Here is a 45,341-nt window from a genome sequence, read left to right as displayed (position 1 = left end):
CGGGGGGGTGTTTGTGTGGTGTTTGGTTAACCACCACAAATCCCCCCACACGACCCACCCGCACCGACCATGCCACGTTTGACTTACCCCTCAATAACCCTCATTGCTACTCACGACACCACTTGAAAACCGTGCCTCAAGCAGACCTCAGGCCGCCACCAAGCGTCCTTTGTGGACGTAAAGGACACCGCCTGGCGCGGCCCGCGGCTCAGTCGCGCTCTTGCCAGGTGCACAAACAGACCCGGTTGCCTTCAGGATCGGCGAGCACCCAATACCTCGGCGCGTCCGCGCTGCTGACCAGCGTGCCGCCGGCGGCGAGTGCCGCGTCGATGCGGGGCTGGACTTGCGTGGGCTCCACCCAGATGTCCGGGTGCCAGCGCTGACGGGGTTCCTCGCTGCCGGAGGCTTGGAACCAGATGGTCGGCAGGCCGTCGGCCGGATCGCGAAGTTCGTCGCCGAATTCGGGCCCGGACAGATGGTCCATCGCCATTACCGTGGCCCAAAACGGGAGCACCGACTCGTGGGCCGGCGTGTCGAGGGCGAGCTCGAGCCGTGAGACGTCCGCGGACTCCAACCGTACGTTCGCGTCGGCGGCGATCGAGGTGATGGTCCGGGCCAGCCGGATGTCGCGGTCGGTGACCCCGCGTTCGTCGTGACTGGTCATCCGCACGTCGACATGGCCGTAGCGCAGGTCGAGGTCGGGGTGATGGTTCATCTCCTCGGCCGCCTTGCCGATGGCGTCGACGATCGCGAGGCCGGTCGCGAAATTCCGGGAGACGATGCGGGTCTGCAGGCCACGGAGCAGGTAGGCCCACCCGTGAAGCCCTTCGTCGGCGATCTGCTGTCCGGTCAGTCTGGTCATCGGATCATGTTCCCAGGTCGGCGATCTGTCGCCGGTCGGGCCGACCTCGCGAACTGAGCCGTGCCACCGAGGCGATCAAGCCGGGACTGTGGGCCCGGCCCGCCGGGACTTCGGTCTCTCCTCCTGAACTCCTCACTGGTCGAAGCTGGAAGAGACCAGACGGGAGAGCGAAATGAAGATGCTCGTAGCGGCGGCCAGCCGCCACGGCGGGACCTGGGAGATCGCGGAGGAGATCGGCCGAGCCCTCGCCTCGGAGCTGCGCGGTCACGCGACCGTGCGGGTGTCGAGGGCCGAGGACGTCACGTCGGTGGACGAGTTCGACGTCGTTCTGGTGGGCAGCGGCGTGTATCTGGGGCAATGGCTCGAGCAGGCGAAAGACGTCGTCGGCGAGCACGCCGAAGCCCTCAGGACCAAGAACGTGTGGTTGTTCTCCAGCGGCCCGGTGGGGACACCGCCGAAGCCCGCGGAGGACCCCGTGGACGTCGCCCGGCTGATGGTGTCGTCCGGTGCGCGCGAGCACGTGGTGTTCCCGGGCCGGATCGACCGGAGCCTGCTGCGGTTCCCCGAACGAGCGGTCGTGACGGCGCTCCGGGTCAAGGACGGTGACTACCGGGACTGGCCGGCGGTGCGGGCTTGGGCCGGTGAGATCGCCGCCGCGGTGCGGCCTGCCCGGACGAAAGAGGTGAGCGGTCATGCCCAGCATGGCTGAAGGCGCGGTCGTAGCAGGGATCGACGGTTCGGGATCGGCCCGGCGGGCCGCGGTGTGGGCCGCGGCCGAGGCCGTCAAGCGGGGGAAGCGGCTCCGGCTGGTCCATGTGTACGCGGTCCCTCAGGTGAGGATGCCCGCGGTGGTGCCGTCCGCGGAGGCGCTCCGGTCGGCGTTCGAGGAACGAGGGGCGCGATGGCTCGCCGAAGCCTCCGACGAGGTGGCCGAGCGCTATCCGGAGCTGATCGTCGAGTCCTCCGCGCGGGAATGGGCCCCGGTGGCCGCGTTGATCCAGGAATCGCGGACGGCGAGCCTGATCGTGCTGGGTTCCCGCGGCCTCGGTGGCTTCACCGGTCTGCTGGTCGGTTCGACGGCGGTGGCGTTGGCGCAGCACGGGCATTGCCCGATCGTCGTCGCGAGAGGGAAGCTGCCGGAAGACGTTCCACCGGAGACCGGTCCCGTCGTCACGGGCACGGACGGTTCCGAGTCGAGCGACGCGGCCTTGGCCTTCGCTTTCGACGAAGCGGCGCTCCGCGGCACGGATCTGATCGTGCTCAGGGTGTGGAACGAGGTCACCGACCACGAATCGGCCAGGGCGCACGCCTTGACGGTGGACCCGGACGCGATCGAGTCGGCGGAGCGACAGGCGTTGGACGAACAACTCGCGCCTTGGCTGGCCAAGTTCCCCGATCTACACGTGGAGACGGTGGTCGCCCGCGGCCGTCCGGTCCGCGCGCTGCTCGGCTTCGGCGAACGCGCGCAGCTGGTCGTCGTCGGGTCGCGAGGTCGTGGCGGGTTCCAGGGGATGTTGCTCGGCTCCACGAGCCAGGCACTCCTCGCGCACTCGGAATGTCCTGTGGCGGTCGTTCGTCCGGCTTTGCCCGGACGGGAACACGAGTGAGGAGCTCAGCATGCGAGCACGGGACTTGATGTCCGCCCCGGTCGTCACGGTGACACCGGGGACCACCGCGAAACACGCCGCCGAACTGCTGGCGGAAAAGGGATTCACCGCGTTGCCGGTGATCGACGACGACGACCGGCTGATCGGCATCGTGACCGAGGCCGATCTGATCAGGAACCGGTTCCCGCACGACGTCCGCTCGGGTCCGGACCACGAGGCGCGGCCGCGGCCGGGGCTGACCGTCGCTCAGGTGATGACCACACCGGCCACGGGGATGGGCACCGGCGCGGACGCCGCCGACGTCGGCAGGGCTCTGCTCGACGGACGTATCCGCGCGATGCCCATCGTGGACGGTTCGAAGGTGGTCGGAATCCTCACGCGAGGCGACTTCGTGCGGGCCTTCGCCCGTTCCGACGAGGCGATCGCCGCGGACGTCCGCCATCACTTGGCGATCTACGGCGGACCGGGCCGGTGGACGGTCGAAGTACGAGACGGCGTCGCGCGAGTGGGCGATGCCTACGACAGCGGCACCGATCGCCACGTGGCCCAACTGCTGGCCGAGGCGGTTCCCGGTGTCGTGGAAGCGAAAGTGACCTATCAGGAGGACGAACGATGAACGCGGCGGACCGGAAGATCGTCGTCGGAGTGGACGGGACCGAGCCGGGAAGGGCGGCCGTACGGTGGGCGGCCGCCGTCGCCGAAGAACGACGGCTGAAGATGCTCGTCGTGCACGCGCTGCGCGTCGACAAGCTGGCTTACGGCGGGGGATTGGCGGGCCCCGCGCCCTGGTACGACATCCTCGCCGAGGAAGGTCAGCGCGTCCTGGAGGAGGCGGTCGGTCAGGCGCACTCGGTGGCACCCGGGGTGGACGTGGACACCCGGATGCCGCCGGACTCCCCGGTGCCCGGCTTGATCGACGCCTCGCAAGCGGCGGCGATGGTGGTAGTCGGCGGTACCGGCAAGGGCTTCTTCGGCGAGATGACGATCGGTTCGACGGCGTCGGAGGTCGTCGCCCACGCCCATTGTCCCGTGGTGGTCATGCGGGGCCGGAAGAACACCACCGCGTATCCGGCCGAGGGCCCGATCGTGGCCGGGATCGACGGCAGCCCGCTGAGCGAGCGCGCGCTGGAAATCGCCTTCGAAGAGGCCGCGTGGCGGAAGGCGGGCCTGGTCGCGGTCCACGCGTGGCGGGACGTCACCTATGACGACGCCTACGGTATGGCACGGCTTGTCGTGCAGTGGGAGTCGATCGAGGACGAGGAACGACGGCTGCTGGCGCAACGGCTCGCGGGCTGGCAGGAGAAGTACCCGGACGTCGAGGTCGAGCGGGTTGTCGTGCAGGATCGGCCGCGGCATGCCCTGCTGGAGTGGAGTGCCAAGGCGCAGCTGGTGGTCGTGGGCAGCCGGGGCCGGGGTGGATTCACCGGTCAGCTGCTCGGCTCGACCAGTCAGGCGCTCGCGCATCACGCGGAGTGCCCGGTGATGGTGGTCCGGCCGGAGAAGTCGCGGTGACCGTGCTCAGTGCTCCCGCCGCGCCCGCGGTGCTGACTCCTGCCGAGTTGTCCCAAGTGGACGCTCAGTGGCGGGCGGCGAACTATCTCGCCGCCTGCCAGATCTACCTGATGGACAATCCATTGCTGGAATCGCCGCTGAAACCCGAGCACGTCAAACCGCGTCTGCTCGGGCACTGGGGTACGTCTCCAGGACTGAACTTCGTCTACGCCCACCTGAACCGGGCCATCGTGCGCCGAAACCTGAACGCGATGTTCGTGACCGGGCCCGGTCACGGTGGCCCGGCGCTCTACGCGAACACCTGGCTCGAAGGCAGCTACTCGGAGGCGTGGCCGGAGGTCCCCTACGACAAGAACGGCCTGCGCACGCTGTTCCGGCAGTTCTCCTTCCCCGGTGGGGTGCCCAGCCATGTGGCGCCGCAGGTGCCGGGGTCGATCCACGAGGGCGGCGAGCTCGGCTACTCCCTCGCGCACGCCTACGGCGCCGCGTTCGACAACCCGCACCTCGTCGTCGGCTGTGTCGTCGGCGACGGTGAAGCGGAAACCGGGCCGCTGGCGACCAGCTGGCACTCGGGGAAGTTCGTCAATCCCGCCCGTGACGGCGCGGTGCTGCCTGTCCTGCACCTGAACGGGTACAAGATCGCCAACCCCACCGTGCTCTCGCGGATCAGTGGCACCGAGCTCGACGAGCTGCTGCGCGGGTACGGGTACGCCCCGCGTTACGTCGAGGGTGACGATCCGGCCGTCATGCACCAGGTCATGGCCGCGGCGGTGGACGGCGCGCTGGACGAGATCGACGGAATCCAGGTGCGGGCCCGCGCCGCGGGCGGGCCGGCGGGTTCGGTGAGCTGGCCGATGATCGTGCTGCGCAGCCCCAAGGGCTGGACCGGACCGTCCCTTGTGGACGGTAAACCGGTCGAAGGGACCTGGCGCTCGCATCAGGTCCCGATCCCGAACGCGCGCGGGAACCCCGGGCATCTGCGGCAATTGGAGGACTGGCTGCGTTCCTACCGGCCGGAGCTGCTCTTCGACGAGGACGGCAGGCCGACGTCCGAAGTCACCGCGCTGATCCCGCACGGTGAGCACCGGATGGGTTCGTCACCGCACGCCAACGGCGGTCTCGTGTTGCGGCCCTTGGAGCTGCCACCGGTGCCGTCGCATACGATCCCGCTGGTCCGGCCGGGCGGCGCGGTCGCCGAACCGACGCGGGTGCTCGGGCGCTGGCTGCGGGACGTGTTCGCGCTGAACCGGAAGGCGGCGAACTTCCGGCTGTTCGGGCCGGACGAGACCGCCTCCAACCGGCTCGACGCGGTCTTCGACGTGACGGCCAAGACCTGGCTGTGCGAGATCGAGCCCGTCGACGAGCATCTCGCCGCCGACGGCCGGGTGATGGAGGTGCTCTCGGAGCATCTCTGCCAGGGCTGGCTCGAGGGCTATCTGTTGTCGGGCCGGCACGGGCTTTTCTCCTGCTACGAGGCGTTCGTGCACATCGTCGACTCGATGCTCAACCAGCACGTCAAGTGGCTCAAGGTACATCGGGAGATCCCGTGGCGGCGGCCGGTCGCGTCCCTGACGTACCTGTTGACCTCGCACGTCTGGCGGCAGGACCACAACGGGTTCTCCCACCAGGATCCGGGTTTCATCGACCATGTCGCCAACAAGAGCCCGGAAGTCGTCCGGGTCTATCTGCCGCCGGACGCGAACACCTTGCTGTGGGTCGCGGACCACTGCTTGCGCAGCCGGGACTACGTCAACGTGATCGTCGCGGGCAAGAACGACAGCCCCGTCTGGCTCGGCGAAGAGGAAGCCGCGGTGCACTGCGCGCGCGGCGCCGGGATCTGGGAATGGGCGGGTACCCATCCGGATTCCGAACCCGACGTGGTGCTCGCCTGTGCCGGCGACGCGCCGACGGTCGAGGTGCTGGCGGCGGCGAAGCTGCTGCGGGAGTACCTGCCCGAACTCACGGTCCGGGTGGTGAACGTGGTCGACCTCATGCGCCTGCAACCCGCCGCGGAACACCCGCACGGGATGACCGACCGCGAGTTCGACGCGCTGTTCACCACCGACCGCCCGGTGATCTTCGCCTATCACGGCTACCCCTGGTTGATCCACCGGCTGGCCTACCGGCGAACGAACCACGACGACCTGCACGTACGCGGCTACATCGAGCACGGGACCACCACGACACCGTTCGACATGCTGGTGCGCAACGACATGGACCGCTTCCAGCTCGTGACCGACGTGATCGACCGGGTGCCCGGACTGCTCGCCCGGTCCGGCGCTGTCCGGCAGCGGATGACGGACGCGCGCGAACGGCACCACCGGTGGATCGTCGAACACGGTGAGGATCTCCCCGAAATCCGTGACTGGGCCTGGGAGTCCTGACGGCCCCCGCGCATCTCCGCCGACCATCCTCGCGCGCCCGAAGGAGTCTTCATGCGTGTCCTGACGCTGAATCCCGGCTCTTCGAGCCTGAAGTCGTCCTTGGTCGTCGACGGCACGCCGGTCGGGTGGGCCGCCATGAGCCTGGACGACGCCCGTGACGCCGCCCGACAGGCACTCGATCGATGGTCCACAGTGGACATCGTGGCGATCCGGTTCGTGCACGGGGGGTCGAGATCCGGCCCGGTCCGGCTCACCCCGGACGTCGTGGACGCGCTCGAAAAGCTCAGCCCGTTCGCGCCGCTTCACCAGCCGCAGGCCGTCCGCCTCGCGCGGGAGGTGTTCCGGACGCGGCCCGGCCTGCCGGTGAGCGCGTCGTTCGACACGGCCTTCCACGCCCACCTCCCGGAAGAAGCGTCGAGGTACGCGCTACCACGGGAATGGACCACTCAAGGGCGCTTGCGGCGCTACGGATTCCACGGCCTTTCGTGCCGTCACGCGGCGCGCCGGGTGGCGGAACTCCTCGCAGCACAGGAGCCGCGGCTCCTGTGCTGCCATCTCGGTGCCGGTGTCTCGGTGACCGCGATCCGCGGTGACCGGAGCCTGGACACGAGCATGGGCTTCACGCCGCTGGAAGGGCCGGCGATGGCGACCAGGTCCGGCTCGGTGGATCCGGGGCTGGTGCTGCACGTCCTGCGAACGGCGCCGATGTCGGTCGAAGCGATGGAAGACGCGCTGTACCACCGTTCCGGTCTCGCCGGGATGAGCGGGACGAACGGGGACCTTCGCGCCGTCCTGGCCCGTGAAGCGGCCGGGGATCCCGACGCGATTTCGGCCGTCGCCGTTTACCTGCACCGGATCCGCCGCGAGATCGGCGCGATGGCGGCGAGCCTCGACCGGATCGACGCCGTCGTGTTCACCGGCGGGGTCACCGAGCATCAGCCGGAGCTGATCGCGCGACTGGCCGGGAGGCTGGGCGTGTTCGGGATCTCCGTCGATCCGGCTCGTTGTCTCGGGACCGGTGACCGGGTGATCGGCCCGGACGACGCGCCGGTGACCGTCTTCGCCATGGGAACGGGCGAGGACGTCGAACTGGCACGGGACGCCGAGGCGGTTCTCTCGCCGGAACACGTGTAGCGGCCGCCCGGAAGATCAGGAAGGGGTGGGGCTGAACCGATGAACGGCCTGCGTCGACACCAGCACGACGGGACACGTCGCGTGCCTGACGCAGGCCGTCGAAACACTGCCGAAGAAGAGCCTGCCGACCGCGCTCTTCGCGCCCGTGCCCAGTACGAGCAGGTCGGCATCGCACGCCGCCGCGAGCAGTTCCGACGTCGGATTCCCATGCCGCAGCGAGGTTTTCACCTCCACGCCCGTACGAAGCCCGCTCTGGATCCGTGCGACCGCGTCGTCGAGCGAGTAGTTCTTCCTCACCGGGACCCTGCCGTGCGGCTGAAGGGCGAACGACGTGCCGGGAAGGAGTTCTTCCCTTGGCAGAACCATCAGGACCTCGACCTTGTCGCCGACGGCGGCGGCTTCGGCGATGGCCCACCGGATCGCCTCCTCGCTTTCGGCCGAGCCGTCGGCGCCCACGAGAAGGTGGCGGGTGTTGTCGGGTTTCGTGTTCATGGCTCATTCCTTTGCGCGGATGGCCCGGCACGGAGTGGTTCGCCGGCGACCGGGCTGGTCATGACGTCGCGTACTCGCTTGAAGCCCAGTCTCGATCCGCCGGGCGGGCCGGGAATACGGCTGGAGGTCCCGGCCGGGCGGGACCGTCGGCTCTCTCGCCGTCGCCTCACCAGCGGTGCCGAAGGTCCCGGCACACCGGGCCCACGGCCACTGCCGTCCTCGGGCGCCACGCGAGACGCTGAGATCGTCGAAAGGCAGGTGCAGCACGATGGTCCTCACTCGTTCGACGGTCGTCGCGGACGCGTTGCGCGCCGCGGTGCGCGCGCCGTCACCGCACAATTCGCAGCCGTGGATCTTCGAGCTGGCGCCGGACACGATCGACGTCGTGCTCGACGAAAGCCGGATCCTCGACGCCTGCGATCCGGACGCGCGTGAGGCGCGGCTGGCCTGTGGCGCGGCGTTGCTGAACCTGCGTCTCGCCATCGCCGCCGCCGGCCGAGCCGGTGAGGTCGAGCTGGCGCCCGAACGGGCGAGGCCGTCCTTGCTGGCTCGGGTCGCGCTCGGGCCCCGGCACCGTCCCACCACGACCGAACGACGTCTCGCCGCCGCGATTCCCCGGCGATACAGCAACCGCCACCCCTTCACCGGCGAGCCGGTGCCACTCCGCGTACGGACCGCCGTGCGCGAGGCGGCCGGTGAGGAGGGGGCACGGCTGGTCCTGCTCGACGAAGCCGGTCTGCTGGAGGCGACCGCGGGACTCATCCGCCGAGCCGACCACGTCCAACGCCTGGACGCGGCCTTCCAGCGAGAACTCCGGGCATGGACCCGGCAAACCGCCGAGGACGACGGTGTTCCCACCTACGCGGGCGGGCCCCGTTCCGCGGGTGGCCTGCTCCCGGAGCGGTACGTCAACGAGGGCGGCGCTCTCCGCGTCTTCGAGCGGGACCCGCTGGTCGCGGTGCTGACCATGCCGAACGACGCGCCGATCTCCCAGGTCCGCGCGGGGTGCGCGATGCAACGGGTGCTGCTCACCGCCACGGACGCCGGACTGAGCGCTTCGTTCTATTCCCAGCCGATCGAGATCGCCGCCGTTCGCGCCGAACTGCGTGACCTGCTCGGTGGCGCCGGCCATCCCCAGACCATCTTCAGGCTCGGTCACGGCTATCCGGGTGTGAAGACACCACGCCGCCCGATCGAAGCGGTCGCCCGCGACCGGGCCGAGGGGGAGTGGCCATGACGGCTTCGCTCACCGGGATCCCCGCGCACGTCTGGTCGACGGAGGAGAAACGGATCCTCGTGGCGGCCGCACGTCAGGTGCCGAAGCGATGGATCGACGACGTCTGGACACTTTCGGTCCATGAGGACTCGATCGATCTGTACGAACGTCTCGCGAGCAGCCATTGGGTGCGGGACCGGGGTGGGCGTGCGCGGCTGATCGTCTGCGGGGCGGTGGTGGCGAATCTCGATTGCGCGATCAGGATACTGGGCTGGGCGCCCCTCACCGACCTGACTTGCGACGCGCTCGCGCTGGATCGGGTCGCCAGGCTCCGGACGAAGCGTCGGGTCCGCCCCGTGGCGGCCGACTTCGCCCGTTTCGCCGCCGTACCCGGGCGACGGACCAAGCCGGCTCCGTCCTCGGTGGTGACGTGGGGGCGAGAGGTCGCCGAGGCGAGCGAGGCCGACGGCGTCCGGGTCCGGGGGCTCAGGCCGTCCGATGTGCGTGATCTGCCCAAGGTGGGCGGGCAGATCATCAGGAAGGCGACCCCGGAGGTCTCCTGGATCGCGTTCCTCGTCGCCACCGTGACGGAAACCCGGGAACAGCTCGTCCGGGCCGGTGCGGTCACACAGCGGTTGTTGCTCACCTCCACCGAGTACGGCCTGGAGAGCGCCGCGTTCACGGAGCCTTTCGACGCCCCCGCGGTCCGTGGCGCGCTCGGCGTCGTCGAGGGTGTCCCCGGCTTCCCCCAGGCGGTCGTCGTGGTCGAAGAACCTCGGAAAACCCCGGCACAGAAGCGAAGAACGTCATGACGGACAGCGCGACGGAGAACCGGATCGTCGTCGGCATGGACGGCTCGGCGCGTTCTGCCGCGGCGGTCGGCTCGGTGTGCGAGACGGCACTGCCTTCCGGTCGTCGACCACGAAGGCCAAGTCCCGGCACCAGGGAACGGTGCCGGGACTTGGCGGCCGATGGTCACCGGAGCCAAGAGTTACGATCCACTAAGGACAGTCGTGCCCAGCGTTCTCCCAGCCCCCAGGTGTTTCCGGCGGCCGTCGCGGCGAGCGCGATGAGCACGAGGGCGTAGATCAGGTGGTAGTCGATGATCGGGTTGGTCGACATCGTCGGCTCGCCCGCACCGCTCGTCCGGGCGAGCGGCCATTCGGCGACCCACATCAGCAGCATCATCACGGTCCCGGTGATGGCGGAGAGCCGCATCCCCGCCCCCGCGGTGACGGCGAGACCGATGCCGAGCAGGCCCGCCATGAACAGCCAGTCCGCCCACCAGGTGCCGCCCCAGGAGCGCAGGGTTTCGGCGAACGGGCCGACGTCGACCCGGCTCAAGAACCCCTTCGTCGGCGAGCCGCCGTTGATCCAGGCGTTGCCGGAAGCGGTGGCGTAACCGAGACCGAAGGTCTTGTCGACGAACGCCCACAGGAACAGCAGGCCCGTGGCGATCCGGAGCACGGCGAGGCTCTCGGCGCCGGACGACCGTCCATCATGGACTTCCGGATGCCGCACGGAAACGCCGCGCCGGTGTCCGCTTTCGGTGGTGGCCATGGAATTCTCCTCTGATCGGCAGTTCACGGATCGATTCGAGTGTGTTACGGCGCGACTCGCGGCTCTGGGGTCGAAAGGCCCGGGTACACGAGGCCATCGTCATCCCAGACGAAGTCGAGCCGGTTCCGGACGCCGACCACGCCGGGGACCTCGTTCGACAGGGCACCCGCGCGTTCGACCGCGCCGCGGCTGTCCAGCCTGCCGAGTAGCGTCACCACACCGTCGTCGACCGTGACGGACGCATGTCCGGGTGCCACCCGCAGGGTGCCGGCGAGGATGTCGCGTTCGATTTCGCCACGGATCTCCTCGTCGGGACGCCGGAACGTGGACAGCAGATCCCGGCGTGACACGACCCCGACCAGCTTCGCGTCCTCGACCACGAACAGGCGTCGTATGTCCTTCCGGGCCAGCCGGACCGCCGCGGCACCGAGGGAGGCGCCCGCGTCGATCGTCACCACGGATGCGGTCATCAGGTCCTTGGCGAGGAACGCCTTCGCTTTGCGAGACTCGTCCTTGGCGTGGTGACCGGCGAACAAGGCGGGCCGTGGCTCACGTAGCCGGGCCAGGAGATCAGCCTCGGAGACCACACCGATCGGCCTTCCGGATCCGTCGACGACGGGCACCGCGCTGATCCGCCGCTTCGCCATCAGCGCGGCGATCCGCTTGTAGCCGGCGTCCGGCGCGACCGCGATCGGGTCGGTGGTCATGACCTCGGAAACGGTGGTGCACATGGGGTCGCTCCTTCATTCTCGGGAATCCGCGGTGCGGGCGATCAGCACCGGGCAGGCGGCGTGATGGATCAGGCTCTGCCCGGTCGAGCCGAGGAGGAGACCGCAAAACCCGCCGCGGCCCTAGGTAGCCAAAGTTAGGCGGGCGGACGTGCGCGGTCCGGTGCCGTTGGTCCCGGATTCGCGGGACCTCGGGTGCGCCTCTGGTCACTGGTGCGCGCCGCCACGGGGCTGTGCACTCGATCGATGTTCGCCCGCCTGCCGCCTTCGTCGTACTCAGCGGTGAGCCGGAGGCACCGATGAGAGGAGGAAGGCACATGCCGAACCTGGATGAGCGCATGTGGTCCGACAGCGAGGTCGAGGTCTTGGCACGGGCCGTCATCCGCGCGCCTTCGGTGCACAACATCCAGCCGTGGTCGCTCGCCTTGCCCGGTATGCGCGCGGAGCTGACCGAACGGGCCGATCCGTCCGCGTCCGAGCATGATCCGGCCGGTCGCGACCGGCTCATCTCCTGCGGAGCGGCCCTGGAGAACCTCGTGCTGGCCGTCCGGGCGCTGGGGTGGGCCACCGAAGTGGAGCTGCCTCCGGGACGTGGGCCACTGGTCGCCGTCGTGCGGACCTCCGGCCGCGAGCCACCGTCCGGCCGCGAACTGCACGCGTATGCCGCCATCTCGCGGAGGCGGAGTCACCACCGCCCGTTCGCCGCGATCCCGGTCTCGTCGTCGATGCTCGCGCCGGTCATCGGGCGGCTGCCCCGCGGAGTCGGCTGCCGGGTGCTGCACGCCGGTGAAAAAGACGTCCTCGCGGTACTGCTCGACCAGTCTGCCGAAACGACCCAGAGCCGCGACGGCATCCGGCGGGAGCTTGCGGAATGGGCGTGCGGTGTCGATGACGGCCTGGTCCGGCCCGGTTACGACAAGGTGGGCCTGCCGTGGGCGCGACTGGTCCCGGACGTCCGGACCCTCGCGCGCAGGTCGGACGCGGAAAGCATCTTGATGTTCTGTACGAAGGAAGATGATCGCGCCGGCAGGCTCAAGACGGGAGTGGCCATGCAGCAGTCGTGGCTCGCGGCCGTCGACGGAGGGCTGGCCGCGTCGGTGCTCACCCGGCTGCTGCACGAGGAACCCGTTCGCGAGCGGATGGCCGCGGAACTGAAGCTACCGGGACGCCCGCAGCTCATCATGCGGCTCGGCTATCCGGACGATCATCGCCCTTTCTGACGGCCGTGTGGCTTGGCAGGATCGGCGGCCGGTGAAACGCTGGAGCGGTTCGGGCGATTGAGAGTCGTCACACCTGTGCGGATCCGGGAGGAGCAGCCGAATGTCGTCGGAGCAAGGTTCGGCCGACGAGGCGCCACCGAGCGCGGCGGTCTTGACCGGGCTACGGCTCGACGAGCTGCTGCACGAGGTCCAAGAGCGGCTGTCGGAGATCGTCAAGACCCGGGACCGGCTCCAAGGCCTGCTCGACGCGGTTCTGGCCGTGGCCACCGGGCTGGAGCTCGACTCGACCCTGCAACGGATCGTCGAGGCGGCGGTCGAGCTGGTCGACGCCCGGTACGGCGCGCTTGGCGTGCTCGGCGACGAAGAAGGGCTTTCGGAGTTCGTCCACGTGGGCATCGACGCGGAAACCCGGTCTCATATGGGCCACTTGCCCGAGGGCCGCGGCCTGCTCGGATTGCTCATCGCGGAGCCCCATCCCGTCCGGGTCCCGGATCTGAGCCTGCACCCGGCCTCGGTCGGGTTCCCGGCGAACCATCCGCCGATGCACAGCTTCCTGGGTGTCCCGGTGCGCGTCCGGGACGAGGTCTTCGGCAACCTGTACATGACGGAGAAGCGGGGCGCCGCCGAATTCACCGCCGATGACGAGGTCGTCCTGCAGGCACTCGCCGCGGCCGCCGGGGTCGCCATCGACAACGCCCGGCTGTTCGAACGATCGCGGACGCGGGAACGCTGGCTCGAAGCGGTCGCCGAGGTCAACGGGGAACTCCTCGGAGGAGCTTCGGTCATCGACACGCTGAACCTGATCGCCACCAGGGTTCGCGAACTCGCCGCGGCCGACCAGGTGCTGATCCTGCTCGCCACGGAAGCCGGAGAACCGCTGACGGTGAGCGTCTTCGCGGGGGAGCGGACGACCGCCCCGGAGGGTACGTCGATGGCGGGCGGGCATCCGGCCATCGATCAGGTGCTCGATTCCGGCCAGCCCAGCCTCGTCCCTGACCTGGGCACGGTCTCCCATGGGCAGGCCGAGCCCGCTTTCGACGGCCTCGGACCGGCCGCCGTGATCCCGTTGAACAGCACTTCCGGCGTCGGAGGGGTGCTCGTCGCGGGGAGGGACAAGGGTTCCTCGCAGTACAAGGCCGATCAGCTCCCGATGCTGTCGTCGTTCGCCGATCAGGCCGCGGTCGCGCTGGAGTTCGGCGAGAAACAGCGTAATCAGCGGCTTTTGGACGTGCTCGCCGATCGGGACAGGATCGCCCAGGATCTGCACGACCACGTCATCCAGCGGATGTTCGCCACCGGGATGAGCCTGCAGAGCATCGTGCCCCGGGTACCCGACACGTTCGCGCGGGACAGGGTGACGCAGGCGGTGGAACAACTGGATCGCACGGTCCGCGAGATCAGGACGTCCATCTTCGATCTGCACACTTCGGGCGCGGATGCCTCGAAGAGCCTGCGCCGCCGGCTGCTGGACGCTGTCACGGAGCTGACGACCGAGAGCACGCTCACCCCTTCGGTCCGGATCGCCGGGGCTGTCGACACGCTCGTACCGCAGACGCTGCACGAACATGCCGAGGCGGTGGTCCGTGAGGCGCTGAGCAACGCGGTCCGGCATTCCGGCGCCGACGAGATCATGATCAGCGTCGAGGCCGACCGTGAGCTGATCATCGAGATGACCGACAACGGCATCGGAATTCCACGGGCCGGCAGACGAAGCGGACTGGCGAACCTCGCCGACCGAGCGGCGAAGTGTGGCGGCGAAGCCGAGTTCGGAGACCGTGACGGTGGCGGCGCACGCGTGCTCTGGCGCGCTCCGCTGTCCTAGCGGTCACCGAATACCGGCGGCACCGCGGTGCGTTTGAGTTCGGTCGCGAGGACCGCGGCCTGCGTCCGGCGCTGGATGCCGAGCTTGGCCAGGATCCGGGAGACGTAGTTCTTCACGGTCTTTTCGGCCAGGAACATCCGCTCGCCGATCTCGCGGTTGGTCAGGCCTTCGCCGATCAGGTCGAACACGGTTCGTTCCTGCTCGGAGAGGGTGGCGGTCGGATCGTTCCGGTCGCGCTCGCGCCGGATGCGGTTCATCAGCGCGGCGGTGGTCCGGCTGTCGAGCAGCGAGCCGCCACCCGCGATCGTGCGGATGGCCGAGACGAGGTCGTTCCCGAGTACCTGCTTGAGGACGAATCCCGACGCGCCGGCCATGATGGCGGTGAAGAGCGCCTCGTCGTCGGCGTACGAGGTGAGCATCAGGCACCGCAGCTCCGGCTCGGTGGACAGCAGATCCCGGCAGAGTTCGATACCGGTCCCGTCCGGGAGCCGCACGTCGAGCACGGCGATGTCCGCGTCGCTTTGCGGTACGCGAGCGAGTGCTTCGGAGACGGACGCCGCTTCGCCGGCGATTTCGATGTCGGCTTCGTTCCCGAGCAGATCCGCCAAGCCACGCCGGACGATCTCGTGGTCGTCCACGAGGAAAACCTTGATCGCCATCTCGTTCCTCCCGCGGGGTCCAGGCCTCTCGACCGACGGTACCTGTGTACTTCGGCCGACACAGCCACCTGGACGTCCCAACGAACCGGGACCTTGGGCCCTAGTGGGACCCGCGGCGGGTATTTGGTCCTGGCGATCGGTGCCATCGGTACCTGCTTCGTCCTCGCGCGACGGGCGCACCGTGGAACTCGATCGCTTGACGACTGAGGACGGGACACATGGCGAACGGGTGGACGAGGGCCGAGACCGAGGTACTGGCGAGGACGTTGCTGCGGGCGCCGTCCGTGCACAACATCCAGCCGTGGCGACTGGAGTTCGACGGGGACCGGCTCCTCCTGCGTGAACGCCGCGACCTGGCACTGCCCGAACACGACGCCCGGGGCCGTGACCGGCTCATCTCCTGCGGTGCGGCCCTGGCCAACGTGGAACTGGCGGTCCGGGTTCTCGGCTATGACCTGAGCACGCGGATGTTCCCGGAGGACGGCGAGCCGGACATCGTCGCCGCGATCGAGACCACCGGGCGTTCGGCGCCGTCCGATGTCGACCTGCACCGGTACTCGGCGATAGCCCGGCGAGGAAGCTACCGCCACCCCTTCTCCGGCCGACGGGTTTCGCGGGAGAAGATCGGCGACCTGATCGCCGCCGCGACCGAGAACGGGGTCGAAGCCAGGCCGATCCACGACGAACTGGAGCTCTCCCGGGTCGCGGATCTGCTCGAATTCGCCGCCGAGGCGTATCAGCACGACCTGGTGTACCAACGCGAACTGGCCCTGTGGACCATCCAAGACGAGCGCTATCACCGTCATGGCGTCGGACTGGCCGCGAGCACGCTGCCCGCCGGATCGCTTCCCTGGGCGGGACTCGTCCGTCCGGGGACGGCTCTCCCCGATCGCCGGGTCCTTCAGCGTCGTCTCGCCGGTGAGACCTTGCTCGTCTTCCTCACCGTCGACGATGGCCGGTACGACCACCTGCACGCGGGACACGCGCTCCAGGACACCTGGCTCGAAGCGGTCGACGAGGGTCTGGCCGGTTCGGTCCTCACCCAGCCGCTGCACCTGCCCGAAGTCCGTTCCGCGTTGGCCGAGGACTTGGAACTTCCCGGGTTTCCGCAAGCCGTGATGCGCTTCGGCTATCCGGCCGGGCCGGTGCCGCCGAGCCCGCGCCGTGCCGTCGACGAAATCCTCGGGAACGGATTCTGAGCTCCTGACGGGAAAGGGGCGTGATCGTCGTCGACGTCAAAGCGCCGCCGAATGTCCACAAGGGACACTTGTCGGGCTGTCAGTGTCCGGTTTGGGTAGTCTGCACGGTTCCGCGAGGGACTCGTGAGTGGCAAAGAGGGTTCTAACGAGTCGAAGGTCAAACGTGCGTGTTCTCGGGCGGGCCGATGGTGGGATGAAGGCTCCCTTCGCCGCGTCTAATGCGGTGAAGGGAGCCTTCGGCCCTGGTCAAGCGCGGGTCGTGAGTGGCGTTTCGGGTTATTGAGGTGCAAGTCAAATATGGCGTGCCGCGCACCCTTTGCGGCCTGGGTCCGCGCTGACCAACGAGGGCCGATCGTGCGGTAACTGTCCACAAGGGACACTTGTCGAGCTGCCAGTGTCCGGTTTGATTAGTCTGCACGACCCCGGCCATGATCGTACATATAGACATGAATCGGACACCATGCCGTCGGAAGTGTCCCTTGTGGACATTCGGGGCGGTGTCGCCTCCACGGGTCTCGCGGACGCGGCGGTGCGACTTCCGCCCGTCCATCCACAGTGGACCGATAGGTCGAAGGTCCCGTCCCCTGGTTACGAACGCCGCTGCACTACTCACGCGTCAGTTCCTAACGTCCAAGGCTGTTGCCGAAATCAGGATGGGGTGTACCGCTATGCCGGAGAATTCGGGGCGCAGGATCGTCGTCGGTGTCGACGGCTCGGAGTCCGCGACCAGGGCCGTCCGCTGGGCGGCGGATCAGGTGCGTCGCCGCCACGCGGAACTCACGCTGGTACACGCGATCGACGACGAGTCGCTGAGCCATCCGAGGCCGATGCCGACCCGGGAGGATCTCGCGGCGATGATCAGGATGCGCGGACATCGCCTTCTGCGGGAAGCCCGTGATGTCGCCAGGGAGATCGCTCCGGACGTCCACGTCTCACTCGTCTTGCGGCACGAACGCCCGGTGCAAGCGCTGAAAGACGCGGCGGAGAACGCGGACCTGCTCGTGCTGGGGACCGAAGGTCTCCGTCCCTTGGGCCGGGTGCTGGTCGGATCGGTGTCCATCGCGCTGGCCGCGCGTGCGGCATGCCCCGTCGCGCTGATCCGTCCGCACGTCGCGGAAGCCGAAGCGCCGCATGACGGACCGGTCGTCGTCGGCGTCGATGGGACAAGGACCAGCGAAGCCGCCCTCGCGCTCGCCTTCGAGGAAGCGTCCTGGCGGCAGGCCGAACTGGTCGCCCTGCATTGCTGGGACGACGTGTTCCTTTCGGCGGTGTTCGAGGAGACGCACTGGAGCCTGGAGCGGTCGGACATCGAGGAGGGGGCGAACGAGGTGCTCGCCGAACGGCTGGCGGGCTGGCGGGAGAAGTACCCCGACGTGCGTGTCCACCGGGAGGTCGTGCGCGGTCGTCCCGCCGACGAACTGTTGAAACGCGCCGATCGGGCGCGGCTGCTGATCGTGGGCAGTCGCGGCCGCGGTGGTATCGCCGGGATGATGCTCGGTTCGACCAGCCAAGCGGTGATGTCCTACGCCCTGTGCCCGGTGATCGTGGCCCGCGAGGCAGGGGAGCGGTGACCGGCTCCGCTCTCGTCCGGGATACGGCGGGCCTCACGGCTGCCGAAGCGGTGGCTGCTCTCCGCCGGGACGGGCCGAACGTCTTGCCCGCCGTCAAACAGCGGAATCCGTTGCTGACACTGGCCGGGCAGATGGTCCACTTCTTCGCATTGATGCTGTGGGGTGCCGCGGGGCTGGCGTTGCTCGCCGGGATGCCGGCGCTGTCGATCGCGATCGTCGTGGTCGTGGTGCTCAACGGCGCGTTCTCGTTCGCCCAGGAGTACCGCGCGGATCGTGCCGCGGAGCGGTTGCGGGATCTGCTGCCGGTGCGCGCGACGGTACGCCGGGACGGGCGCGCGATCGTCGTGGACGCGGCGGACTTGGTCGTCGGCGACGTGGTCCTGCTCGAGGCGGGAGACCGCGTGTGCGCCGACGGGGATCTCGCCGAACGCGGCCTGCTGTCGGTGGACGAGTCCATGCTGACCGGCGAGAGCAGGCCGGTGCGGCCGGAGGTGGGCGGATCCGTTTTCGCCGGCACGTATGTCACCGAAGGGCACGGCGTCGCGATCGTGGCGGCCACCGGCGCCCGCTCCCGCCTCGCCGGGATCTCCGCGGTGACCGCGAACGCCGTGCGGCCGAAAAGTCCTTTGGCCACCCAGTTGCACCGCGTGGTGCGGATCGTGGCCTTGATGGCGGTCGCGGTCGGCGGCGTGTTCTTCGCCGCCTCCCTCGGTCTCGGCCGGGCGGGGACGGAGAGCTTCCTGCTCGCGATCGGCGTGACGGTCGCGCTCGTCCCGGAGGGGCTGCTGCCGACCGTGACGCTGTCGCTGGCTCGGGCGGCGCAGAAGATGGCGGGTCGCAACGCCCTGGTACGACGGCTCGAGTCTGTCGAGACGCTGGGGGCGACCACGTTCATCTGTACCGACAAGACCGGCACGCTGACCCGCAACGAAATGTCCGTCGTCCGGGTGTGGACGCCGTCCGGGACCGTCGAGGTCGACGGTACGGGGTACCGGCCGGTCGGCGAACTGACCGGCTCTCGGGAAGCGGTGCGGGCGGCGGCGAGGCTCGCGGATTCCGCGGCGCGGTGCTCCCCGGACGCGCACGCCGTCGAAGAGGCGAACGGGTGGCGACCGGTCGGCGACCCGATGGAGGTGGCACTCCATGTCCTCGCCGCACGTGCCGGAGTCACCGCCGCCGCGCCGCCGGCCCAACGGCGGCCGTTCGACCCGCGTCGGCGCCGGTCGTCGGTCACCGACGTCGACGGCCTCCATGTTTCGGGCGCACCGGACACCGTCCTGCCACTGTGCGGGAAGGCTTCCGGCGCGGACGAAGCCGTCGCCGCGTTCAGCGGGGCGGGACTGCGGGTGCTCGCGGTGGCGCACCACGCCAAAGCGTCCACAAAGGAGGAACAGGGCGGGCTGACCCTGCTCGGTCTCGTCGGGCTGGAGGACCCGCCCCGGCCGGACGTCGGCGCCGCGATCGCGTCCTGCCGCCGCGCCGGGATCCGGCTGGCGATGGTGACCGGCGACCATCCGGGGACGGCCGCGGCCATCGCCGCGGAAGTCGGCCTGCTCGGGCCGGACCGGCTCGTGCTGGAAGGCAAGGACCTGCCGCCCGACGACGAGGACCTCGGCAGGCTCCTCGACGTCGACGGTGTGGTGGTCGCCAGGGTCGCCCCGGAGGAGAAGCTTCGGATCGCGAAGGCGTTGCAGGCTCGCGGGCACGTCGTGGCGATGACCGGCGACGGTGTCAACGACGGACCGGCCTTGCGCACGGCCGACATCGGTGTCGCGATGGGGGCTTCGGGCAGTGACGTGGCGAGGGAGGCGGCCGACCTGGTCCTCCTCGACGACCATTTCGGCACCATCGTGGCCGCCGTCGAACTCGGGCGCGCGACGTTCGTGAACATCCGGCGCTTTCTCACCTATCACCTGACCGACAACGTCGCCGAGCTCACGCCGTTCGTCGTGTGGGCGCTCGCGGGTGGGCAGATCCCGTTGGCCATCACCGTCCTGCAGGTACTGGCGCTCGACATCGGCACCGACTTGCTCCCGGCGGTCGCGCTCGGCGCGGAGCCGCCGAACCGCCGCACGATGGAGGGACCGGCGAAAGGCGGCTCCCTGATCGACGGCAGGCTGGTGCGCCGCGCCTTCGGAGTGCTCGGCCCGGCCGAGGCGCTGGCGTCCATGGCGGCGTTCCTGCTGGTGCTCCTCGGTGGCGGGTGGTGGTTCGGCGAGGTGCCGGGCACCGCGCTGCTCGCGACCGCGTCCGGTACCGCCTTCAGCGCGATCGTGCTCGGCCAGCTCGCGAACGCCTTCGCCTGCCGAAGCGAATCACGCTGGGTCGGCAGGATCGGAGTGCGGGGAAATCCCTTGCTGTGGTTCGCGATCGTCTTCGAACTCGCGATGCTGGCCGCGTTCCTGCTCATGCCGCCTCTGCCCGGGCTTCTCGGCGGCACCGTGCCGAGCCCGCTCGGCTGGGTGCTGGCCTTCGCCACCGTCCCGGTCGTGCTGCTCGCCGACACCGTCCACAAGGCAGTCCGCCGCGGCCTGGCCACCGAACGGATCCGAACTCAGGCGAAGACGAAGTACCGCAGCCACAGGTAGGGCGCCGCGACGAGAACGGTGATCAGCGTGACGAGAGCGCCCTTCTTGGTGAATTCCCAGAAGGAGATGGGGCTTCCCGCTCGTGCGGCGATGCCGAGGACGACGACGTTGGCGCTGGCGCCGATGGCGGTGGCGTTGCCGCCGAAGTCGGCGCCGAGGGCGAGTGACCACCAGAGTGCTTCGGAGTGGGTGGGGTCGGCGATGCCGTTGGTGAGGTCGAGGACCAGCGGGCTCATCGTCGCGACGTAGGGGATGTTGTCGACAACGCCGGATAGAAGCGCGGAGACGCCGAGGATGAGCATGACGGCGAGGAGGGCGTTGCCGCCGGTGGCGTCGGCGGCGAGCTTCGCCAGGTCGCCGATGACACCGGTTTTGACCAGGGCGCCGATCATGATGAAGAGCCCGGCGAAGAACAGCAGGGTTTCCCATTCGACGCTGGCGAGATAGTCCTTCGGCTTGGACTGGGACAACAGCACGAGGGCACCGGCGCCGAGCAGGGCGACGATCGAGGGCTCGATGTGGAAGATCGAGTGGCCGATGAACGCGGTGAAGACGGCCAGGAGCACGACGCCGCATTTGACGAGCAGCCGCTTGTCGTGGATGGCTTCGCGTTCGTTGAGGGCCATGACGTCGGCGACCCGTTCCGGATCGACCGTGAAGGAACCGCGGAAGAGCCTCGGCAGGACGAGACAGAAGACGGCCAGCTCGATGGCCACGATCGGCGCCATGTTGACGAGGAAGTCGTTGAACGTCAGGCCGGCCCGGCTGCCGATGATGATGTTGGGCGGGTCGCCGATCAGGGTCGAGGCTCCGCCGAGGTTCGAAGCCATGACCTCCGCGATCAGGAAGGGCACCGGCTTGATGTCGAGCCGATCGCAGACGAGCAGGGTCACGGGCGCCATCAGCAGCACGGTGGTGACGTTGTCCAGGAACGCCGAGGCGAATGCGGTGATGAGCACCAGCAGAAGCATGATCCGCAGTGGAGAACCCTTGGCGCGCTTGGCCGCCCAGATCGCGGTGAACTCGAAGACGCCGGTCTTCCGCAGGACACCGACGATGATCATCATGCCGAGCAGCAGGAAGATGACGTCCCAGTCGACTCCGGTGTCGTGGGAGTAGAACGCCTCCTCGGAACCGAGCACGCCGAGGCCGAGGACGATGCCCGCGCCGGCGAGAGCGGTGACCATCTTCGGGATCTTCTCGGTGGCGATGAACAGGTACGCCACCACGAACACGGTGATCGCGACGGTGGCGCTCATGCCACGGCTCGCTGAACGAACGCCGGCCGAAGGTGCTGCCAGATCACTTGTGCTCTCACCGATTCCTGTCCATGCCGACCGTCCCGGCCCGGTCAGGGACGGGGTATGCCGACCAGACTTCCCGGCGCTCCAAGCGTCAACATGCCGTAAACAACAAGCTGAAGCAACTCGGCTCGCCTTGTCCAGGGGATTCGATGCCGGTGCTGTCCGGTACGCTGAATTGTGCCGGTGGTCACACAGCGTCGTGAGAGGGAGGGGCCATGTCCGGACTGCTCGGTCCTCTCGCGTTGATCGTTGTGTTCACCGTCCTGATCGTGGTCATCCGCCTCGTTCATCTGCGGCGGGATGGCGGCGGATGGGGAGCCTCCCGAGGGCGTAAAGAATCGGACAGTAACGACGGCTGATCCGGGCGCGTCCACCGGCACGGTCGTAGTCTGACGTCATGCACGCCAGCGAGATGGCCGAAGAATTCCCGGTCGTGGACATGGATTCCGACGCGCTCGACGCGGCGCGGATGCTCGCGGAGAACCGCCTGCCCGGCATCGTCGTGACCGACCGGAACGGCTGCCCGCAGTCGGTCCTGCCCGCTTCTCAGGTGGTCCGTTTCCTGGTGCCGAGCTACGTACAGGACGACCCGTCACTCGCCGGTGTCCTCAACGAATCGATGGCCGATCGGGTCGCCGACAAACTGTCCGGGCGCAAGGTGCGGTCGTTGCTTCCGGAGGAGCCCGCCGAGCTGCCCAGGGTGAACTCCGACGACACGATCATCGAGGTCGCCGCGATCATGGCGAGGCTGCACTGCCCGCTGGTCGCGGTCATGCAGGACAAGACGCTGCTCGGCGTCATCTCCGCGTCCCGGCTCCTGGAGCTGGCGCTCGCTCCGAGGTGATCCACACGGCGGGTGACCGACAGAACTTGACCGGACTGAACAGGTGTTCAATACTCTGAACATGTGTTCAGCCTCCGATCTGACAGCCCGGGCTCGTATCCGCGATGCCGCGTTGGCCAGGTTCGGCGCCGACGGCGTTGCCGGGACCTCGGTGCGCGCGGTCGCCGCGGACGCCGGAGTGTCTCCGGCCTTGGTGCTTCACCATTTCGGTTCGAAGGACGGGCTGCGGCAGGCGTGTGACGACCATGTCCTCGACTCGATCCGTTCCGGCGGTGAGGCGGGTACCGACGCGCTGGCGGAGGTGCTGCAGGCGGCCACGCCGGTACGGCGTTACCTGGCCCGTGCGTTTCTGGACGGGTCGAGCGGGGCGTCGGCGTTGTTCACCGAGATCGTGGAGCGCACCGAAGTGTGGCTCGCCGACGGCGAGCGAGAGGGCTGGGTGCGGCCGTCGGATGACTCGCGTGCGCGCGCCGTCGTCTATGTGTCCTGGTTGCTGGCGCCACTCGTGCTCGGTGATCACGTCGGCCGGTTGCTCGGCGGGGATCCGGCGGAGACCGCGACCGCGGTCCGCGGTGCCAGGGCGGGGTTGGGGATCCTGACCAACGGCCTGTTCACCGATGACCGCTGGCTGACCGCCTACGCCGCCATCAACGACCAGGAGCGCTCGAAGTGAGGGCGTTGCTGGTCACCCACGGCACTCGTGGTGACGTGCAGCCGATGCTCGCTCTCGCGGTCGCCCTGCGCGATCGTGGACATGAGGTGGTGCTGGCCGCGCCGGACTCGTTCGCCGACGCCGCGGGGGAGTACGAGGTCGAGTTCACCTCGCTGGGTGAGGGGCCGAACCGGCTGATGAACGATCCGGTGGTGCAGGAAGCCATCGAAGGTGGATATCGGGGCGTACGCGGCAAGATCACCGCCATCCGGACGGCGAGACGGGTCAAGCCGTTGATGGCGGAAGTCCTGCACAACGTCGGCGTGGCCGCGAAGTCGTCCTGTGCGGACGTCGTCGTACACACGACCGGGGTGCCCGCCCATCATGCGGCCGAAATGCTCGGCGTGCCCGCGGTCGTCGTCGCGCTGCAACCGGGCTGGATCCCCACCGGTGAGCTCCCTTGCCCGATGATTCCCTTGCCCCGCCTGCCGAAGATGCTGAACCGGGCCACGTATCTCGCGGTGGACGCCGTCCTGAGGATGTTCGCCGGTATCACCGCCACGTGGCGCACCACCGAACTCGGGCTGCCACGCCGCCGGGGAATGCACGACATCCTGCACGACGCCGACGGCGAGCACCGTCCGGTCTTGCAGGCGTTCAGCCGCCAGGTCGCCCTCGCGGCGTCCGACTGGCCGGATGCGGTGCACACCACCGGTTTCTGGTATCTCCCCGCCGCGGGAGGGTGGGAACCACCCGCGGCGTTGCGGGACTTCCTCGACGCGGGCCCCGCTCCGGTCTACATCGGATTCGGCAGCATGGCAGGCAGGGACTCACGCCGCACCCGCGCGGTGGTCGAAGAAGCGGTCCGTCGGGCCGGGGTGCGCGCGGTGCTCGCCACCGGCTGGGGCGGTATCGCCGCGGACGCCGGTACCGGCGATCTGTTCGTGCTCGACCACGCGCCGCACGACTGGCTATTCCCGCACTTGAGCGCGGTCGTGCATCACGGAGGCGGCGGTACGACCGGTGCCGCCTTGGCCGCGGGCAGACCGCAAGTGGTGTGCCCGTTCGTCGCCGACCAGCCGTATTGGGCGAATCGTATGCACGCCGTCGGCGTCGCGCCGCCTCCGGTACGCCAGCAGCGCCTCACGGCCGACCGGCTCACCGCGGCGCTGCGGCAAGCGACCGGTGACGCCGGGATGCGCGAACGGGCCGAACGGCTCGGCCGGGAGATCCAGGCGGAGAACGGTGTCTCCGCCGCGGTCGCCCTCCTCGAAAACCTGACCTGACAAGGAGACCATGGTGGAACTCACCGACGCGGTGGCGAAGACCTTCCGAATGGACGACGAAGCTTGGCGCCGCCACGCGAATCCTTGGAGCGTATGGACCCGCTTCGCCGCGATCCCCCTGATGCTGCTCGCGATCTGGAGCCGGACCTGGATCGGCTGGTGGTGCCTCGTGCCGATCGCGGCGGTCGTCGCGTGGCTGTTTCTCAACCCGTCGGCGTTTCCACCGGTCGAGCCACGCGGTTGGGCGGCGCGCGGCATCTACGGCGAACGTGTGTGGGCACAGGACAAATCGTTGGTCCCGCCGGACCACCGCGCGGTGCTGCGTGTCCTGGTCGCACTCGGTCTCGCCGGCTTCGGGCTCATCGCCTGGGGCCTGATCGCGCTCGACTTCTGGCCGACACTGTACGGTGCGACACTGGTCATCATGGCCCAGCTGTGGCGGATCGACCGGTTCGGCCGGCTCTGGGAACGGGCCGAAGAGCAGTCAGCGGAGCGAAGCCTGGCCGGCTACGGCCGCCGAGACCTGATCACCTGAATGACCTGCCGCCGGGTCAGGTTCGGAGCGCGGCGCGGCGCGCCTCGAATTCGTCCTTGTCGATCTCCCCACGAGCGAACCTTTCGTTGAGGATCCGGATGGCCTGGTCGTGGCTTTCCGATGGCCGTGCGAAACGGCGCAAGAGGATCACCGACACGGTGATGAGCCCGCCGACGAGCACGAGCACGAAGATGAGCAGCAGCAGCATGCCGATCCAGCCGCCGTCCGCGTAGTGCGAGTACCGCATTTCCACTCCTCGGTCGTGTTCAGTGGCTTTGGTAGCGCACCGTCTCGGTGATGGGTTTTCCCAGTTCGCCCAGGACTTCCGTCAGGTTCCGGCGAGGGGTCGCGGGCAGGGGGTCCGCGTTGACCGGTGCCCAGTCCGTCCGGAGCACCATCTGCGGGAACGTCCCGCCGGTGACGAGGTCGCGGACCTTGTCGCGGGTGCCGGAGAGCTCCAGCGGTTCGGTGAGCGGAGAGGTCGCGAGGCCCAGGCTGGTCGCCGCGAGCAGGACCGCGCTCGTCGCCTCGCCCGCACGGAGCCTGGACATCGTGTCGTCCGATGCGGTGCTCAGCACCAGCAGCACGGTTTCGTCGTTCTCGCCGGTCGCGCCTTCCGGCTGGGGGAGCCGGGGCTCGGCGAACGCGCGCGCGGGCAGGGCGCCGGGGGTCTCGTCCTGTGCGGGCGCGTTCGCCGAGGGGACACCGTCGCTGGGAATTGTGCACCGAAGGCGCGCGGACGGCCAGCGCCACCGCGGACTCGACGGTGAAGTCGTCGGGAAGGCCGTGCTCCATCCGAACCTGCCTCTGAGTGGGGAAAGGGGGCGACGTTCATGGTTCCCGGCCCGGCGGGGCGAGGGCAGGGTCGGAGGGCCCGGCTCGGGAGGCCGTTCGTTTCTGTTGCCGACGGCGGACGGGGTGGAGAGTCGAAAGGTCCGCTCCCGGCAAGGAGGCGTCGTCATGGGTTCGTCCGTCCGCGTCGAGACATCGCTCGATCCCGGCCTGTCCCGGTGGCTCTGGCTGGTGAAATGGCTGCTCGCGATTCCGCACTACCTCGTGCTCGCGGTGCTGTGGCTCGCGTTCGTCCCGCTGACGATGGTGGCCTTCTTCGCCATCCTCTTCACCGGGCGGTATCCGCGGTCGATCTTCGAGTTCAACGTCGGGGTCTTCCGCTGGGCGTGGCGAGTGCATTACTACGCCTACGCCGCGCTCGGCACCGATCGCTATCCACCCTTCACCCTCGCCGACGACCCGTCCTATCCGGCCAGGCTCGAAATCGACTACCCGGAACGGTTGTCACGCGGATTGGTGCTGGTGAAGTGGTGGCTACTGGCGATTCCGCACTACCTCGTCCTCGGCGTCTTCGCGGGCGGCGGCCTGTGGCTCGGCTGGGGCCGGTCCGACGACCGGTTCAGCTGGGGAGCGGGCGGCCTGATCGGGATACTGGTACTCATCGCCGCGATCATCCTGCTGTTCACCGGAAAGTACCCGAAGCCCTTGTACGACTTCGTGATCGGGATGGATCGCTGGGTCATCCGGGTCGGCGCCTACGCCGCGCTGATGACCGACGAGTACCCGCCGTTCCGGCTGGACATGGGTGGCACCGAACCGGGACGAAGCGCGACTTCGACGGACAATCGGTCCCCGAGCCGGTCGGGTGCCGAGTGGTCGCCGGGCCGGATCGTTTCGGTCGTGGCCGGTGTGGCGCTGGGTGCCCTGTCCATGGGACTGCTCACCGGCGGGATCACCCTGCTCTGGTTGGACCAGGGCGAACGATCCGACGACGGCTACCTGTCCGCCTCGTCGACCTACAGCACGGGAACCTACGCGCTGACGAGCGAGAGAGTGCGCTTCGCCGGCACCCCCGACGACGTGCTGCTCGCCGAACGAGCGCTGGGCGACATTCGCGTCCGGGTCACCGATCTGAGCGCGGAGAACCCGATCTTCGTCGGAATCGGGCCGTCAGCCGCGGTCGCGCGCTACCTGGAGGGAACCGAGTACTCGACCATCACCGACCTGGGCTCCGGCGCGGTCACCGTCCATCAGGGCTCGGGCGTGGCGATGCTCCCGGAGAACGCGGACGTCTGGACGGCCTCGTCGATCGGGGCGGGAACCCGCACGGTCGCGTGGCCGGATCAGGCGGGTGACTGGACGGTCGTGGTGATGAACGCCGACGGGTCGCCGGGGGTGGACGTGCGGGCGGAAGCCGGCGTGACCGCTCCCGCACTCGGCTGGCTCGCGTGGGTCTTCCTGACCACCGGCCTCGTGGCGCTCGCCGCCGCCGTCGTGCTGGTCGCGATCCCCGTGTCCCGCGCCTCCCGGGAGCTCGCCGATACCCGGCAAGGAAAATCCTGATGCGCACCTTGGAAACCGTCGTCGGCGGGCCGGCACACACGTTGGGGATGACCCGGCAGCCCGGCGCGCGGAAGGCCATGCGGCGACATGGCGGCGTTCCGCTTGTGCCATCCGAAAGCTTCTTCGTGGACGTGAGCAAGGAGCCACCGACGCGGCGGAACGTGCCAGGCTCTTGGCCGCAGCAGGGACAGGTGTATGGCCCACCGGTGGCTGGGGCGAAGACGTTCTTGTGTCCGGTGTAGGTCTGGAACCACGCCACGCCTGGGTGCCCGGGCCGGGTCGACTTGCCGGTCTCGGGGGTTCGATCATCGGACACGCGCTAAGGATGCGTGGTCGTGGCCACTCATGACGAGTCGTTTTGGCCGCGAAGATTAGTTGCGGTGTCGCTCTCATGCAGCGATCAGAGTGATATGCGGGACGCGAGTAGCCTGCCTGCGTGGAATTCGTGTTGCCGATGACGACATGCCCCATACGGCCGTCCGAGTGAGGGTGGCCGGGATTCACTGCTCCGACTGTGTGGCCGTGCCTGTTGGCTGCTGCGTCGCCCTGGCGGCAGGAGCAGGCTGCTCGCCGTACTGGTGGCGGCGGCCGGACCCACGTCGCCAATTCCTTTAGTGCCCAGGAGTCATGACGATGGCTGCCGTCCCCATCTCGTCCCGGCCTGTGCTGTTCGAGACCCGCGATCACGACCGGTGGGGCGAGTACATCAGTGGCGTCTACGGCAGCAGTATCCGGCTGGGCAGCCCCAAGGACGGTCTTTTACTCCGCCACACCCGGCTGGCCAGTACCACCTTCGCCATCGATGACGTGCAGACCGTCGACATGACCTACACCGTGGAGTCCTTGCCGACGCTGACGATCGGCCGCCACCGCGCCGGGACGTTCGACTACCGGTCCGAAGGTGCCGAGCACCGGTTCGGTCCTGGCGAGGTGTTCCTCCTCTCCAAGGCCGAGGGCGGCCCCCCGTACTGGCTGCGGACACCCAGTGGTGGCCTGCAGGGCATCTCCGTTCCCTTCCCGGTACTGGGCCAGGTCGCCGCCACCGCCGAAACCCGCCACCCCGAACCGCTGCGGTTCACCGACCTCCGCCCCGGCACCCGCGTCGCCGCCCAGCAGTTGGCCGCGACCATCGACTACCTCGAAACCAGCCTGCGCGACCGGCCCGAAGCCATGGCCGAACCGCTCGTGGCCGGTGCGGCAGGACGGATGCTGGCCGCGACGGTGTTGAACACCTTCCCGAACAGCGCGCTGGTCGACCCCACCATCGAGGACCGCCACGACTCGCATCCGGTCACCCTGCGGCGGGCGATGGCGTTCATCGACGACCATGCCCACCACGACATCGGTGTCACCGACATCGCCGCCGCGGCCCACGTGTCCATCCGGGCCCTGCAATACGCTTTCCGCCGCCACCGCGGCACCACCCCGATGGATTACCTTCGCCAAGCCCGCCTTCACCACGCCCATCAGGAACTACTGGCCACCGACCCCACCACCGGTGTCACGGTTACCGAGATCGCCGCCCGCTGGGGCTTCTTCCACCCTGGCCGCTTCGCTGCCTACTACCGCACCGCCTACGGTTGCCCGCCTTATCGGACCCTGCAACGCGACGGTCGCTGACCCGGAGCCGTGCACGACCCGAACCGATCTGTGCTCCATCCGCGTGAACGTTCCTTCTGGTCGCTGCTTTTCCCCGGCAGTAGGAGAAAACTCGCCGAGGCAGCGGCCGGACCCCACGTCGCCGATGGCCTGTCGTGCCCTGGAGTTGACAAGGTCGCCTCGCCCACGGCACCAGGCCGATGGACGAGGGAACATCATGGGACTGGCTTTCGAAAGCGCCGACTTGGACGAGATCGAGGAATTCGTCAGCGCGGCCTACACGACGCTACGGCTCAGGCCCCGCCCCGACGAGCGGCCACTGCTGCGGATCATCCGGAATCCGCTGGGGCCGATCAGCATGGATCTGGTCGACTGGGGATTCGGGATGGACGCCGTCGGTGCCCCGTTGGGCAGCATCGACCTGGTCGGGATCGAATCCGGCACGGTCGGCCGGGTGGAATCCGGGTGCGCGCAAACCGAATATGGCCCGGGGGAGATGTTCCTGATCGCGCAGCCCGATCGGCCTTTCGCCGCCCAGGTCCGCCATACGCGGTACAGCCACACCACGCTGGAGCCGTCCGTGTTGTGTCAGGTGGCCGCGACCGTGCCCGGTCGTACAGAGCACCCGGTGCGGTTGACCGGCGACCAGCCGATCTCCCCGGCCGCCGCCCGGCACCTGATGCGTACCATCACCTTTCTGCGCGACCACGTCATGCCCGACCCGACGATCCGGGGCGCCGCGTTGGTCGCCTCCACCGCACCCCAGTTGCTGGCGGCCACGGTGTTGAGCACCTTCCCGAACAGCGCGCTGATCGACCCCACCATCGAGGACCGCCACGACTCGCATCCCGCCACCCTGCGGCGTGCCATGGCGTTCATCGACGACCACGCACATCTCGAGATCAGCGTCGCCGATATCGCCGCGGCCGCGAACGTCACCATCCGTGCCCTGCAATACGCCTTCCGTCGCCACCGCGGCACCACGCCCTTGGGTTACCTCCGTGAAGTCCGCCTCCACCACGCGCACCAGGAATTGCTGTCCGTCGACCCCGCCGCCGGGGTCACCGTCACCGAAATCGGCGCCCGCTGGGGCTTCTTCCACCCAGGCCGCTTCGCCCATCACTACCGCAGCGCCTACGGCTGCCCGCCTTATCGGACACTGCAGCGCGACGATCGCTGACCCGGCTGCCGCTTTGAGGTCGGTCTCCGCGAGGCCGTGCGGTGGCGGGACAGCGCCACGTATCGCCCAGTGTGGTGCCGACGCCTACTCCGACGGCGTGATCGTGGTGATGTCGCCGTGCAGCGGCATCCTGAACTGGTTCGGTCCGGACAGCGTGGCGGTCGCCGCGTTGCCATGCACGGTCCCTGCGGAGACGAAGCCGCATACCACGAAAAGTTTGTCTTCACCCGGGGCTGTGGCAACCGCGATGTCGCCGGACAGCACGTACTGTCCGGGCGGGAGGGTCACGCTGGACACCGTCTGCGTCATTCCCACGCTCAGGCTGTGTCGACACCGCGCGAAATCCACACACGCTCGGTGCTCCGCAACAGTCCGGTCGAAGCGGAGGGACGTGGGTTCGCCACGCCTCCCCGCTTCGCTCATTCCTGCCGCGATGCCTCCGGCCGCCACGCAGGCAACACCGCGACGCAAGCCTGACTCCGGGCGGCGGGTATCCGCCCGGAGTCGGCTCCCGGGGGCGGGGGCCGGGCCCCCGGGAGTCAGGAGCAACCCAGCGGAACTGGGAGCTTGCCATGTCTCCAGCTTCGTTTCCCGAGCGGATCAGCGCAGCACGCATGGCGAACCTGGCCCAGCACCGCTCAACGGCCAAACCAGCCGGAAAACGAACAAGCCCGCACCCGGCGACGGTCGCCACGCCGACGAGCGAGGCCGCTGCCGAATCGGTTCACCTCAGCCGGCGACGACCCGGCCACAGCGCGTTCGAGCACCGGGGAATTCGGCATCTCCACGGTGCACGCCAGGGTCTCGCCCGAGGAGAAACCGCGCCTGGTCGAGCAGATCCAGCGTGACGGCGAAGTCGTGGTACGGGGTGAACGACGCGCCCGCGTTGTGCCGCGCGGACATCGGCGTCGCCATGGGACGAAGCGGGACCGAGGTCGCGATCACTCGCTTCGCAAGGGCAGAACGACGTCCGTGACGTAACGCGCGGGGTCCAGCGTGCCGTCCGGGCCGCTCAAGTACAGCTCCCGTGGCGCTCCGGCGGGTTGACGACCGTTCAGACGAACCCATTCGTACACGGCTTCATACGCCGACCCGATCTCTTCATAGGGCCCATGATGTGATGTCAATGCGGCGGGCCCCCCGGGCAGGGCGACGACGTCGATGTCACCTCTCGACCGAGGGGAGCCGGGAACGGGCAGATAGAGGTCGAGATCGAGTTCCTCTCCTGGCTGGAAATCACTCGGATAGGCCGCTTGAGGCGGTCCGTTCGGAGCGGCACCCGCCTCGGACACAAAGGCATACAGCGCTTCGAAACCCGCCCCCACGCACTCTCCGAGTCCGGCCGTTGTGGTGCGGCGGTGCAGATGTGCGACAGTGAGCGCGTCGAGTTCGGTGAGTTTCACTGGATAGGTCATGGCACGAGCATTTACCGCCGCGCGGATGCCGGGCGAGGGTCGAAGGTCACGGAGATGAAGGTACCGCCGAACACCTCGGGTCGGCTGGTGTGCATCGCAGCCTTCCGGGTGGCAGGTCTCGGGCCAGTGCTGCCTGGCGCGTTCGTGCCGTTGACCCGGAGTCAGCCCTTATCGCGTTTGTCGCCTTCGGAAACTATTGAGGGGTAGGTCAAACGTGGCGTGTTCTTGGGCGGGCCGATGGTGGGATGAAGGCTCCCTTCGCCGCGTCTAATGCGGTGAAAGGAGCCTTGGCCCTGGTCAAGCGCGGGTCGGGGGGGGGGGGGGGGGGGGGTGGTGCGCCAACACCCCCACCCCCCCCCCCCCCCCCCCCCGCCCCGCCGGGGGTGCGGCGTCCGGGGCGGGGGGGGGGGGGGGGGTGCGCCCCCCCCCCCCCCCCCCCCCCCCCCCCCCACCCGCACCGACCATGCCACGTTTGACTTACCCCTCAAAATAACGACACTTGCCACTCGCGACCCCCTTGCGAAACCGTGCATACTGCCCAAATCAGACACTCGCAGCTCAAAGCTTTGTCCTTTGTGACATTCATGGCGCCGTCGACCCTCGTCGGTCAGCGCGAACCCAGGCCGCAAAGGGTGCGCGGCGCGCCATATTTGACTTACCCCTCAAATATGTGGCCATACGCTCCGACGACACGAACAGCATCGTCGTGCAAGACCAGCTTGGGTGGGTTGCCATCAATGCCCGTACCCGAGTACCAAATCGGCTGCTTCGGCGGGTTGAGGTACGAAGTCACGGTTCCGGAGTCTTCGACGTCGATCCGGTTGTCACCTTGGGTTCGTTCGTCGCAGACGAAGAGGCCAGCCGCGGGAACGACTTCGGCCCGTCCGGGCGGCCGGCCTTTCAAGCGAAAATCCGGCTTGTTGTTTCGGATGCACGGCGGAACGTCCTGCCGGACACCGCGTACCGAAAGCTCGGTCTCGCCGAATTCCCAGCCGTGAATCCATAATATCGGACGTCCTTCGTAGGAATCGAAGACTATCTCGATATATCCTTCCGGTGGAGTTCTCTCTGTAATCTCGAACGTCTCTCCGGGTCGCAGGTCGAATGCCATAGGTGAGTGACTGAGATTGACGGTGATTGGAGCGCTTAACGCGCTGACCACCTGTACCGTATTTACGATCAACGGCATGCCCACCGCATCAGTGTACGTCGGCCGCGGTTAGTTGATCTTCGTGGCCGCGTCGAATGGGAGTGGCTGTCCACCCGCGAGGGGAGGGGCCCGCGCCGGGCGTCAGGCCGCACAAGAAGCAGCTCATGGCATCGATCCGGACTTCGGGCCGTCGCCGGACCCGGTAGTGTGCCGGTACTTGGATGCGCCTCTTGCGAGAAGACTCTAGGGGAACACGATGAGCATGGATGAGGCCGCCCGTGTGGCTGCGTCGGTGGACAAGGTCTCGGTGGGGCGGGTGTATGACTACCTGCTCGGCGGGACGCACAACTATGCCGTCGACCAGGCCTTCGCCGAGCAACAGCTCGCCGTGCTGCCGGAGATCCGGGACTTCGCCCGCGCGAACCGGGCGTTCCTCGGCCGCGCTGTCCGGTTCATGGTCGGGCAAGGCATCCGGCAGTTCGTGGACATCGGCTCCGGGCTGCCGACACAGGGCAACGTGCACGAGGTCGCCGACGAGGTCGCGCCGGGTGAATGCCGGGTGGTCTACATCGACAACGAACCGATCGCCCAAGCGCATGCCCAGATCCTGCTCGAGCAGACCGCGGACCTGAACCGGCACGCGGCGCTGGACGCCGACTTCTTCGACCAGGGCCAGTTGTGGGAACGGGTGCTCGACACCGGCCTGATCGACCGCACCCAGCCCATCGGACTGCTGCTGGTCGCCCTGCTGCACTTCATGCCCGACGAGCTGAACCCGCACGCCGCACTCGGCTTCCACCGCGCGATGCTCCCCGCGGGCAGCTTCCTGGCGGTGTCGCATATCCACGTCGCGCCTGAGGACGTGGAAACGCAGAACGCGGGTAAACGGGTGGCGCAGGAGTACGGGCGCCGGACCAACCACACCGCGATCATGCGTTCGCGCGAGCAGATCGCCGACTTCTTCGGAGACCTGGAGCTGGTCGAGCCCGGTCTGGTGTGGCTGCCGCAATGGCACCCCGACACCACGGGCGCGGACAAGGACGCCCCGCGTTCCCGCGGCCTGGCGGGCGTGGCACGCACCCGCTGAAGCTCATCGCGTCGTCGGCGGCGAGTGGGGTGATCACTCCCGGCTGACCGCGACGCGACGAACAGCGGGATGGACCCCTGGGCTTTCAGCCGGGCGCACTCTCATGCCGAGTTGAGGATGTGTCGGGGTCGACGGGTGCGGGCGCGAGGAGGTCTGGTGGCGGTTGAATCGGTTAAGACGGCTCTAGCCCGACCAAGCTTGTCGGCGGAGTGGCGTCAGGGCTCGTGCCCGGGGCGCCTGTGTACTCGTAGACGCGATTCATCGCTCGTAGGGTGCGGATGAGGTGGGCGCGCAGGTTTTCGGGTGCGAGGACTTCGGCGTCGGCGCCGAGTTTGAGCAGCTCGGGGAGAGCTGCTTCGACCGACTCGATGGGGATGGTGATCTGGGTCCAGCCTTGCGGGTCCGGCCCTGTCGCGGTCTGCCGGGCGGCGTGGACCACGGCCGGTTCCACTAGGTAGGGCAGCAGGTCAAGGCCGTGAGGGGAGACCCGCAGCGTTGCCTGGTGCTGGTGTCGGCGCTGGTCGAAGTTCTCGAGATAGTCACACCAGTAGCCGGCGAGGGTGAAGTCTTCGGCGCGGTCGAAGGATTCGGGGAGTGCGTGCGCGTCGAGGATGCGGGAGATCCGGTAGGTGCGGAACTGGTCCTGGTGCCTGGCCACGAGGTACCAGTGACCGGCTTTGAGGACGAGACCATACGGTTGGATGATCCGGGTGATCTCGTGCGGTTTCGCCCAGCGCAAGTAGCCGATTTGCAGGGCGTGCTGGTTCCACACGGCGTCGGCGACCACAGCCAGGTGGGGAGGGCGGTCGCCCTCGTGGAACCACGAGGGCGCGTCGAGGTGGAACCGGTCGGCGGCGCGATTGGCTCGGTCACGCAACTCGTCGGGCAGCGCGGCGGCAAGTTTGAGCCGCGCACCGGTCACCGCGGTCGTCAGGCCCAGCTGGGCAGCCGCTGCGGGCAATCCGGTCAGAAACAGTGTCTGGGCTTCGGTGGCGGTCAGACCGGTCAACCGGGTTCGGTAGCCCTCCAGTAAGCGGTAACCACCCTCGTTGCCGGCCTCGCCGTAGATCGGTACACCTGCCGCGTTCAGCGCTTCCACGTCCCGATAGACGGTCCGTACGGAGACCTCCAGGATGTCGGCCAGCTGTTGGGCGGTCATCCGGTCCCGTGTCTGCAGCAGCAACAGCAGGGACACCAGGCGGCTGGCACGCATGACCCGATTGTGCCCTGCCCTACTGACAGAAGATGTCAGGGAGGACTGGTTAGCGTTTCGGCCATGACCAGCACCACCGACATTGAGACGTTCGCCAGCCGCTACGCCACCGTGTGGAACGAGCCCGACCCCGCTCGGCGCAGTGCGGCCATCGCCGCGTTGTGGGATGAGGACGGCGTGGCGTTCATCGGCTCCGCCGACTACCGCGGGCGTGACGCTATCCAGGCCCGCGTCACCGAGGCGCACGAGCAGTTCGTCGCCACCGGCGAATTCCGCTTCGTGGCGGCGAACGACGCCGTACATCACCACAATGCCGTCACCTTCACCGTGCACATGGTTCCCGCCGCCGGCGGTGAACCCGTGTGGGCCGGAGTCGTGTTCGCCCTGCTCGGCGAGGACGGGCGCATTCACCGCGACTACCAGTTCGCCGGCGCCCAAGCGGCCACGCGCGCCGTCGTGACGGAGTTCCTTTCTCGCCTGGCTGAGGGCAAGCCGGAGCAGATCGCCGAGTTGTTCGCGGAGGCGGTCGACTGGCAGTTGGACTGGCCCGTCGAAGGGCACCCGGCTGTGCCATGGATCAAGCCCCGCTCAACTCGCGCCGAGGTGGCCGACCACTTCCGTGCGCTCAACACGTTCCACGTGCCCGGCAAGAGCGGCGGGGTCGCGCCCAGGATCCTCATCGACGGCCCAGATGCCGTGGTGCTCGGCGAGATCCGCCAGACCGTGAAGGCCAACGGCAAGGCCTACAGCGCCCGATGCGCGCTGCAACTCACCATCGACCACGGTCTGATCACCCGCTACCACGTCTACGAGGACAGCCTCACCGTGGCACAGGCACTCTCAGGCAGCGACCTGTAAACCATCGCGAGCGCCGGGGCCCGTGCCCGGCGATCGCCAAACGCCCGTTATGAGCCTATTGAAAGAGTTCGTTCACCGATCAACATCCGCTCATGCCGCGAAGCGGTCGATACCGCTCCATTCTGCGGAGTGGTTACGTTGTCAAGGACTCGTAGCCAGCTCTCGTGGGTAGTCAGCCACCGCATCCCTGGTGCTCTGTCCGCGCACGCCGAACTACGAGGTGTGACTCGGATGCGAATGCGGACGCGGCCACGCCGACGCGCTTGGAGACACCTGCTCCAACCGGGCAGGAAGAGCCTCGGCGGCAGCCGCTCCTGCCAAGTCGCGAACTACAACAGCGGCAGGTGCGGCGCCGGTCCGATCACCCGAAGGTGCGAAACCACCGCGACTGTCACCCGACCGCGGTGGTCGACGTCCGGCAGGGCTGCTTCCCCTCGAACCCCAGCTCCCCACCCTCTTCGGACGTCTGGGAACGTCACTCACCGGAGGACGGACCGGAAACGCTCAACCCGATCAACTCCGGTCGCTTCTCGGGAGCGCCCCAGTCCAGGATCTCACGGAGCCACCCGGACACGTCCGCGTCATTGACCCCCGAGCCGCTCAGGTCTACCTCCACGGGAGCCGAGACCTCCAGGATCCTTGCGTCCTCGGCCGTGAACTCCAGGGTGAGCAGCGCACCGGTGAGCCGCACGACGCGCAGGCAGCCGTACACCGTGAGACCTCGTTCGGTCGAGACGTTGTAGGAGTCCATCCCTGACTGGACTTCCTGCTCGTCGGGCTCGTACGTGGACCGCTGGATCGAGAACGACCTCCGAACACCGGCGCCGTCGACCCCGGCGATTCCCACCTCCAAGGTTTCCTCGTCCTCGTGATCCTCAAAGAACCCGACCTCCGCAGCGATCAGCCTCATCATCGACGCCTCTTTCCCGCGACCCACGTCCAGGAGCACTTAACTTCGGACCACTCGTGACGCCACCGGGAACCAGCCCCGGCTTCAGCACGTGCCACATTCTCCTGAGCGGCCATCCATCGTTGGTCAGCACCCCGCAACCTGGGTCCGGGTAACGCAAGGTTCGGCGGACAGGACACTCACGCCCCGCCGTCACCCCAGCTGTCGTGACAACAACTCTCCCGCAGGCGAACGTCCTGTCATGCCGCTGTGCGTCGCGTCGTGCTATTTCGGATGCGCCGTGCTCGGATCCGTGGCAGGTTTGCCTTCGTGCCGGACGATCATCACGCAGCGACAGCGAACAGACCGAAGCCGGATGTTCGTATCGTGCAGCTGACCGGCCCCGCGCTCGACTCGCTCGCTCGCGGCGATCTGGCCGGAGCGGCCGCGACCAGTCCGGTACCGCTGACGACCTACCTGACCGGACCAGACCGGCGTGGGCTGTGGCAGAGGCGCAGCAGGCAGGTCGCGACGGACCCCGCCAGCGCCGGATGGGTCACCGGCATCATCTGGGATCAGCGACAACGGCTCGCCGTCGGAACGGCCGGTTACCACGGGCCTCCCGACACATCGGGGATGGTGGAGATCGGCTACGCCGTCGACCCGTCACACCGGCGACGCGGTTACGCGCGGGCGGCGCTGGAGTCGTTGCTGGCGCGGGCCGTTCAGGAGCCGCGGGTCCGCACCGTCCGGGTCACGATCGGCCCCGGCAATACGGCCTCCTATCGGTTGGCATCGCAGTATGGCTTCGTCGAGGTCGGCGAACAGTGGGACGACGAGGACGGGCTGGAGATCATCTACGAGATCCCGGCGGATCGCCGGTAGCCAGGCCTCGAATCCCCGGACCGAGCACGCTGTTACTGAGACAGTCCCATGGTGCCGGCCCACTGTGTAACGGCCTGGTGGTAGTCGGGTGCGTTGGGTGCGTAATTGATCGAATGGCCGTATCCGGGCAGTACGTAGGTCCGCAGTCGTGCCGCCGCGGAGTAGTACGGCGCCTCGGACCGGAGCAGACCGGCCGAGGAGGTGCAGTCGGTCGCGAGCGGGCCACAGAGGCCGCCGTCCCCGCCGCCGAGCACGACCAGCACCGGCACGGTGATCTGCCAGGTGTACGGGAGCACCGCGGTGAGGGCGGCGGCGTCGAGCAGTTCGCCGGGGGCGACGACGTCCTTGGTGGCCTCGTCGTAGGCGGTCATTTCGGGGACGTCGGGTCCGGGTGCGTGGAATGCCACGTATCGAGTGCCTGGCTGGGTGGTCAGGTAGGTGGGGTCGAGCCCCAGCCGCGACATCACCGGGTCGAGCGCGACGGGGATGAACGAGCCGAGGACGATCAGGGCGCCGGGAGGATTGAGGTGGTGTGCCAGCCCGGTGATCAGCACGCCGTCCACATCGTGGTACGTGCCTGCTTCCAGCACGGTGATGGCGGAGCCGAGCGAGTGTCCGCCGAGAATCACCTTGTCGAACTGCGAGCCGACGTCGCCGTGCCGGATCGCCTGGACCACCTGGTGTACGACGTCGGCTTCGGTGAACGCGGTCAGCAGTGCGCTGGGCGGTTTGGAGCCGGCGCCGGTGCCGAGCCGGTCGAGGGCAAGGGTGGCGTAGCCTGCCTTGTTCATCGCGAGCCGGAACGAATGGGTTTCCGGGGTGAGCGCGGGGTCCCAGTACACGCTGTTGTAGGTGGCGCCGGGGACCAGCACCTGAACGGTTCGCGCGCCTTGCGGTGGTTCGCAAAGCCTGCCGTGCACGGTCTGGGGAATCAGCCCGGTCAACTGCACCGGGATGGCCACGTCCTGGCAGGACGCCGCATCGGCCTGAGCCTGCGCGGGCCCCAGCAGTGACCCGGCCAGCAGGATGGCGAACGTCGCCGCGCCGGCACGGCGCAGAGGAAGGCGCTTCGCTCTGCTATGACGCCAATGCATAAAAACAAACCTCCACTGAAATAGTGTGTTCGACGATTACTGGAAGCGCGGGACGGCTGTCATCGGCAGCCGGCTCGGGTACGCGGTGGTCGTGTACTTCACCCGGACCGGCTTGCCAGAGACGGGAACCAGACGCCATCTCGCGGCGATCGTGGCCACGACGATCGCGATCTCGGTCATGGCGAAGGAATTCCCGATGCATTGGTGGGCACCCGCGCTGAACGGGAGGTAGGCCCCGCGGGGCAGATCCTTGGCTCGCTCGCTCGCCCAGCGGTCCGGGTCGAAACGACCAGGGTGGTCGTGGAACCTCGGATCGAAATGCATGGCGTGCGGGCTGATGATCACCTCGGTGCCCGGTGGCAGGCGCACACCGCCGAGATCGACTTCCGTGGTGACCCGGCGCATGAGGATCCACAGTGGATACATCCGCAGGACCTCGTTGATGACCTGCCGCGTGTAGACCAGCCGTGGCACGTCCTCGGCCGTGGCCCGCCGGCCGCCGAGCACCTCGTCGATCTCGTTGTGGAGCTTCTGCTCGACCTCGGGATGCCGGGCGATTTCGTGGAACAGCCAGGAAAGCGCCAGCGCGCTGGTCTCGATCCCCGCGGTGAGCAAGGTGATGACCTCGTCGCGCACCTGCTCGTCGGTCATCCCCTCGCCGGTGTCGGCGTCCCTGGCCAGCAGCAGCATGGACAGCAGATCGCTCCGGTCGGCCTGCTCGGCACGCCAGTTGTCGATGAGCTCCTCCACGATCGTGCGCATGCGGTCGACGGCTCCGTCGAACCGCCGGTTGGCCGGAATGGGGAGCTTTTCCACGAACGCGGGGGAGAGCACGCGGATCATGCCGTACTTGAGGATGACCGGAATCGACCTGCGGGCCTCCTCGATCGCCGCCTTGCCCAGCTCGGTGGAGAACAGCGCCTCGCCGACAATGGCGACCGCGAGTGCCTGCATGTCGTGGTCCACCTCGCGCACCTCGCCCGGCCCCCATGGTCCGACCAGTTCGGTGGCCGCTCTCGCCATGATCTCGGCGTACCCCGCGATGGTGGTGTGGTGGAAAGCGGGTTGCATCAACCGGCGCTGCCGCACGTGAAGAACACCGTCGGAAAGAGCGAGTCCGTTGCCGACGAACGGACGGAACTTCTCGAACATCGCGCCCTTGCGGAAATTGCTCCCGTCGGTGACCAGAACCTGGTGTGTCAATTCCGGACTGGTCAGGAAATACGTTTCCATCGGGCCCAGGTAGACCCGCACCACGTCTCCGTGAGCGTGCAACGACGACGTGAATCCGAAGCGACGCCGCAGCATCGCCGGAGTGTGTCCGATCAACGGCCATCGACCGGGTGCAACCGGTACAGGCATCCGCACTCCATCGCCGACGCGGAAGGGAAGAGGACACGCTAGCGCCATTCGGAGGCAGCCCACAGCACGCGATCAGGTGAATGCGCGGCCGCGACCCGATCACCATGCCGGGCTGAGTAAGCTCGACGGCTCTCCGAGAAAATGGGGTGTTGACACTGACGCGACTGCCGGACTGGGTCCCGCCGGGTACCGACGAAACGGTGCCCAGTGCCGCCCGGATGTACGACTACATGCTGGGTGGCGGCCACAACTTCGCCGTCGACCGCGAGGCCGCCACGCGGGCCGAGCAAGTCGTGCCCTACGCCCGGGGTGTGGCGAGACTCAACCGCGCGTTCCTCCGACGGGCTGTCCGGTTCATGTTCGACCAGGGCGTCCGCCAGTTCCTCGACATCGGTTCGGGCGTGCCGACCGTCGGCAACGTGCACGAAATCGCGCAGGACGCCGACCCGGAATGCCGGGTGGTGTATGTGGACCACGACCCCGTCGCGGTCGCGCACAGCCAACTGATCCTCGCCGGCAACGACCACGCCACCGCGCTCAAGGCCGACGCCCGTGACCCCTCACGGATCCTCGGCGATCCTCAGCTGCGTCGGCGGCTGAATCTCGACGAGCCGATCGGCATGCTGTTCCTGTGCATGCTGCACTGGATCCCGGACGAATCCGACCCGAGTGGCCTCATGCGCCACTACATCGACGCGATGGCTTCCGGCAGCTACCTGGCGATCACACACATCACCGAGGACTACCTGCCCTACCAGATTCAGGAAGCACTCAAGATCGCGACAAAGGGCGGCGACCAGGTCACGTCACGCCCCTACGACGAGGTGCTCACCATGTTCGGCGACCTCGAACTGCTCGAACCCGGCCTGGTGGGGTGCGGCACCTGGCGTCCCGCCGGGCCCGGCGACATCGCCGAAGACCCGACACTGAACCAGGTCCTCTACGCCGGAATAGCACGCAAACCCTGAAGCAACTGTCCACTAAGGACACCGCGGCTCATCGGCCTTGAATCGGACCGGCCCGTCCACCGCCGATGAGGGATCCGATATCGGTCACCGGTCCCTCGTCGCCGGTGAACAGCGGGCCCATCCCCAGCTCGACTCCCGCTCGCTGCCACCACCGTGCCTGCGTGCTGGTTTCGAGATCGCCCGCGAGCACGGTGATCCCGGCCCGACGAACCAGCGCGATCATGTCCCTCGCTCCGGCGAGGGCGATCGAGTCCTCATCGACGGCACGCCACACGAGACGAGAGTCAAGGCGTACGGCGTGTACCGGGAGGTCCTCGAGCAACGCCAGTTCGCCTGGCGTCACGCCGAAGTCGAGCAGTACCAGGCCGATCCCCAGTGCGGCGAGCACGCGCGCGTTGTCGACGAGCTCGTGCCCGGCCGCGGGCAGTGCCCCGGCAGGCAGGCCGAGCCACAACCGGTCGGGGGTCGGCGCGGCGCTGTCGAGAATCCCCCGGATCGCCCCGGTCAGCCGAGGATCGGCCAGCTGGTTCGGTGTCAGCGGTATCAGCAGCGGCATGTCCGCGCCGCCGCCCGCGGTCTTGTCCGTCCAGCCACGCTTGACCAGCCACGCGCCGAGCGCGCCGATCAGCGCGGTGCGTTCGGCGAGTTCGAGGTATCTTTCCCTTGGCAGCAATCCCAGCTCCGGATGTTCCCATCTCAGCCGCGCCTCGGCCCCGGCGATCTCGCCGTCGGCCAGACGTACCAACGGTTCGTAGCCGATGCCCAGCTCGCCGTTCTCCCAGGCGCCGGGCATCGTGGCCACCAGGCCAATGGACTCCCTGGCGTGGACGTCCCATACCGGGTCGTACCGTTCCCATCGGCCAGGCCCCTTGCGCTTGGCCCGCCGCATCGCCAGGTCCGCCGAACGCAACAACTCGGCTGGTTCGACGTTGCGGGGAAGGTCTTCGACCACGCCGAAACCCGCCGTCACCGCCAGGCCCTTTCCGTCGATGTAGACCGGCTCCGACAGCGTCTCGTTGATCCGCTCGATCATCGTGAGGACATCCGGCGTGCTCGCCGAATTCTCGATCAGAATGCCGAACTTGTCGCTTTCGAACCGCGCGACCATCGCGTTCTCGCCCGCCACCACGGACCTGAGCCGCTCCGCGGCGATCCGCAGCAGGCTGTCTCCGGCTTTCCTGCCGAGACCGTCGGTGACCAACGAAAACCCGTCGAGATCCACGTGGTACAGCGTCGCCGGATTCGGCAGGTGCAGCACATGCTCGAGGTGCGTGCTGAAGAACTGCCGGTTCGGCAGACCGGTGAGCATGTCGTGCAACAACTGGTGCCGCAGCTGGTTCTGCAGGAGCGTCAGCTCCGCGTCGTCGGTCACGATCGTGACGTAGCCTTGCGAACCGCGCAAAAGCGAAGCGGTCAGCGTGGCCTGAAACAGGTCGCCGTCCTTGGTGGTGAAGCGCGGGCGCGATCGCAGGCGGTCGATCTTGCCGTCCCGGAGATCCCGGTAGCCGTCCCGCATGAGCTGCCGATCCGTCTCGTGTACGAACTCGAACAGGTTGCCGCCCGCGACCTCGCTCGACGCCCGGTCCAGGATCCGGTGCAGGGCGGGATTCGTGCGGACGAGTCGCCCATCGGGCCCGGTGACCGCGATCCCGCTCGGCGAAACGAGGAAGATCTCGTCCAGCTGGGCCTCGCTGGCGCGCCACTCACGCTGCGACTCCCGGACCGCGTTGAGCAACGCCTGGTCACTCGTGTCCCGTTGCTCGACGGTCGCGGAACGGATCGCCTCCACGTAGCCGGACGCCAGCGCGCCGAGCAACCTGGCGACGCGCTCCGGTAAGCGATCGGCGGAGCGTGAATCCGTGGGCGTCAGTAGTGCGGCGGCGAGCACGTCCACCGTGCACTGCAGGCTCGTCTTGCCGACACAGTGCAGCCGAACGAGTTCGGCGCCGACCTCCGCCGCGCTCTCGGTGGCAGGCTGGTCCCCGGCCACCGCCTCGAGCAGCCGATCGAGCAGGCCGAGCAACTCTCGTTCGATCTGGTCGTGCGACAGGGGGAGATAAGTGGTGCTACTGACGAGATAGGCCCATTTTCGCGCGACCTTGACGCGTTCCCGCCGCGACGTGAGAGGCCGCGTTCCGGCAGGCCGCTCCTGTCCGCCGGAAGGCAGTGGCCTGGTCATGACGCTCGACCCCTTGATCTCTGTGTCCTCGACCGGCCGCTCGCGCCGATTCCGCTTTTCGTCCGAGACCGATGAGGGTACGGCAGGCCCACCATGGGGTGATGCCCTATCGGATCCTCTTGGCGCCACCGCGGATATGCGAACCGGTTTCGGGATTTTCCGAAATATCGCCTGTTCTGCCCGGGACGGCACAATGCGCGGCCGACCAGTCCCAGCTTGATCAGCGTGAAGTCTTCGAACAATGGCTCGGCCCGATGGCAACCGCCCGCGGCGGCTGCCCCTGGCGATGTCCCGGAGGCCGAAAATGATCTTCTCGGCCTGCTCTGCGGCGTCCCGATCGACTCGGAAATTGCGCGCGCCTCCCAGCGGATAGTCGCGTTTCCGGGCACCGTCCGGCCTCGTCGTCCCGATTTTCCGGAGGAACCCCGTCTTGGTTCTTTGTGGCGTCGTGACCGCGAGGGTCGTTCGCCTTGAGGCGAAAAGCCTACTCACTACCGCCGAGTTCGTGGCTGGTCCATCGGTGTGACGGCGCATCAACCGATGGTGTGCTGTCGTCATGTACCGATGGGCACCTAAGATAGCGCGCCGCCTGCTTTACGTTCTCTTTGGCCGAACATGGCGTTATCACGCCTCGGCCTGCTGGAAATTTTTCCCGACGGGCTCGAAGTTGGTGAATCGCGTCCTTGTTGTCAGAGAACCGATTTCTCGAAAGGCATCATTTTTCGTCGACGATCCATCGATCTGGAAGAGGTGGAAACGAACACCTGTTACTGCCCGACCCCGGTCACCTGGGAGCAGCACGCGGCCGAATAGGGACAAGCGCATCACGCACTGACTCGCCGACGTCCGCTCATGCCGAGTTGAGTGTTCGCGGTGTCTCGGCCCGTCTGTGAACCGTGTCAGTGCCGTGTCAGCGCCATGTCACCGGACCGGACGACCATCCCCGGTATGGAGAACGAGAACGCGCGGAAGCCCATGTCCGCCACAGAAGAGGCTCGACCGAGCCGAATCGCCGAGCGGTTGCTGGCCGACAGGCACTCCCTGCCGCTGTCCATCACGCTGCACCTCGCCCCCGGCGTCCTGATCGTCGCCGTCTACCTGCTCATCGGCGAACCTCTGGCCGAGTCCATCGGCTATCCGCCGTTCCTGGGCTGGGCGATCGCCATGCTCCTGGCGCTCCTGCCGTTCGAGCTCGGCCTGCTGCTGTGGCTGGGCCGGCGGCGCAACGGCCGGTTCACGCTACGTGGAGTGGTGCACTACCTGGACAAGCCACTCTCCCGCGGGAAACTCGTCGCCATCGTCATCCCTCTGATCGTGTGGTTCCTTGTGGTGTCATTCGCGTTGACACCCATGGACAACTTCTTCTACGAGCAGCTGTTCCGGTGGGTTCCGTTCGAGGGCGCGGGCGGTGGCGTCACCGACGTCCTCTCCGGGTACCCGCACTCGGTCATGGTCATCGCGCTGGCGGTCTGCATTCCCCTGACCGGGCTGGCCTTTCCGGTCATCGAGGAGCTGTATTTCCGCGGTTTCCTGATGGGCCGCCTGTCCCGGCTTGGCCGATGGGCGCCGGTTGTCAGCACGGTGCTGTTCTCGCTGTACCACCTGTGGTCGCCCTGGGTGTTCCTGTCCAGGATCATCTTCTTTCTGCCAGGGCCCTGGTTCGCCTGGCGAAAGAAGGATCTGCGGGTGTCGATCGGGATGCACGCCGGTCTGACCTTTCTCTTGCAGACATTCGGCACCCTCGCCCTCCTGCTGAACCTCACACCGTGACGCCCGGGTCGCATATTGAGGGTAAGTCAAACGTGGTGTGTTCTCGGGCGGGCCGATGGTGGGATGCAGGCTCCCTTCGCCGCGTCTAATGCGGTGAAAGGAGCCTTCGGCCCTGGTCAAGCGCGGGTCGTGAGTGGCGTTTCGGGTTAGAACCCGAAACGC

42 protein-coding genes and 2 pseudogenes are annotated in these 45,341 nt (G+C 68.1%); 26 read left to right on the top strand and 18 right to left on the bottom strand.

Annotation, left to right across the window (positions count from 1 at the left end; translation table 11 throughout):
* Window positions 1-208: 208 nt before the first annotated feature.
* Window positions 209-862, bottom strand: a complete 654-nt coding sequence (locus ACIRGA_RS33870; RefSeq protein WP_400949080.1) for a 4a-hydroxytetrahydrobiopterin dehydratase — start codon at window positions 860-862, stop codon at window positions 209-211.
* 172 nt (window positions 863-1,034) lie between these two features.
* On the opposite strand from ACIRGA_RS33870, the gene ACIRGA_RS33865 reads away from it, so the two are divergent.
* From ACIRGA_RS33865 to ACIRGA_RS33840, 6 genes are read left to right on the top strand one after another with little or no spacing between them, the layout of a single operon-like run.
* Window positions 1,035-1,571 (top strand): flavodoxin domain-containing protein, encoded by a 537-nt coding sequence (locus ACIRGA_RS33865; protein WP_400949078.1) that lies wholly within the window; start codon window positions 1,035-1,037, stop codon window positions 1,569-1,571.
* The gene (locus ACIRGA_RS33860) at window positions 1,555-2,469 is read left to right on the top strand and encodes a universal stress protein (RefSeq protein ID WP_400949074.1); all 915 of its coding nucleotides are present in this window, start codon (window positions 1,555-1,557) and stop codon (window positions 2,467-2,469) included. Before ACIRGA_RS33865 ends, ACIRGA_RS33860 begins: the two co-directional genes overlap by 17 nt.
* Window positions 2,470-2,479: 10 nt before the next feature.
* On the top strand, window positions 2,480-3,085 hold the full coding sequence (locus ACIRGA_RS33855; protein WP_400949071.1) for an HPP family protein: 606 nt from the start codon (window positions 2,480-2,482) through the stop codon (window positions 3,083-3,085).
* The gene (locus ACIRGA_RS33850; RefSeq protein ID WP_400949068.1) at window positions 3,082-3,981 is read left to right on the top strand and encodes a universal stress protein; all 900 of its coding nucleotides are present in this window, start codon (window positions 3,082-3,084) and stop codon (window positions 3,979-3,981) included. The genes ACIRGA_RS33855 and ACIRGA_RS33850 overlap by 4 nt, the downstream gene beginning before the upstream one ends.
* Window positions 3,978-6,365 carry a phosphoketolase gene (locus ACIRGA_RS33845; protein WP_400949064.1) on the top strand — a complete coding sequence of 796 codons (2,388 nt, stop codon included), beginning with the start codon at window positions 3,978-3,980 and terminating at the stop codon, window positions 6,363-6,365. Before ACIRGA_RS33850 ends, ACIRGA_RS33845 begins: the two co-directional genes overlap by 4 nt.
* A 51-nt stretch (window positions 6,366-6,416) precedes the next feature.
* On the top strand, window positions 6,417-7,499 hold the full coding sequence (locus tag ACIRGA_RS33840; RefSeq protein ID WP_400949061.1) for an acetate/propionate family kinase: 1,083 nt from the start codon (window positions 6,417-6,419) through the stop codon (window positions 7,497-7,499).
* Window positions 7,500-7,514: 15 nt separating this feature from the next.
* On the opposite strand, the gene ACIRGA_RS33835 is transcribed toward ACIRGA_RS33840, so the two are convergent.
* Window positions 7,515-7,991 (bottom strand): universal stress protein, encoded by a 477-nt coding sequence (locus ACIRGA_RS33835; RefSeq protein ID WP_400949059.1) that lies wholly within the window; start codon window positions 7,989-7,991, stop codon window positions 7,515-7,517.
* Window positions 7,992-8,259: 268 nt separating this feature from the next.
* On the opposite strand from ACIRGA_RS33835, the gene ACIRGA_RS33830 reads away from it, so the two are divergent.
* Together ACIRGA_RS33830 and ACIRGA_RS33825 are read left to right on the top strand one after the other, a co-directional pair.
* Window positions 8,260-9,228: an Acg family FMN-binding oxidoreductase gene (locus ACIRGA_RS33830; protein ID WP_400949056.1), complete on the top strand. Its 969-nt coding sequence runs from the start codon at window positions 8,260-8,262 to the stop codon at window positions 9,226-9,228.
* Entirely contained in the window at window positions 9,225-10,019 is a 795-nt protein-coding gene (locus tag ACIRGA_RS33825) for a hypothetical protein (RefSeq protein ID WP_400949054.1), read from the top strand. Before ACIRGA_RS33830 ends, ACIRGA_RS33825 begins: the two co-directional genes overlap by 4 nt.
* 163 nt (window positions 10,020-10,182) lie before the next feature.
* Here ACIRGA_RS33825 and ACIRGA_RS33820 read toward each other — a convergent pair whose 3' ends face one another.
* The 3 genes and pseudogenes from ACIRGA_RS33820 to ACIRGA_RS33810 form a co-directional block, all read right to left on the bottom strand.
* The gene (locus ACIRGA_RS33820) at window positions 10,183-10,767 is read right to left on the bottom strand and encodes a hypothetical protein (protein ID WP_400949052.1); all 585 of its coding nucleotides are present in this window, start codon (window positions 10,765-10,767) and stop codon (window positions 10,183-10,185) included.
* A gap of 44 nt (window positions 10,768-10,811) precedes the next feature.
* Window positions 10,812-11,498 (bottom strand): CBS domain-containing protein, encoded by a 687-nt coding sequence (locus ACIRGA_RS33815; protein WP_400949050.1) that lies wholly within the window; start codon window positions 11,496-11,498, stop codon window positions 10,812-10,814.
* Between the two features lie 12 nt (window positions 11,499-11,510).
* Window positions 11,511-11,618, bottom strand: a pseudogene (locus tag ACIRGA_RS33810) (universal stress protein); the annotation flags it as partial.
* Window positions 11,619-11,812: 194 nt separating this feature from the next.
* On the opposite strand from ACIRGA_RS33810, the gene ACIRGA_RS33805 reads away from it, so the two are divergent.
* Both ACIRGA_RS33805 and ACIRGA_RS33800 read left to right on the top strand, forming a co-directional pair.
* Window positions 11,813-12,715, top strand: coding sequence for a nitroreductase (locus ACIRGA_RS33805; RefSeq protein WP_400949048.1), 903 nt, complete (start codon window positions 11,813-11,815; stop codon window positions 12,713-12,715).
* Between the two features lie 100 nt (window positions 12,716-12,815).
* Window positions 12,816-14,537 (top strand): GAF domain-containing protein, encoded by a 1,722-nt coding sequence (locus tag ACIRGA_RS33800; protein WP_400949045.1) that lies wholly within the window; start codon window positions 12,816-12,818, stop codon window positions 14,535-14,537.
* On the opposite strand, the gene ACIRGA_RS33795 is transcribed toward ACIRGA_RS33800, so the two are convergent.
* Window positions 14,534-15,196, bottom strand: a complete 663-nt coding sequence (locus ACIRGA_RS33795; protein WP_400949042.1) for a response regulator — start codon at window positions 15,194-15,196, stop codon at window positions 14,534-14,536. The two genes, ACIRGA_RS33800 and ACIRGA_RS33795, sit on opposite strands and share 4 nt — an antisense overlap.
* Before the next feature lie 218 nt (window positions 15,197-15,414).
* Between ACIRGA_RS33795 and ACIRGA_RS33790 the strand changes: the two genes are divergently transcribed.
* The 3 genes from ACIRGA_RS33790 (at window position 15,415) to ACIRGA_RS33780 (ending at window position 20,554) form a co-directional block, all read left to right on the top strand.
* Entirely contained in the window at window positions 15,415-16,395 is a 981-nt protein-coding gene (locus tag ACIRGA_RS33790) for an Acg family FMN-binding oxidoreductase (protein ID WP_400949039.1), read from the top strand.
* Between the two features lie 668 nt (window positions 16,396-17,063).
* The gene (locus tag ACIRGA_RS33785; RefSeq protein ID WP_400949037.1) at window positions 17,064-17,966 is read left to right on the top strand and encodes a universal stress protein; all 903 of its coding nucleotides are present in this window, start codon (window positions 17,064-17,066) and stop codon (window positions 17,964-17,966) included.
* Entirely contained in the window at window positions 17,963-20,554 is a 2,592-nt protein-coding gene (locus ACIRGA_RS33780; protein WP_400949034.1) for a cation-translocating P-type ATPase, read from the top strand. The genes ACIRGA_RS33785 and ACIRGA_RS33780 overlap by 4 nt, the downstream gene beginning before the upstream one ends.
* Here the strand turns inward: ACIRGA_RS33780 and ACIRGA_RS33775 are convergent.
* Entirely contained in the window at window positions 20,521-21,813 is a 1,293-nt protein-coding gene (locus ACIRGA_RS33775; protein ID WP_400949031.1) for an SLC13 family permease, read from the bottom strand. The genes ACIRGA_RS33780 and ACIRGA_RS33775 overlap by 34 nt on opposite strands.
* Window positions 21,814-22,073: 260 nt before the next feature.
* On the opposite strand from ACIRGA_RS33775, the gene ACIRGA_RS33770 reads away from it, so the two are divergent.
* The 5 genes from ACIRGA_RS33770 (at window position 22,074) to ACIRGA_RS33750 (ending at window position 25,175) form a co-directional block, all read left to right on the top strand.
* Window positions 22,074-22,217 (top strand): hypothetical protein, encoded by a 144-nt coding sequence (locus ACIRGA_RS33770; RefSeq protein ID WP_400949028.1) that lies wholly within the window; start codon window positions 22,074-22,076, stop codon window positions 22,215-22,217.
* Between the two features lie 38 nt (window positions 22,218-22,255).
* Entirely contained in the window at window positions 22,256-22,702 is a 447-nt protein-coding gene (locus ACIRGA_RS33765; protein ID WP_400949025.1) for a CBS domain-containing protein, read from the top strand.
* Window positions 22,703-22,763: 61 nt separating this feature from the next.
* The gene (locus ACIRGA_RS33760; protein WP_400949021.1) at window positions 22,764-23,375 is read left to right on the top strand and encodes a TetR/AcrR family transcriptional regulator; all 612 of its coding nucleotides are present in this window, start codon (window positions 22,764-22,766) and stop codon (window positions 23,373-23,375) included.
* Window positions 23,372-24,640 (top strand): glycosyltransferase, encoded by a 1,269-nt coding sequence (locus tag ACIRGA_RS33755; protein WP_400949019.1) that lies wholly within the window; start codon window positions 23,372-23,374, stop codon window positions 24,638-24,640. Before ACIRGA_RS33760 ends, ACIRGA_RS33755 begins: the two co-directional genes overlap by 4 nt.
* Before the next feature lie 10 nt (window positions 24,641-24,650).
* Window positions 24,651-25,175 carry a DUF6653 family protein gene (locus tag ACIRGA_RS33750; RefSeq protein WP_400949016.1) on the top strand — a complete coding sequence of 175 codons (525 nt, stop codon included), beginning with the start codon at window positions 24,651-24,653 and terminating at the stop codon, window positions 25,173-25,175.
* 16 nt (window positions 25,176-25,191) lie between these two features.
* Here the strand turns inward: ACIRGA_RS33750 and ACIRGA_RS33745 are convergent, their stop codons facing one another.
* Together ACIRGA_RS33745 and ACIRGA_RS33740 are read right to left on the bottom strand one after the other, a co-directional pair.
* Complete coding sequence (locus tag ACIRGA_RS33745) at window positions 25,192-25,422, bottom strand: SHOCT domain-containing protein (protein ID WP_400949014.1); 231 nt, start codon at window positions 25,420-25,422, stop codon at window positions 25,192-25,194.
* 19 nt (window positions 25,423-25,441) lie between these two features.
* Window positions 25,442-25,888 (bottom strand): annotated as a pseudogene (locus ACIRGA_RS33740) (NAD(P)H nitroreductase); the annotation flags it as partial.
* A gap of 247 nt (window positions 25,889-26,135) precedes the next feature.
* On the opposite strand from ACIRGA_RS33740, the gene ACIRGA_RS33735 reads away from it, so the two are divergent.
* From ACIRGA_RS33735 to ACIRGA_RS33725, 3 genes are all read left to right on the top strand, one after another.
* Window positions 26,136-27,530: a DUF4389 domain-containing protein gene (locus ACIRGA_RS33735; protein WP_400949011.1), complete on the top strand. Its 1,395-nt coding sequence runs from the start codon at window positions 26,136-26,138 to the stop codon at window positions 27,528-27,530.
* 633 nt (window positions 27,531-28,163) lie between these two features.
* Window positions 28,164-29,150 carry a helix-turn-helix domain-containing protein gene (locus ACIRGA_RS33730; protein WP_400949007.1) on the top strand — a complete coding sequence of 329 codons (987 nt, stop codon included), beginning with the start codon at window positions 28,164-28,166 and terminating at the stop codon, window positions 29,148-29,150.
* 196 nt (window positions 29,151-29,346) lie between these two features.
* The gene (locus tag ACIRGA_RS33725) at window positions 29,347-30,309 is read left to right on the top strand and encodes a helix-turn-helix domain-containing protein (protein ID WP_400949004.1); all 963 of its coding nucleotides are present in this window, start codon (window positions 29,347-29,349) and stop codon (window positions 30,307-30,309) included.
* Window positions 30,310-30,393: 84 nt separating this feature from the next.
* On the opposite strand, the gene ACIRGA_RS33720 is transcribed toward ACIRGA_RS33725, so the two are convergent.
* The 4 genes from ACIRGA_RS33720 to ACIRGA_RS33705 all read right to left on the bottom strand — a co-directional run bounded on the left by ACIRGA_RS33720 (window position 30,394) and on the right by ACIRGA_RS33705 (window position 32,919).
* Window positions 30,394-30,618: a hypothetical protein gene (locus tag ACIRGA_RS33720; protein ID WP_400949001.1), complete on the bottom strand. Its 225-nt coding sequence runs from the start codon at window positions 30,616-30,618 to the stop codon at window positions 30,394-30,396.
* Window positions 30,619-31,038: 420 nt separating this feature from the next.
* On the bottom strand, window positions 31,039-31,224 hold the full coding sequence (locus ACIRGA_RS33715; protein WP_400948998.1) for a hypothetical protein: 186 nt from the start codon (window positions 31,222-31,224) through the stop codon (window positions 31,039-31,041).
* 26 nt (window positions 31,225-31,250) lie between these two features.
* The gene (locus ACIRGA_RS33710; RefSeq protein WP_400948996.1) at window positions 31,251-31,712 is read right to left on the bottom strand and encodes a GyrI-like domain-containing protein; all 462 of its coding nucleotides are present in this window, start codon (window positions 31,710-31,712) and stop codon (window positions 31,251-31,253) included.
* 667 nt (window positions 31,713-32,379) lie between these two features.
* The gene (locus tag ACIRGA_RS33705) at window positions 32,380-32,919 is read right to left on the bottom strand and encodes a hypothetical protein (RefSeq protein WP_400948994.1); all 540 of its coding nucleotides are present in this window, start codon (window positions 32,917-32,919) and stop codon (window positions 32,380-32,382) included.
* 217 nt (window positions 32,920-33,136) lie between these two features.
* Between ACIRGA_RS33705 and ACIRGA_RS33700 the strand changes: the two genes are divergently transcribed.
* Window positions 33,137-33,961 (top strand): SAM-dependent methyltransferase, encoded by an 825-nt coding sequence (locus tag ACIRGA_RS33700; RefSeq protein ID WP_400949084.1) that lies wholly within the window; start codon window positions 33,137-33,139, stop codon window positions 33,959-33,961.
* A 172-nt stretch (window positions 33,962-34,133) separates the two neighbouring features.
* On the opposite strand, the gene ACIRGA_RS33695 is transcribed toward ACIRGA_RS33700, so the two are convergent.
* Window positions 34,134-35,174 carry a helix-turn-helix transcriptional regulator gene (locus ACIRGA_RS33695; protein ID WP_400948991.1) on the bottom strand — a complete coding sequence of 347 codons (1,041 nt, stop codon included), beginning with the start codon at window positions 35,172-35,174 and terminating at the stop codon, window positions 34,134-34,136.
* 63 nt (window positions 35,175-35,237) lie between these two features.
* On the opposite strand from ACIRGA_RS33695, the gene ACIRGA_RS33690 reads away from it, so the two are divergent.
* Entirely contained in the window at window positions 35,238-36,032 is a 795-nt protein-coding gene (locus tag ACIRGA_RS33690) for a nuclear transport factor 2 family protein (protein WP_400948988.1), read from the top strand.
* Window positions 36,033-36,507: 475 nt separating this feature from the next.
* Here the strand turns inward: ACIRGA_RS33690 and ACIRGA_RS33685 are convergent, their stop codons facing one another.
* The gene (locus tag ACIRGA_RS33685) at window positions 36,508-36,945 is read right to left on the bottom strand and encodes an Imm10 family immunity protein (RefSeq protein ID WP_400948985.1); all 438 of its coding nucleotides are present in this window, start codon (window positions 36,943-36,945) and stop codon (window positions 36,508-36,510) included.
* Window positions 36,946-37,308: 363 nt separating this feature from the next.
* Here ACIRGA_RS33685 and ACIRGA_RS33680 point away from each other — a divergent pair, with 363 nt between their 5' ends.
* Window positions 37,309-37,806, top strand: a complete 498-nt coding sequence (locus ACIRGA_RS33680) for a GNAT family N-acetyltransferase (protein ID WP_400948981.1) — start codon at window positions 37,309-37,311, stop codon at window positions 37,804-37,806.
* A gap of 32 nt (window positions 37,807-37,838) precedes the next feature.
* On the opposite strand, the gene ACIRGA_RS33675 is transcribed toward ACIRGA_RS33680, so the two are convergent.
* Together ACIRGA_RS33675 and ACIRGA_RS33670 are read right to left on the bottom strand one after the other, a co-directional pair.
* Complete coding sequence (locus tag ACIRGA_RS33675) at window positions 37,839-38,900, bottom strand: alpha/beta hydrolase (RefSeq protein ID WP_400948977.1); 1,062 nt, start codon at window positions 38,898-38,900, stop codon at window positions 37,839-37,841.
* A gap of 36 nt (window positions 38,901-38,936) precedes the next feature.
* Complete coding sequence (locus ACIRGA_RS33670; RefSeq protein ID WP_400948974.1) at window positions 38,937-40,262, bottom strand: cytochrome P450; 1,326 nt, start codon at window positions 40,260-40,262, stop codon at window positions 38,937-38,939.
* A 146-nt stretch (window positions 40,263-40,408) separates the two neighbouring features.
* Between ACIRGA_RS33670 and ACIRGA_RS33665 the strand changes: the two genes are divergently transcribed.
* Complete coding sequence (locus ACIRGA_RS33665) at window positions 40,409-41,230, top strand: SAM-dependent methyltransferase (protein WP_400948972.1); 822 nt, start codon at window positions 40,409-40,411, stop codon at window positions 41,228-41,230.
* A gap of 28 nt (window positions 41,231-41,258) precedes the next feature.
* Here the strand turns inward: ACIRGA_RS33665 and ACIRGA_RS33660 are convergent, their stop codons facing one another.
* A complete protein-coding gene (locus ACIRGA_RS33660) occupies window positions 41,259-43,409 on the bottom strand; it encodes a putative bifunctional diguanylate cyclase/phosphodiesterase (RefSeq protein WP_400948970.1) in 2,151 nt (716 codons plus the stop codon).
* 948 nt (window positions 43,410-44,357) lie between these two features.
* Here ACIRGA_RS33660 and ACIRGA_RS33655 point away from each other — a divergent pair.
* Entirely contained in the window at window positions 44,358-45,179 is an 822-nt protein-coding gene (locus tag ACIRGA_RS33655) for a lysostaphin resistance A-like protein (RefSeq protein WP_400948967.1), read from the top strand.
* Window positions 45,180-45,341 lie beyond the last annotated feature (162 nt).

Origin of the sequence: Amycolatopsis sp. NPDC102389, assembly GCF_044765885.1 — a bacterium.
GTDB lineage: Bacteria > Actinomycetota > Actinomycetes > Mycobacteriales > Pseudonocardiaceae > Amycolatopsis.
Note: the sequence above shows the minus strand (reverse complement) of the source record. Positions and strands in the feature narration are given on the sequence as shown.

Coding starts and splice junctions, on each gene's coding strand:
- ACIRGA_RS33870 (WP_400949080.1), bottom strand. CDS start 862: ATGACCAGACTGACCGGACAGCAGATCGCCGACGAAGGGCTTCACGGG.
- ACIRGA_RS33865 (WP_400949078.1), top strand. CDS start 1,035: ATGAAGATGCTCGTAGCGGCGGCCAGCCGCCACGGCGGGACCTGGGAG.
- ACIRGA_RS33860 (WP_400949074.1), top strand. CDS start 1,555: ATGCCCAGCATGGCTGAAGGCGCGGTCGTAGCAGGGATCGACGGTTCG.
- ACIRGA_RS33855 (WP_400949071.1), top strand. CDS start 2,480: ATGCGAGCACGGGACTTGATGTCCGCCCCGGTCGTCACGGTGACACCG.
- ACIRGA_RS33850 (WP_400949068.1), top strand. CDS start 3,082: ATGAACGCGGCGGACCGGAAGATCGTCGTCGGAGTGGACGGGACCGAG.
- ACIRGA_RS33840 (WP_400949061.1), top strand. CDS start 6,417: ATGCGTGTCCTGACGCTGAATCCCGGCTCTTCGAGCCTGAAGTCGTCC.
- ACIRGA_RS33835 (WP_400949059.1), bottom strand. CDS start 7,991: ATGAACACGAAACCCGACAACACCCGCCACCTTCTCGTGGGCGCCGAC.
- ACIRGA_RS33830 (WP_400949056.1), top strand. CDS start 8,260: ATGGTCCTCACTCGTTCGACGGTCGTCGCGGACGCGTTGCGCGCCGCG.
- ACIRGA_RS33825 (WP_400949054.1), top strand. CDS start 9,225: ATGACGGCTTCGCTCACCGGGATCCCCGCGCACGTCTGGTCGACGGAG.
- ACIRGA_RS33820 (WP_400949052.1), bottom strand. CDS start 10,767: ATGGCCACCACCGAAAGCGGACACCGGCGCGGCGTTTCCGTGCGGCAT.
- ACIRGA_RS33815 (WP_400949050.1), bottom strand. CDS start 11,498: ATGTGCACCACCGTTTCCGAGGTCATGACCACCGACCCGATCGCGGTC.
- ACIRGA_RS33805 (WP_400949048.1), top strand. CDS start 11,813: ATGCCGAACCTGGATGAGCGCATGTGGTCCGACAGCGAGGTCGAGGTC.
- ACIRGA_RS33800 (WP_400949045.1), top strand. CDS start 12,816: ATGTCGTCGGAGCAAGGTTCGGCCGACGAGGCGCCACCGAGCGCGGCG.
- ACIRGA_RS33795 (WP_400949042.1), bottom strand. CDS start 15,196: ATGGCGATCAAGGTTTTCCTCGTGGACGACCACGAGATCGTCCGGCGT.
- ACIRGA_RS33790 (WP_400949039.1), top strand. CDS start 15,415: ATGGCGAACGGGTGGACGAGGGCCGAGACCGAGGTACTGGCGAGGACG.
- ACIRGA_RS33785 (WP_400949037.1), top strand. CDS start 17,064: ATGCCGGAGAATTCGGGGCGCAGGATCGTCGTCGGTGTCGACGGCTCG.
- ACIRGA_RS33775 (WP_400949031.1), bottom strand. CDS start 21,813: ATGAGCGCCACCGTCGCGATCACCGTGTTCGTGGTGGCGTACCTGTTC.
- ACIRGA_RS33770 (WP_400949028.1), top strand. CDS start 22,074: ATGTCCGGACTGCTCGGTCCTCTCGCGTTGATCGTTGTGTTCACCGTC.
- ACIRGA_RS33765 (WP_400949025.1), top strand. CDS start 22,256: ATGCACGCCAGCGAGATGGCCGAAGAATTCCCGGTCGTGGACATGGAT.
- ACIRGA_RS33760 (WP_400949021.1), top strand. CDS start 22,764: ATGTGTTCAGCCTCCGATCTGACAGCCCGGGCTCGTATCCGCGATGCC.
- ACIRGA_RS33750 (WP_400949016.1), top strand. CDS start 24,651: ATGGTGGAACTCACCGACGCGGTGGCGAAGACCTTCCGAATGGACGAC.
- ACIRGA_RS33745 (WP_400949014.1), bottom strand. CDS start 25,422: ATGCGGTACTCGCACTACGCGGACGGCGGCTGGATCGGCATGCTGCTG.
- ACIRGA_RS33735 (WP_400949011.1), top strand. CDS start 26,136: ATGGGTTCGTCCGTCCGCGTCGAGACATCGCTCGATCCCGGCCTGTCC.
- ACIRGA_RS33730 (WP_400949007.1), top strand. CDS start 28,164: ATGGCTGCCGTCCCCATCTCGTCCCGGCCTGTGCTGTTCGAGACCCGC.
- ACIRGA_RS33725 (WP_400949004.1), top strand. CDS start 29,347: ATGGGACTGGCTTTCGAAAGCGCCGACTTGGACGAGATCGAGGAATTC.
- ACIRGA_RS33720 (WP_400949001.1), bottom strand. CDS start 30,618: ATGACGCAGACGGTGTCCAGCGTGACCCTCCCGCCCGGACAGTACGTG.
- ACIRGA_RS33715 (WP_400948998.1), bottom strand. CDS start 31,224: ATGGCGACGCCGATGTCCGCGCGGCACAACGCGGGCGCGTCGTTCACC.
- ACIRGA_RS33700 (WP_400949084.1), top strand. CDS start 33,137: ATGGATGAGGCCGCCCGTGTGGCTGCGTCGGTGGACAAGGTCTCGGTG.
- ACIRGA_RS33695 (WP_400948991.1), bottom strand. CDS start 35,174: ATGCGTGCCAGCCGCCTGGTGTCCCTGCTGTTGCTGCTGCAGACACGG.
- ACIRGA_RS33690 (WP_400948988.1), top strand. CDS start 35,238: ATGACCAGCACCACCGACATTGAGACGTTCGCCAGCCGCTACGCCACC.
- ACIRGA_RS33685 (WP_400948985.1), bottom strand. CDS start 36,945: ATGATGAGGCTGATCGCTGCGGAGGTCGGGTTCTTTGAGGATCACGAG.
- ACIRGA_RS33675 (WP_400948977.1), bottom strand. CDS start 38,900: ATGCATTGGCGTCATAGCAGAGCGAAGCGCCTTCCTCTGCGCCGTGCC.
- ACIRGA_RS33670 (WP_400948974.1), bottom strand. CDS start 40,262: ATGCCTGTACCGGTTGCACCCGGTCGATGGCCGTTGATCGGACACACT.
- ACIRGA_RS33660 (WP_400948970.1), bottom strand. CDS start 43,409: ATGACCAGGCCACTGCCTTCCGGCGGACAGGAGCGGCCTGCCGGAACG.
- ACIRGA_RS33655 (WP_400948967.1), top strand. CDS start 44,358: ATGGAGAACGAGAACGCGCGGAAGCCCATGTCCGCCACAGAAGAGGCT.